This is a genomic window from Streptomyces sp. B15, from assembly GCF_018070605.1.
In the GTDB taxonomy this organism is placed as follows: Bacteria; Actinomycetota; Actinomycetes; order Streptomycetales; family Streptomycetaceae; genus Streptomyces; species Streptomyces smyrnaeus.
Map to the genome: position 1 here is coordinate 1 of NZ_JAGPXJ010000017.1, position 56,793 is coordinate 56,793.

Below are 56,793 nucleotides of genomic sequence, written 5' to 3' on the forward strand. Positions count from 1 at the left end.
GACTTGCCGGCCTTCAGCATCGCGTCCCAGCTCTGCGGGGTCTCGACCCCGGCCTGGGAGAGGGCATCCGGGCTGTACCAGACGGTCGACTTGTTGGAGGCCTTGAAGTACAGGCCGTAGTACTTGCCGTCGATGGTGCCGTAGTCCTGCCACACCGGTGCGAAGTTGCTCTTGGCCTCGGCCTTGGTCTTGGTGGACAGCGGCTGCAGCCAGCCCTTGTCGGCGAACTGCTTGAGCACACCGGGCTGCGGCACCATCACCACATCGGGTGCGTTGCCGCCCTCGATCTTGCTGCCGACGACGGTGGAGACGTTGTCGCCGGTCGAGATGAACTTGGTGGTGGCGCCGGTCTTCTCGGAGAACGCGTCCAGCACCTTCTTGAAGTTCTTCTGCTCGACGCCGGTCCACACTCCGGCGACCGTGACCGTTTGCCCCTTCAGTTCCTGCGAGCCGGCGCTCGCGGTGCCGTCGTCGGATCCGCAGGCGGTCGCGGTGAGGGCGAGACCGAGCGTCACAGCGGTGGTGGCCGTCGCTGTCCGGCGTCTGATGTGGGTGCGGCTCATGGTGTGTTTCCCTTCGGGGAGTTGGCGGAGTGGATGGGCAGATCGCTGATCCACCAGGCGGCGGTGGATCCGGGGAGGACGCCCGGCGGGCAGTCCCGGCTGGCGAGGAGCGGGGTCCCGGCGACCGGTGCCGGTGCCGGGTCGAGGCCGAAGTTGACAGCACAGACCAGACCGTCGCCGCGTACGAACGCCAGGATCTGGGGCGGGGTCTCCAGCCAGCGCAGGTGTCCCTCGCCCAACTGCGGCAGATTGCGACGCAGTTGCAGTCCGTCGCGGTAGAGGTGCCAGAACGAGCGGGTGTCGGCCAGCGCCCGCTCGGTGGCGTGCTCGGCGAACCACTCGGGCTGCGGCAGCCACGGCCGGGCCGTGCTGTCGGCGGAGGTGAAGCCGAACGGAGAGGCGTGCCCGGACCAGGGCAGCGGCACCCGGCAGCCGTCCCGGACGCGCTTGCGGCTGCCGGTCCTGCGGAAGATGGGGTCGGTGAGTACCTCGTCGGGCAGGTCGACCACCTCGGGCAGGCCCAGCTCCTCACCCTGGTAGATGTATGCGGCACCGGGCAGCGCCAGCATCAGCAGCGCCGCGGCCCGGGCACGGGCGGGCCCCACGGTGGTGCTCTCCCCGGCGTACCGGGTGACCGTCCTGACCTGGTCGTGGTTGTTGAGCACCCAGGTGACGGTGGAGCCGGTGCCTGCGATGTCGGTGAGTGCCTCGGAGATGGTCTTCCGGAACGTGTCCACGTCCCACTCGGCGCTCAGCAGGTCGAAGAAGAACGCCTGGTGCAGTTCGTCGGCGCGTACGTACTCGGCGTGCTCGCGGGCGGTGGGCACGGACACCTCGCCGACCAGCAGCCGTTCGATCCCGTCGCGTGCGGCGTACTCGTCGCACACCGCCCGCCAGTCGCGCCACACCTGGTGCACCTCGGGCTGGTTCCAGGCCAGCGGGTTGACCGAGTCCCGGGCACGCTCGTCGGCCTCGGGGTCGGGGGAGTCGGGGAGTGCGGGGTGTTTGAACAGGCCGGCGGCGACATCGATGCGGAAGCCGTCGACGCCTCGGTCGAGCCAGAAGCGCAGCACGTCGATGAAGTCCCGGCCGACTTCCGGGGCGCGCCAGTTGAGGTCGGGCTGGTCGGGGGTGAACAGGTGCAGATACCACTGGCCGGGCCTGCCGTCCGGCTCGGTGACCCGCGACCAGGCGGGGCCGCCGAACATGGCCCGCCAGTTGTTGGGCGGCAGTTCGCCGTCCGGCCCGCGCCCGTCGGCGAAGTGGAAACGGGAGCGGGCCGGACCGCCGGGCCGGTCCGCCAGCGCGGCGCGGAACCACGGGTGCTGGCTGGAGCAGTGGTTCGGGACGATGTCGATGACGACCTTCACGCCGAGCCGGTGGGCGTCGGCCACCAGGCGGTCGAACTCCTGCAGGTCGCCGAAGAGCGGGTCCACGTCGCAGTAGTCGGCGACGTCGTAGCCGTGGTCGTGGTGCGGCGAGGGGTAGAAGGGGCTGAGCCAGATCCCGTCCACGCCCAGCTTCTTGAGGTACGGGAGTCCGGCGCGGACCCCGGCCAGATCGCCGACGCCGTCCCCGGTGCTGTCGAGGAAGCTGCGGACGTAGACCTGGTAGATCACCGCATCGCGCCACCAACGCTGGGTGGTGGTGGCCATGGCTATGTGCATGCGTGGTGCCTGTTCTCGTCGATCGCTCGTTATGCATGCATGTTATGTAGAGGTGACGAACAAGTGTCAATGCGTTTGCGCGAGATGACACCGCAGTACCGGGCCTTTGTCCGGGTTTGCCATGGATTACTGAAGCAATGCGCTACTTAACAAGTAAGTAGCCTGGCAGGGAATGGCGTGACCGCCGGCGCGCGCGGGCTCAGCCGCGGCGGACGATCGCCTCGAGCTCCCGTGCCAGCCGAGCCACCGCCTGCTCGGGTGTCACCCGCTGCGCCAGCGCGTCGTACACGACGGCCTGTACGGCGAGATTCACCTGCTCGTACCGGGGGCTCTTGGGTCGTGGCTGGGCCGCGAGCACGCTCTCCCGGAGCGTCGGCAGATACGGATACCGGCGTACCATCGCCGGATCGGTGTAGATATCAGCCCGCACCGGCGGCAGTGCCCCCTCGGTGAGCACTCGGCGCTGCACCCGTTCGCTGGTCAGATAGGCGAGCAGGTCAGCGGCCGACTCCTTGTGCCTGGACCGCGCGTTGACGGCGAGGTTGGAGCCGCCCAGCACGCCGGCCGCCGGTCCGTCGGGCCCGGGCAGCGGCACCACTCCGAACTTCCCCGCGACCTTCGAGTCGCTTCCGCTCGCCGTCCCGTGCACGTACGGCCAGTTGCGCAGGAACAGCAGCTTCCCGTCCTGGAAGGCCCGGCGGGATTCCTCTTCCTTGTAGGTGAGCGCTTCCTTCGGGATCCAGCCCTCCCGCACCCCCCGGGCCAGAAACCCGATGCCCACCCGGGCGGCGCGCGAGTCCACAGTGACCCGCGCCCCCTCGTCCGCGAGGAAGGTGCCGCCCGCCGACTGCACGGCCTCCACCGCGTTGACCGTCAGCCCCTCGTACGGAAGGAACTGCCCCGCGTAGCCGTCCAGCCCGTACTTCGGGGCGACCGTCTTCGCGAGCCGCTCCAGTTCGGCCCAGGTGCGCGGCGGCGCCTCGCCCTCCCGGTCCAGTATGTCCTTGCGGTAGTAGAGCAGGCCCGCGTTGGTGACGTACGGCAGCGCGTGCAGCCGACCGCCGAAGGTGGCGGTGTCCACCACGGGCGACAGGAAACGTTTGATGGGGAAGCGGTCGGAGTCGAGCGGGGCTGTCCAGCCCGCAGCGGCGAACTCGGAGGTCCAGGCGACGTCGATGTTGAGCACGTCGTAGCGGTCGCTGCCGGACCGCAGACTGGTCGCCAGTTGCGCACGGACCTCGTCCGCGGCCTCCGGCAGCTCGACCAAGGTGACCTTCTCGGCCGGGCGTTCGCGGTTCCAGTCGTTCAGTACCCCGCGCAGATAGCCGGTCAGATCACCGCCCGTCACCAGGGTCAGCGGTCCGCGGCCCTCCCCGGAGCCGGCCCGGGGGGTGCCGACCGCCGGGTCGCCGGCCCGGGCGCCCGCGCCCGTATAGCCCACGAGGATCAGCGCCGCAGCCAGGAGCCCCCTACCCGCGGCCCGCGTCCACCGCATAGGTTCCTCCCAGGCACACCAGCGCCAGCTTGCCCTCGCCGGCGTCCGGGCCCCTGTATACCTGTTAGGCATGCGCGATACTAGATCTTGCGGACATGTACGGGGGCGATCCGGCTCACAATCAGAGGGCGGACGGCTAACGAGAAGGTAACGGCGAGCAGGGAGGAGGGCGAGCGTGCGTCTGCCCCTACTGGCGCTGCTCGCCGGGGGCCCGGCCCACGGATACGAACTCAAGCAGGCTCTTGAGAAGCTCCTGGGCGCCGCGTACCCTCAGCCCAACATCGGGCAGGTCTACGTCACCCTCGGCAGGCTCGAAAAGGCCGGACTCATCGAAGGCGAGGACATCGCTCAGTCGAGTCGGCCGAACAAGCGCACCTACCAGCTCACGGACGCGGGTCGGGAAGCGGTGGCCGCGTGGTTCGACGAACCGACAGATGAGCCCCGGGTGCGGGACGAGTTCTTCATGAAGCTCGCCGTCGCCCCCGACACCGGGATGGCCGACCAGGTCGCCCTCATCAACAAGCAGCGTCGTCACTACCTCAACGCCATGCGCGACCTGTCCAGGCTGGCCGCGGCCGAGGACCGGGACAACCGGGTCGCACAGTTGCTCATCGAGGGAGCAATGCTGCACCTCCAGGCGGATCTCGACTGGCTCGAGCGCTGCCAGGAGGAGCTGGAAAAGCTGGAGGAGCTGGAATGAGCCGCGAGGTACGTGAGGTGCGTGCCGCCGACGGCGGCGGGGGCATATCAGCCGATGCCGCCGACCCCGTTGTCCTGGCCGAGGCCCTGGTCAAGATGCACCGCACCGAGGCCGGTACCCCCGTCAAAGCCGTACGAGGGGTGGATCTGCGCATCGAGCGCGGCGAGTTCGTCGCGATCACCGGCCCGTCCGGGGCCGGTAAATCCACCCTGCTGCATCTGCTGGGCGGGCTGCACCCGCCGGACAGCGGGCGCATCTGGCTGGAAGGCGAGCGGGTCGACACCTACAGCGAGGCACGCTGGGCCGTACTGCGCCGCCGCCGCATCGGCATCGTCTTCCAGTTCTTCAACCTCATCTCCCACCTGACCGTGGCCGACAACGTCGAGTTGCCCGCACTGCTCGCGGGGAGCACCCCGCGCCAGGCCCGCGCCAGACGCGCCGAACTGCTCGCCGACCTCGGCCTGGAGGGCAAGGAGAACAGCACCCCCGGTGAACTCTCGGGCGGTGAGCAGCAGCGCGTCGCGCTGGCCCGCGCGCTGGTCAACCGCTCCAGCCTGCTGCTGGCCGACGAACCCGCCGGCAGCCTGGACAGCAAGGGCACACGCGAGGTGCTCAAGCTGCTGTCCCGCTACCACGAGCGCGGCCAGACCATTGTGCTGGTCACCCACGACGCCCGGGTGGCCAGCGCAGCGGACCGGGTGATCAGCCTGTTCGACGGCCGGATCGTCGACGACGCGGCACTCGGCGGCGGAACCTCGCCGCGCCGGCGTGCGGGTGGCGTGTCCGGCACGCTCGAGTTGAAGGGTTGACGTAGTGCGGGCCATGGCGCGCTGGGTGCGGGCCGATCTGCGGGCGCACCGTGGCGAGGCACTGTTCCTGGTCCTCGCCACGGCCGGGATCATCGTCTCGCTGCTGCTGTCAGGTGCTTTCCTCGCGTACGGGGCGAGCCCCTGGCAGCGGGTGTTCACCGAGTCCAACGGCGCCCACGTGTGGATCCAGACCACGGCGAAGGCCGATGCCGGGGCACTGGCCGGACTCGACGGCGTCGAGTCCGCATCCCGTCCGTACCGCACCGCGTCCGCCACCGCGGAACTCGGCGGCACCAGGGCGAAGATCCAACTCCGCGCCGCGGGCCCCGAGCCCCCGAAGGTGGCCCGCCCCCTGATGACCGAGGGCCGGTGGCTGGACAAGGACGACGCGGCAGCCGCTGCCGCTCCCAAGGCAGGGGCCGGCACCGCCGCCTCCGGCGAACACCGGTCGGGAGGGAAGACCGGCTCCGGGCGGACGGCCGCCCGCCCCGCGAAGGCGACCGGCACCGCCCCGTCCGTCCAGAGCCGGGCGGAAGCCGCCGGCAGTGTCGTGCTGGAGAGTTCGCTCGCCCGGGCCCTGTGGGCCGAGCCGGGCGACTTGCTGCACGTCCACGGCTCCGACGGCACCGACCACGCCCTCCGCGTCATCGGCGTCGCCGAAACAGCCGAGGAGAGGTACAGCCCGGGCCGCGCCCCCGGCGTCGGCTGGGTGCTGCCGAACGCTCTGCATCGGGTCGAACGGGAGGCCGATCAGCTCGGGCAGACGATCGGGCTGCGGCTCGACGACCGGGACGACACCGACTTCGCGGTCCAGCGGGCGGTCACCGAACTCGGCGACGACCAGATCGTCACCGTCTCCACCTGGCAGCAGGCGCGCGAGGACGCCGAGGGCGGCGGCCGGCTCCTCGGGCTGCTGCTCGGCCTCTTCGGGCTCAGCGCGCTGCTCGCCGCCTCGCTCGCCGTGGCCGGAGCCATCAGCACCCGCATCCGGGGCCACCTTCGGGACATCGCCATCCTCAAGGCCGTCGGCTTCACCCCGGCCCAGCTCATCCGCACCTTCCTCGTCGAACACGCCGCCCTCGGCCTGCTCGGCGTAGCCTGCGGCGCCCTGCTCACCGAGATACTCGGTCCACGGCTGCCCGGTCGGCTCGGCGAGGCGATGCGGCTGTGGCAGGCGCTCCCGGCCCACGCCTGGGTACCGTTCGCGATCCCGCTCGCCGCACTGCTCCTGATCACCGGCACGACCGCGCTGGCGGCCTGGCGGGTAGGCCGCGTATCGCCGGTACCGGTCGCTCGCCCCGCGACCCCCGCCGTCCGCCGGATGCCCGGCACGGTACGGCGCGCCCTCGGGCTGCGGCTGCCGCCCGCTCTCGTACTCGGCTGGCGGGGGGCCTTCCACTCCCGTGCGCGATCCTGCGCCGCGGTCGCACGGCTGGCCGTGCCCCTGCTGCTGATCACCGTTGTCCTCGGCGCATGGACCACCCTCGACCGTCTGGAGCACCACCCGGAGAAGGTGGGCATCCCCGCCGCGCTCACCGTGCGTGGCGACGGACTCGACGACGCCGCGGTACGGCGGCTGCTCGTCGGTCGGCCGGAGGTGACCGCGGCCTACCCAGGGGCCGAGGCCAAGGCGCTGGTGCCCGGCCAGACGGGCACGATCACGCTCCGCGGCCTCGGTGGGCACCAAGATCCCTACCCCCTCACCATCGCTGACGGACGCGCCCCCTACAGGTCCCACGAGGCGGTCGCCGGACAGGGACTGCTCGATCTGCTGGATGTGCGGGTCGGCGACTGGGTGCGGGTCACGGTCGGCGGCAACCCGCAGGTGCTGCACATAGTCGGGCGCAGCATCGAGCCGGAGGACGACGGCCGGGTGATCTCGACGACGCTCGACACGCTGCGCGAGGGCGGCATCGCCCCGCGCCCCGGCTTCTACCATCTCGTCCTGGACGACGACTCGGACCCCGCTGCCGTCGCCGCCGGGCTCTCCTCGGCGATTGGGGAACGGGCGGACGTACGGGAGATCCCCAATCCGGTACGCGAACTGTCCGCCGTGCACGGAGTACTGGGCGGGCTGGTCACCGTGCTGGCACTGATCGCGCTGGCCGAGCTGTCGACGACGATCGCTGCGGGTGTACGGGACCGCCGCCGGGACCTGCTCGCCCTCAGGGCCATCGGACTGACGCCGCGGCAGATCATGGCGGTGATCGTGGCCGGGACCGGCTTCACCGCCCTGGCCGCCGCCCTCGTCGGAACAGCGGTCGGCACCCTCGTATCGCAGTGGCTGATCGACTTGCAGGGCCGGTCCAGCGGTATCGGCGCCGGGATCGCCCAGCAGCCCCCGCTCGCGGCGCTGCTTCTCCTGGTCGCCGCAGTGGTGGTGGGCGCTATCGCCGTTTCCATGCTCCCGGCCTCGCGCGCCGTACGGCAGCGGCTCGCGGACACACTCGGCGACTCGCTCTGAACCCTGCGGCTTGCGGTGATGATCGGGCGGCCGGGTCCGTGCGGGGCGGGCCGGCCGGCGGCCCCGAAAACATGCCGCCGCACATGGCTCTCCGAGTAGGGCACGCCCGGACACTGCAGGGCGGCACCGTGTGAAACGCCGACGTCTGGAAAGGCCAACCGGCCACGCCGGGAACAGCAGGTCCGGTCGGCGCTGTTGCATCTGCCGAGGCACCGGCGCCGCACGGGCGGGGAACAGGGAGACCACAAGATCGTCCGCCTGCCGGAATCCGGGCCTCGGGATCGCGGTACGCCCGCCGCGCGCTCGGACCAATACGCATCTTGCAGGAGGACGTTTCCATGACTGACCGACCTTTGACGCTCATGGCAGTGCACGCCCACCCGGACGACGAGGCCACCGGAACCGGAGGGGTCCTTGCGCGGTACGCGGCGGAAGGCATCCGCACGGTTCTTGTGACGTGTACCGACGGCGGTTGCGGTGACGGACCCGGGGGTGTCAAGCCGGGCGACCCGGGACACGACCCGGCGGCAGTCGCGTTGATGCGCCGCCAAGAACTCGAGGTCAGCTGTGAAGCCCTGAAGATCAGCGATCTGGAGATGCTCGACTACGCCGACTCCGGGATGATGGGCTGGCCGAGCAACGACGCCCCCGGATCCTTCTGGCAGACGTCCGTGGAGGAAGGCGCCGCTCGACTCGCGGAACTCATGCGGCACTACCGGCCCGATGTGGTCGTCACCTACGACGAGAACGGCTTCTACGGCCACCCTGACCACATCCAGGCCCACCGCATCACGATGGCGGCGCTGGAGATGACCGCGCTGACACCGAAGGTGTACTGGACGACGATGCCCCGTTCGGGGATGCAGCGGTTCGGCGAGATCATGCGCGAGTTCAATGAGGACATGCCGGAGCCGGATCCCGCCGAGACCGCCGCGATGGCCGAGATCGGGCTCCCCGACGACGAGATCACCACCTGGGTGGACACCACCGCATTCAGCGGTCAGAAGTTCGATGCGCTGGCCGCGCACGCCAGTCAGGGCGAGAACATCTTCTTCCTCAAGATGGGCAAGGAGCGGTTCGGCGAGTTGATGGGCATGGAGACGTTCGTCCGTGTCAAGGACGCCACGGGCGCGGCCGTACCTGAGAACGATCTCTTCGCCGGCCTGCGCTGATCCGCCCGTCCCGACCGGACCCTGGGAAGCTCCCCGTCCGAACCGGAACCGCGCAATCAGGCGCGTCACATACCCGGAAGTCTCCCCGCAAGTTCCGCTTGGGCGGCCACGACCAGATCTACGCCGGCGACGTCGCCCTGTGCCCGCGCACGCCCAGCGCCCAGCGCCCTGAAGTTCTGGCGCCAGGCGCAGCTGCTGCGGCTGCGAACGGTCCTCGTCCGGTTCGACCGTGTGAGGACCAGGGCGGCGGAGCCGACACGGTCCGTCGGGAACGGGGTGTTGCCCGGGGTTGAAAATGCCGACGAGGGCGGCGTTCACAATGCCGACGGACTCTGACGGCGACGCCCCGCCGGTGGGCGGTTCCGGCGGGGCGGTCGTCGGCAAGGTGTCGGTTGCCTCGCAGGTGCCGGTTGTGTTGGGATTCCTCGAAGATGTCCGGCCGTGGGCGATTACCGTTGAGCGGTGGTGCTCGCCCCGTCGAGTGCTTCCCGGATGATGTCCGCGTGTCCGGCGTGCTGGGCTGTCTCCCTGATCAGGTGCAGCAGGATCCGGCGTGCAGACCAGTGGACGGTTTCGGGCGGGGACCACGGAGTCTTGGGGAGGGGCACGCTCCAGTCGAGGTCGGGCAGGGCAGCCACGGCTTCCTCAGTCCTGTGAGCGGCGGCGGTGTACCGCTCGAGCAGCCCGGCGAGGCTCTCGCCTTCGGCCATGCGGTATTGCTCCAGGTCGAGCATGCCCTCCGGCAGTTCTCCGTCCCCCTTGACCATGATCTGCGTCCACACCTGCTCACCCCGGGCGAGGTGCTTGACGATCCCGCCCAGGGTGAGCCCGCTCACGGTCGTGCGCTTGGCGGCCTGGGCGTCGGTGATATCGCGCGCGGTGATCAGCAGTAAGGCCCTCTGCTCCGCGAGTGCGTGCAGCAGCTCACCGCGCTCGCCTGGAAGAAACGGGGCTGGGCTTTGCGACGAAGTGGTCATGGACCGACTGTAGGAAGCGTTTAGGCCAGTCCTTGTCCTCAGGCCCATTCCCGCCAGGCTGAGCAGGTGGCTCAGTCGCCGATCACCTCGCTCACGGATGCGTGGGCGGCGGCCTCGTCGACGAGGTTCTTGCCGGCGGCGAACGCGGCGACCAGGGCCTGCAGGGCGAGGTTGTTGACTGCCCGTGGGTAGCCGCGCGAGGTGATGTGGACCAGGGCGAGGGCGTCCTCGGTGAACAGCTGGTCCGGGCAGCCCGCGATCTTCAGATGGTGGGCGACGTAGCTGGTCGTCCCGTTCGAGGTCATGCCCGGCATTGTGTAGCGCAGAGCGGTCCGCTGCTCCAGCGCGGCCAGGACGGCGAGTTTCATCGTGCGTCTGAGGCTGGGCTGTCCGACGAGCAGGCAGGACAGCGGGGAGCCCTGGTCCATGCCCTGATTTGGTGAGCATGCGGACGGTTTCGAGCTGTTTCCCCGACCAGTGGGTTGGGGACGGTGTGTTGGGAAAGGTCGATGGCGTCCAGGCAGGTGCGGACGGAGACGATCTTGCCAGCGCCCGACCTCGCCGGTGACCATGCCGATGGAGCGTTCAGCGATGCACCAGGAGATGCGGGTGACGGCCTGGTTGTGGGAGTCGTGCCGGTGGAGCATGCCCGGCGTGAGGTTGCGGCCGAAGGGCATGCGCTCGAACCCGTAGTGGGCCTGCAGTTTCTCAAGTCGGTAGCGCTTCCGGCGTACCCGGAAGCGCCACCTGCCGAACACCCCGGCGCGTGCGGTCACGAAGGCAATTCAACTCGCCTCGGTGCCACCTCTACTGAGCGGGCTGAGGCCGTACGCGCGAGCCGAGAAGGGTAACCACCACGCCGATCAGACCCATGGCTTCCGGGCTGAGGTACGGCGAGCCAACCACCACCACGACAACCACGATCACGATCCACGCCTCAGGTGCGTGATCGGCGAGCGGGTGTCGACGCCGAGCTTTCCTCTGCCGCACCTCCGCGCGCTTGCTTCGCCATGACCTCATGAGCACTCCCCTTACTCGTCGTGACCGGACTCGCCGAGAGCAGTTCCGCACTCGACGTTTCAAACGATGAAGAGAGATATACCGCCAATCAAATACGAAACGTGCTAATCACCCTTGTGTCGAAGCGCGGAGGCCGGGCGCTGAACCGTCGAGCCTTCCGGGCAACTTGAGACTTCACCCCTGGTAGGCGCATGAGCCGCGAGATGCCGACCGGATGCCCATACCCGGCATTTTCTGAGAAGTCAGGATTCTGAAAGCTTTGAAAAATCCCAGGACACCACCCATGGCAATGCAGAGAGGTGGGCAGCTGCGACTGTCCGCGACCGCCAACATCAGGCAGCAGCGGTGCTATCCGCTCTCACGCCGCATCCGTCAGCCCACCACAAGGTCAATTATCGGACCGTACCTAGTGATTTGAGGCAGAAGCTGAAAAACTCGGCAAAGTCATCTCGGACGAGGTCTTCCAGTGTGGCTGGGAGGGGAGCCCACACTTGGTGCGCCCTCTAACTCCCCGTCCTCGCGATGCCCCGCGAATAGTGCTCCTTGAACACCTCCAGGTGTGCCCACGTGGTCAGGCCGCGCACCTCGTCGAGCGCCTTGATCTGCTCCGTGACGCGGTGCAGGCGTGTGGTCGAGTCGGCGCCGAGGGTGAACACCAGGTCGAAACGGCCCACGGTGCGGGCGACGAACTCGACGCCGGGCAGCGCGGCGAGGAACCCGGTGACACGCTCGTCGTTCCCGCCGAGGTTCAACCCCGCGCCGAGCGCCGGCCTGCCGCTGCCCGTGCCGCGCCGCACCACGGCTGCGATGTGCAGGGCGCGACTGCCGACGAGGCGGCTGACCCGGGCGCGGGCCGCGCTCGGTGACATGCCGACGCGGCGGGCCAGCTCGACGAACGACATGCGACCGTCGCGCTCGAGCAGCTCGATCAGCCGCAGATCGGTGTCGTTGACGTGCACGTCGCTGCGGAGCGGACCCTGCGGCATGAACACCGACGTGACGACGTCGGTGTACAGGAGCGTGTTCACCGCCCGCACCCGGCGCTGCGCACGGAGGTGGGCGAGGGCGTCGTACAGCTCGCGGTCGCTCGAGACCCTCAGCTCCGCGACGAGGTCGTAGGCCCCGCTGACCGCGGAGACGAAGACCGACGCTTCCGTCGCGCACAGGGCGGTGACCACGTCGTCGGCGGGCCCCGACACGGCGACGGAGACGTGCGCGAGCGAGGTGAGCCCGAGGAGCTGGGGATGTGCCACGGCCACGATCTCCACGGCGCCCGTGTCGAGCAGCGCCTGCACCCGGTTCGAGACCGCCGCCCTCGGCGCGCCCACCCGGGCGGCCAGGTCGCTGTAGCTCGCCCTGCCGTCCTGTTGGAGCGCGGCGATGAGCCTTGCGTCCAGATCCTCACTCATGAGCGTCCGAGACCCAATCTTTACAGAGTGATTCCGTGCTTCCGAAGGAACAAGTCTGCGGTCCACGCGAGCTGTGGAAGCTGATCAGCCGCAGATCAGAGTACAAGGACGACAGAAACGCGGTAGCACGTCAGTGAAGCAGCGCACATGGCATTGCTGCGGAGGATGGGCGGACCTACGGTGCCGATCACCGACACACCACCGACACCCCGCACGAGGAACCACATGCGCGCACTGCGCCACCAGGAGATGTCAGTCCTGGACGCGACCACCACCTTGTTCACCGGCGCCGCTCTGCGGACAGTGGACCCGCACACCGACGGCGCCGAGGCGTTCCTCGTACACGGCAACCGGTTCGGCGCCGTCGGCACGGTCGAGGAGTGCCGCGCCGCAGCGGCGCGGCTCGGCCGCACGGCCGAGGAAGTGGACCTCGGCGGCACCGTTGTGGTGCCCGGCTTCGTCGACCCGCACGCCCACCCTCTGATGTACGGCCAGATGATGAGCTGGGTCGACTGCGGTCCCGACAAGGCGGCCGACATCCCCGGAATCGTCGCCCTGCTGCGCGCGGCGGCCGACGCCCTGCCGCCCGGGCGGCCGGTGCGGGGTTACGGCTACGAGCACCGCAACCTTGCCGAGCGCCGCCATCCCACCAAGGAGGAGCTCGACCAGGTCAGCACCGACCGCGACGTGTACCTGATGAACGCCAGCGGCCATGGCGGAGTCGTCAACAGCGCCACGCTGGCCCGGCACGGCGTCACCCGTGACACACCGGACCCGGAGGGCGGCACATTTTTCCGTGACGCCGAGGGGGAACTGACCGGCGAGGTCTCCGATGCCGCCTGCAACATCCTCACCGGCGTCGGCGGCGTCAAGATCGGCCGCCACGGGCCGAACTTCCACCTCGGGGACGAGCCCGAGGAACACCTGCGGCAACTGCGCGCCGCCCAGGAGCGGTTCCTCGCCGGCGGTGTGACGACGATCGGCGACTGCCAGGTGACCCGCCGCGAGTTCGACACCTACCTGCGGCTGGCCGACGGCGGCGAACTGCGCACCCGCGTCGGCATGTATCTGCTGAGCCATCTGCTGGACCACGTGATCGACACGGGTATGCACGGCGCGTTCGGCAACGCCCGGCTCTCCTTCACGGGCATCAAGTTCTACGCCGACGGCACCCTGGGCGGCTGGACGGCCTACTTCCCCGACGGCTACGTCGGCGACCCCTGCCGCACCGGGCAGCTCTACCACGAGCCGGAGGCGTACCGGGAACTGATCGCCAGGGCCCACGCCGTAGGGCTCCAGACAGCCACCCACGCCCAGTCGCCCGACGCGATAGAGATGGTGCTCGACGCCGTCGAGGCCGCACAGGAGCGCCACCCCCGACCCGATGCCCGGCACCGGATCGAGCACTGCGGGCTGCCGACCCCCGAGCAGATCAAGCGCATGCACCAGCTGGGCATCCACCCGGTCAATCAGACCCAGCACTACTACAACTGGGGCGAAGGCGTCACCGAGGCGATCGGCACCCCGGGGGAGCGGTTCAACCCGCTCGGCGAGTTCCTGGAGGCCCAGGTGCCCGTGACGCTCAGTTCGGACGCGCCGGTCGCCGAGCCGAAACCGCTGGAGGCCATCCAGGCGGCCGTCACCCGCGTCACCCGGCGCGGGCACCGGCTGGGCGACACCTCCCTGCGCATCCCGGCGGCCGAGGCGCTCGCCGCGCACACGCTCGGCGGTGCCCGCACCCTGGGCCGCGAGCACGAACTCGGCAGCATCACCCCCGGCAAGCTGGCCGACTTCACCGTCCTGGGCGCCGACCCGCTCGCCGTCGACCCCGGGTCCATCGCCGCGATCGACGTCCTCCACACGTGGGTCGACGGCGCCCTCGAGCACTCCACCACAGCCACATCGACCGAGGGGCAGCCGTGACCGATCACGCTCAATCCCGCAAGGCACGCAAGGCGGGCATCGCCGCGTTCGTCGGCACCACCATCGAGTGGTACGACTTCTACGTCTACGCCACCGCCGCGTCCCTCGTCTTCGGCAGCATCTTCTTCCCCGAGGGGACCGACCGGCTCACCGGCATCGCCGCGGCCTTCGCCACATACGCGGTCGGGTTCTTCGCGCGGCCGCTCGGTGGCATCGTCTTCGGCCACATCGGCGACCGGTTCGGCCGGCGCAGCGCCCTCGTGATCACCCTGACCATGATGGGCGCCGCGACGTTCCTCGTCGGCCTGCTGCCCACATACGCCGACGTGGGCATACTCGCCCCGATCCTGCTCGTCCTGCTCCGCTTCGTGCAGGGCATCGCGGTCGGCGGTGAGTGGGGCGGCGCCGTCCTGATGGCCGTGGAGCACGCCCCCGAGGGGAAGAAGACCTTCTACGGCGGCTTCGCCCAGCTCGGCAATCCGGCCGGGGCCCTGCTGTCCACCGGCCTGTTCGGCCTGCTGTCCACCTTGGGCGACAACGCCCTCAAGGAGTGGGCGTGGCGCGTGCCGTTCCTGCTGTCGGCGGTGCTCATCGTCATCGGCGTCCTCATCCGGCTCAAGGTCGAGGAGTCGCCGGTGTTCGAGGCGGAGCCCGAACCGGACGAGGGCCTGCCGCTCACGTACGCCCTGAAGACGAACTGGAAGCCGATCCTGCTGGGCATCGGCACGCTCCCGATCGCGGTGGGCGGCTACTACCTGGTGACCACATTCATCACCGCGTACGCCACCGACCCCTCCGTAGGGCTCTCCGAAACGGTGGTGCTCAACGCGCTCAGCGTCGCGGCCGTCGTCGAACTCGTCGCCACGCTGGGCGTCGCGTGGCTGGGCGACAAGGTTGGGCGCATCCGGGTCGTGATCTGGGGCCTCGCCGCGGTGGCCGTCCTGGCCACCCCTCAGTTCCTCGTGGTCTCCTCGGACTCCACCGCGCTGATCTTCCTGGTCTTCGCCGCGATGCGGCTGGTCATGGCAGCGACCTACGGACCCGTGGCCACGGTGCTGGCCCAGATGTTCCGGCCCCAGGCGCGCTACACCAGCATCTCGCTGACGTACCAGGTGGCGGGCGCGCTGTTCGGCGGGCTCTCACCCGTTGCCTCGACGCTGATGTTCCAGGCGACCGACAGCATCGTGCCGGTCATCGTGCTCCTCGTCGCCATGTGCGCGCTGAGCATCGCGTGCCTGCTGAAGGCACCGCAGCACACCGACGATGCCACGACAGCGGACAGCCCGGCGCCGACCGCACCGGCCGGCACGGCGACCTAGGTTTGGCTGGCAAACGATCTTGGGTGGATTCGCGGAGCCGGAGGATGAGTGAGGGGGCTGAGTCTTCCAAGCCGCGGGTGCCGCGACAGGTGTGGTGACGGCGCGGGAGAACCGGCGGAAGGCTGACAAGAACCCGGCCGGGCGGTGGGGGCCGGCCGAGGACGCCTCCCATGCCTATCTGGTCGATCGGGTCGCCACGAAGACCCGCCGGCTGCTCATCGCGAGGGTGTCAGCCGTCGGGCCGGCCTCGCCCGTGCCGGCGAGCGCGTGAGCGCTGAGCCATCAAAGCAGGACGCGACGGGGGTGCAGAGCCGTTTCGCATGCGCTGCTTTGTTTCCTTGCGCCCCTGCCGACGAGCGGCAGCCGACTCCGTGGCAGACCGCTGAGCCGGTGGCGGCCCGGAGCCGGCTCCAACGGCTCCGGACCGTCGGACAGGTTCCGCGGGCGCGCCTCCCAGGGCCTGGACCGCGAGACCGATCGCAGCGGTCAGACGCTCGAGGCCAGGGTCCCAGGGGCGCTCGTCCCCGAACTCCGTAGGCCGAGAACTGTGGCCAATCTCAGCTCAGGGGCGCGTCACCGGTGTCGAGGTCGTCGGACATTTCGCCAAGACCATGGCCCTCGGTCAGCGCCGTGCGCGAACGCGCAGCCGCTACGGTCGTTCCTTCCGGGAGTCGTACTGCCGGCACTGCCCGGTGAACGTGGCGCCGAGTTCGGCACCGAGGATCGAGGCGGTGAGTTCCTTCGCGGGAATTCCCTGCACGCCATCCGGGTCGCGGTACACCTGGAGCGCCAGCCCGTCCGTGACCGCGGCGAGACGCACGGCCGCCGGCCATGGGTCCAGGTCGGGTTCGACTTCGCCGCACTCCTTGCCGTTGCGCACCGCCCGGGCGATGTCCGCGCGCAGCGCTCTGGCAGTCTCGATGTCGACCTCAGCGAGCGCAGGGACATCCAAAGCTCGCCCGGCGAAGGCACGCATCACGCGGAACTCGGTGCGCCGGGTCGCGTCGAGCGGAAGCAGTTCGGCCATCCCCGCTGCCAGCACCCTGGCGATGGGCCGACGGTGTTCGATGCCCGCCTGGATGCGTTTGTCGATCCGGTGCCGGACACGGGTGCTGACGTGGTGGAAGGCGTGCAACAGCATCTCGTCCTTGGTGCGGAAGTAGTGCTGTACCAGACCCACTGAGATGCCCGCCGTCGCAGCCGTGCGGGCGACGGTCACCGCGTCGAAGCCGTTGTTGGAGATGAGTTCGCACACCGCCACGGCGATCTGACGTCTGCGTTCTTCATGATCCGCTGTCCTCGGCACTTGATAACCGTATCAAAGTACGGTAAAAACCGTACGGCTATACGGTATAGCCATACGGTTATCGCGAGGAGTGCCCATGCCCGTACCTCTCACCAGACCCCCCTTCCGCCCCAGACCCACCCCTCCATCCGCCTCCGGCCCCAAGCCGCTACACCTGCGCACCACCGCCATGAGCGCCACCCTGTTGCTCCTCGCATCGCTGACCGCCACCCCACGAACAGCCTCAGCACAACCAGCCCATGCCGACCGGCCGGCAGCACACGCCACATACGACAAACTCGACAACTTCGTGCGCACCCGCATGACGGCTACCGACACCCCAGGACTCTCCTACGCCGTCGTAGGGCCCAACGGACCGCTCCACCAACGGTCATGGGGCACCGACGGAAACGGCCGACGCGTCACCGCGAAAACCCCGTTCCTATGGGGCTCGGTCGCCAAACCCGCCACAGCCACCGCCGTCATGACACTCGCCCAGTCCGGCCGACTCCGCCTCGACGACCGGGTCATCGACCACCTCCCAAGCTTCCGCTTCGGCGGCACAAAACACGCCTCACAGGTCACCGTCCAACACCTGCTGAACCAGACCGCCGGACTCCCGGAGACGAAAACCTCCAAGATCACCGACTGCCTCGACACCCATTGCCCCGACCCGGCGCGACGCATAGCCGACCTCAAAGGCATCAAGCCACTCGGCCCACCCGGCGCGCGCTACCAGTACGCCAGCGCCAACTACCTCGTCCTGACCGCACTCGTCGAAGCCGTCACCAAACGCCCCTACGCCCAATACCTACGGCGCGCCGTACTCCAACCGGCCGGCATGAAGAACGCGATCACCGACGCCGCCTCGGCCCGCGAGCGCGCGCTGCCTCCCGGACACCAGCTCCTGTGGGGCATCCCCTCCGCGATCGCGGACGGCATCGACAACGACGGCGCGGGCTACGGCTATCTCGGCGGCGACCTGCATGACCTTGCGGCCTTCGCCTCGTTCCAACTCCGCGCCGGCAAGACCACCGACGGCAAGGCCGTCCTGACCCCCGAGTCCGTACGCCTCATGCGCGAAGAAGGCAGACTGCGGCCGAGCGGAAACCCCACAGGGTACGGCCTCGGCTGGCGCATCGGCGGACTGGACGCGCCCCTTGACAAAGCCGTCTGGCACACGGGCGCCACGCCCGGCTACTCGGCGATGCTGTTCCTCCTACCCGAACAGAACACCGCCCTCGTCGTCCAACAGAACCTGCACGGACTCCTCCACGATCCGGCAGTCATGGAGGTCGGCTTCGGAGCCACCAGAATCCTCGCCGGCAGCGAACCAGCCGAAGCCGCCACGGCGCTCCCATACCACACCGCCGTGTGGACCACCACAGGCTCGGCCCTGCTACTGCTCGCAGCCACGATCCGCTCCCTCGCCCTGCTGCGGCGACAGCGTGTGTACTCGTCCCGGACACGCCTCGCCGTCATGACCACGGCCTGGTGTGCGGTCGGCGCGTTGCCGGGCATCGCACTGTTGGCCCTGGCCCACTCGATGAGCGCCCGCCAACTCCTGAACTGGGTGCCCGACTCCTTCCTCGCCCTGTGCGCCGCAGCCACCGCCGGCGCCCTGACCATCTTCGTCCGGCTCACCCTCGCACTACGGGACCTCGTGCGGGGGCGCGGCGGGACGGGGGCCCGGGCGCGACCGCTGAATGACAGTCAGGCACCAACTGGGAGCCCCTCGACCGGCGGCCACCGCAAGGAGTAGCACAGCTCAAACCCTGCAGGAGGAATGCGCTCGGTGCGGCACTGCCTGAACGGAAGGTGACCTCTCGGTCCGCTGCCATGTGGTGAGCTCGACCACGCTGGGCTGCGTATTTCCCGCCTACAAGTCGACGCGGGTGATGGATTGCAAGAAGGCCCCGGCAGCGGTCGCACATGCCTGGCTGATCCAGACAAAGCTGCCCAACCACCCGGGCTCCAAGAGTGCGGGCAAGCCGATGCAGTACCTGCCTGAGTCCGGTACGGCCGGCTGGGTCCCGCAGGACAGTCGGGAGATGATTTGTCCGAAGGACCCGGACAAGCCCAGTTGGGCTGGTAAGTATGCAACCCGGATACCACCACGCTGCCGGAGTTCAGCGCGAAGGATAAGCCGTCGTGTGACGAGTTCTCTTACGCCTCCACCTACAACAGCGCCGGCAGGCCGGACAGGTTCGGCGGTCTGAACCCGGTCGCCTCCGGCGACGAATGCCCGCAGACCTACGCCACCCGCTACAAGGCGGGGGTGTGGAAGCTGTACGACGACACCCGCCATGCCGCGCCGACGTACAAGGAGGTCTGCGGACGGTCCTCGATGTCCTCGTGGATGGTTCCGCGTCGATGGCCGGCTTCTCCAGCGGGTTCTCGAGCAAGCAGCGTCTGCTGGACAAGGACGAGTACTGGGTGGCATTCCCGGAGTTCGCGCGCTGCGGCACTGAGGACAAGCGGACCTGCAGCGTCCCGAAGCCGTTACGCCCCGCATAGAGGAGTGATCGGCTGACGAATGACCGGCTGGGGCAGGAACACCAGATGTCCCTTCGACTGCTCGGCCACCGAGTGGTCGCGGGTGGGCACCAGGGTGCCGTCGACGATGAGGGGCGGTGTCCCTGCGGAACCGGCTCCGCTGCCGGAGTGCCAACAGCGGACCGAGGTGGTCAATGATGCGGTCTGCGGTCGACTTGGAGATGCCGAACAGCGGCGCCAGCTGGCGCATCGTCAAGTTTGTGCGCCAGTAGGCCGTGACCAGCAGGACGCGATCCGCCAGTGACAGACTCCTGGGCCGGCCGCGCGGTCGATCTGCGGCCTGCTCACGTCGTACCGCGGCTACCAACTTGCCGAAGCAGCGCGGGCTCAATCCCGTAAAGGGACCTATCCAGGACGGCACCGACGCCGTGATCACTCCAGTCACACCGTGATCTTTCAGCCGTGGCGAGCGGTCGGTGAGGGGCCGGATTGACCTCGGCTGAGCATGCTGCCGTGGGGGGCGACAGAATCAACATCACGTTGATAAAACTCGACGTCGTGTAGACTTTTTGAGTGAGGGGGCAGTCCAGCTCCTCGCGCGACCTTTCTGGAGGAGCAGTGCAGCAGCAGAAGTGGCTCATCACCGGCGTCAGCACGGGCCTCGGACGTGCCTTCGCCCAGGCCGCCCTGACCGCCGGGCACACCGTCGTCGGCACGGTCCGCTCCGAGGAGGACCTGCGGGCCTTCCAAGAGCTCAAACCCGGGTACGCTCACGGCCGCATCCTGGATGTGACCGACGACGCCGCCGTCTCGAGTGTGATAACGGAGGTGGAGCAGAGCGTCGGCCCTCTGGATGTCGTCGTCGCCAACGCGGGCTACGGCCTGGAGGGCACCTTCGAGGAGACGCCGCTGGCCGACGTGCGGCGGCAGTTCGAGGTCAACGTATTCGGGACAGTGGCCACGCTGCAGGCGGCGTTGCCCCACATGCGCCGGCGCCGCCGCGGACACCTGATGGCCGTCACCTCCATGGGCGGGCTGATGGCCGTGCCCGGCATGTCCGCCTACTGCGGCAGCAAGTTCGCCCTGGAAGGCATCCTTGAGGCACTGGGCAAGGAGGTCGCACAGTTCGGGATCCACGTGACGGCGATCGAGCCCGGGTCCTTCCGCACCGACTGGGCCGGACGGTCCATGACACGCACCGCGCGGTCCATCGACGACTACGACGACCTGTTCACCCCCATCCGTGAAGCGCGACAGAAGGCCAGCGGGAACCAGTTGGGCAATCCGGCCAAGGCCGGGGACGCCGTCGTGCACATCGCGTCGGTCGACCAGCCGCCGGCCCACCTCGTCCTGGGCTCGGACGCGCTGCGACTGGTCACCGCTGCTCGCACGGCCGTGGACGAGGGCATTCGCGCATGGGAGACACTCTCCCGTACCACCGACTTCGCCGAGGGTGCTCAGCTCTGATGCCCGGCCACCACCCCGCGCGGAGCCGACGCACCACCGAACGCAAGGGTGACGTCCGAGAGCGGGCCATCCTCGACACCTGCGAAGCCCTGCTGGCGCAACAGGGCTATGACGCCATGACCGTCGGCGACATCGCGCAGGGTGCCGGCATCACACGGGGCGCCCTGTACTTCTACTTCGGCTCAAAGCAAGAAGTGGTCACAGCGCTCGTGGCCCGGACCGTCGAGCACCTGTGGGAGCGGTCCCGGGCCACCGCACAGACCGAGGAGCCACGCCAGGCCATCGCAGCAGCCATGCGGCGCACGGTCGAGCTGTGGAACGAGCACGGCCTGGTCATGCGCACGGCGATCGATCTGTCGTTGACCGTGCCAGAGATCGGTGAACTCTGGCGCCACACAGCTGACTTGTTCATCACGGCGATCACCTCCGTCCTGGAACGAGCCGGTGTCGAGGCCGGCACCGAACCGCAGCAGGCGTCGGCGATGGCACGCGCCCTGTGCTGGATGATCGAGCGGACCTTTTACCACGCCTCGCAAGAGTCCCGCCAAGACTTGCAAAAGGCATCCTCGACCTGCGAACACATCTGGCTGATCAGCGCCGGCCTGATCACCTGACGCATCCGGCGTGGACAGTGAGGCGCGAAACCGATCAGGGTGCGAGACCTGGAACGTCACTTACGGGACAGCTCTTAGGCGGTGTCCAGCGCCGACAGCCGTCGGGTGATCCGGTCGAACAGCTCCGTCAGCGGCTCGCCGACGTCCCGGCCGAACTCGGTCAGCCCGTACGTGACCTGCGGCGGCGTCGTCGGCTCGACCTTCCGCCAGACCAGGCCGTCCTCGACCAGTACGCGCAGGGTCTGGGCCAGCATCTTCTCGCTGATGCCCTGGATGCTCTCGCGCAGCTCGTAGAACCGGAGGTCGTTGCGCTGCAGGGAGATCAGCACCCAGACGCCCCACCTGCTGGTCACGTGGTCGACCATGTCGCGCGCCAGGCAGTCGGTGTGAAACACGTCATACCGCTTGCCGGTCTCGACCCGTCTGCGCTGCACGCCTTCCGTCATGTCATGAGCTTACCTTCAGGTATGTACTTACCGAAAGTTCGTCTCCGCTCCTAGCGTGAACGCCCTCAGAGCACATCCGACAAGGAGCTGATCATGATCGTGGTAACCGGGGCGACCGGGAACATCGGCCGGCCGCTGACGCGGGCGCTGGCGGAGGCGGGCGAGCAGGTGACGGCGGTGTCCCGGCACCCGGCGGCGGTACCGGGTGGCGTCCGCCACCGGGTGGCCGACCTCGCCGAGCCGGCCGGCCTGCGGCCCGCGCTGGCGGGGGCGAAGTCGCTGTTCCTGCTGCTCTCCGGCGATCTGCACGCCGTCGGTGCCGACCCCGCCGACATCGTCGGCGAGGCCGCGGACAGCGGGATCCGCCGCATCGTCCTGCTCTCCACGCTCGGCGTGGTGACCAGGCCCTTCGGGACGACGCGGATCGCGATGCGTGCGCTGGAGGACACGGTGCGGGAGTCCGGCCTGGAGTGGGCCGTGCTGCGGCCGGGCGGCTTCGCCTCCAACGCCCTGTGGTGGGCCGAGTCCGTCCGCGCGCGACGGGTCGTCGCAGCGCCCTTCGGCGACGTCGGAGTGCCGGTCGTCGACCCGGCGGACATCGCCGCGGTGGCGGCGGCCTGCCTGCTGGAGGACCGCTACACCGGCGGCGTGTACGAGCTGACCGGCCCCGAGGTGATCACTCCGCGCGGGCAGACGGAGGCCCTCGCGGCAGCGCTGGGCTCGCCCGTGGCCTTCCACGAGCTGACCCGCGACGAGGCCAGAGCCGCCATGGCCCAGAGCATGCCGACGGAACTCGCCGACGACACCCTGGACATCCTCGGCAATCCGAGCCCGGCGGAACTGCGCGTCAGCCCGGACGTCGAGCGCGTCCTCGGCCGCGCCCCGCGCCCCTTCGCCGACTGGGCCGCCCGCAACGTCACCGCGTTCCGCTGAGACCGGCGGCGCCGGGTGGTCCGAGGACTTGTCCAGCCGATCATGTGACTACTCCGCTGTCGTGTCGTTGATGTGGACATGGGGCGGGGTGATCTGACTGATGCCGAGCAGGAACGGCTGCGGCCGTTCCTGCCGGCCAGCAACTGTCGTTGTGGCCGGTGGCGGGACCACCGGCAGGTGATCGACGGGATTCTGCACCGGGTGCGGACCGGCGTGCAGTGGCGTGACCTGCCCGAACGGTTCGGCCCGTGGAAGACGGCCCATGAACGCCACCGCCTGTGGCCGGCCGACGGGGCCTGGGACCGCCTGCTCCAGCAAGTCCGGGCCGAGGCTGACGCGGCATCCGAGATCGCCTCGGACATCTCGGTCGGCTCCACCATCGTGCGGGCACATCAGCACGCCGCCGGTGCCCGCACCGATTCACCGCCGGCTCCCGCCTCGAGGGGGACGCAGCGGCACAACACCAGGGGCGAAACGGCGTGGCAGAGCCTCGTCGCCCGCCTGGTGGAGGTCGTGCAGGAGGTGAGGGCCTGGGCCGCTCGCGGGGCGGGCTGACCACCATGCTCCACCTGAGTGCGGACGGACGCTGCCGCCCGCTGTCCCCGGGACGCATCCGACGTGAAGGAGGTGATGTGTCCTGTTTGGGGCGCGGGGCATTTCCCCTCCACGGTCATCGAGGCCGGCAGCCGGTTGACGTCTGCCACCGCCGGTGGTCGCAGCCAGCGTGTCGTTTGGCCGACTTCGTCGGGGGTCTCAGTGGCGTGCGAGGAAGTCGGTGATGAGCTTCAGCCATTGCTGCGGGCGTTCTGCGAATGGCAGGTGTCCGGTGGGCAGTTCGGCGATTTCGGCTGTGGAGATTCGGATGGCGAGGTGGCGCTGCAGGGCGGGGGAGATGAGGGGGTCCTCGGTGGTGATGACGGCAAGGGTCGGCACTGCGATTCCGGCGAGGTCGGCGCGTACGTCGATGCGGCGGACCAGGTCGACGTGGTCTCCGGTACCGGGCGGGATCTCGGATGCGAGTTGCTCGGCGGAGTCTTGGATCTGGGCGGGGGTGTGGGTGTTCAGGGTGTTCTCGCTGGAGGCCATCAGGTTCAGGTAGCCGGCCAGCAGGGTGTGCTGACCGGACTCGTGGAGCTGCTGCCAGATGGAGGCGGCCAGGTCGGTGCGGGTGTCGGCGTAGGCGAATGTGGCGCTGAGGATGAGCGCGGTGACCCGCTCGGGGTGGCGTGAGGCGAGGCGGATGGCGACGGGCCCACCGAGCGAGTAGCCGCTGACCGCGAACGTCTCGAGCCCTTCGGCGTCTGCAGCGGCCACCATCTGATCCGCCAACTCGTCCGCGTCCAAGGGCGTCCGGGACTGCGGCGTCTTGCCGGCGCCCGGGAAGTCGACTCCGACGACGGTGTGCTGTGCGGCCAGTCCGTCCAGGATCGGCCCGTAGTTGGCTTCGATCCCGCCGCCGGCGCCGTGGGCGAGGAGGAGGCCGGGGCCGGAGCCCCGGGTGGTGCGGGCGAGGCCGGTGAGCAGGGGTGCGGTGGTCACGGGTGATCCCTTTCGAAGAAGCAGGCAGGCGTAGTGGCGCGAACGCATCTTTAGTGATCACTAAAGTGCGACGTCCCGGACAGTAGCAGAAACCTTTAGTGGTCGCTATGGCTGCGGTAGGGTGTGCTTCGTGAGCAGTGAGCAGAGCCCCGCGCAGACCGGGCCCGGCCGGGCCCGGCGCGCTTTCGACCGCGACGAAGCCCTGGCCGTCGCGCTCCATGAGTTCTGGACGCACGGATACGACACGACCTCGATCGCCTCCCTCACCAAGGCGATGGGCATCAATCCGCCGAGCCTGTACGCCGCCTTCGGTGACAAGAAACGGCTGTTCGACGAGGCCGTCGGGCTGTACACGCGTAGCTACGCCGCAGGCCCGCCACAGGGCCCCGACGCCCGCACCGCCATCACTCGGATGCTCCGTCACCTCGCCGCCGACTACACCGACCCCAACCACCCGCCGGGCTGCCTGATCATCACCGGAGCGACCAACTGCGCACCCGGCTCACAGGACGTGAAGAACAAGCTGCGCGCCATGCGCGAGGAGTCCAAGGCGGCCATCGCCGCCTGCATCCGCACAGACCTCGACGCAGGACGCCTTCCGGCCGACACGGACACCGACGGCCTGGCAGCCTTCTACGCGGCGGTCATCCAAGGGATGAACCAACAGGCGTGGGACGGAGCCGGACGCGAGACGCTGGATCGCATCGTCGACTCGGCGATGGCCGCGTGGCCGGTGGCGGGAAGCCCGTCGGACGCGACACCGCCGGCCTGCACGGGCCCGGCCGAAGGGCCCGGATCAGCGGCATGACAGCTCCCTGCCGCAGAAGCCACTGCGGATCTGCCCGTACGGCGCAGCCATGGTCACGTTGGCCGCGGCCCTGCTCGCGATCCAGGCCCTGCGCGACAAGCTCGACCGGGGGCGTCCTCCCAGTACAGGACGGCCGGCCCCTGGGGGATGGGCCGCCCGGACGGGGTCCGGGTCGGAAACAGGTGCTCGAGCCAGTACTGCGGGGCGCTCGCCCCTCCCACCGACAGCAACCTGCAATCGGCCCAGTCCTCGACGCTCACCGACTCACGCCGTGCGAACGGATGGGAGCTTGCCACGAGCAGGGCCCGCGGTTCGCGGACCAGTAACCGGACCAAGGGTCAGGGCGGGTCCGTTCACCGGCCGTTCGGTCACCTGGACATCGACCTGGCCCGCTCGCAGCGGACCGAGCGGATCGAACAGCTGGATCTGCTGAAGGCGGACTTCCACACCGGGGTGGTGCCGCGTGTAGCTCGAACACGAAAGGCGCGCGCTGAGCATCGTCATCGGTGCGAACACCGTCGGCATCGCTCTCGGCGCGCCCCTGACCTCGCTGGTCGGCACGACCCTGGGCTGACGGGCGACGATCATCGGCGCCGTACTCGTCGCTGCGATCTGCGCGGTCCTGCCCATGCTGACCGTGCCTCCGCTACGGGCCCGCTTGCGGCCTCTGCCTCGTGACCCGTTGGCCGAACCGGCGTGCCATGAAGCCTCGGTGCCCCGCTGGGCGCCGTACGATCCGGCCATACGTATGGGTGGCTCCGCTGTCGGGGGATTCGTCCCTCGCTGCTGACATCAGCCGTGGCAGTGTGCTGGACAACCAGCAGGGCCCAAGGCCGGCGTCGGACCGAGGAATGCCATGGACCACTTCCTCCGCTTCACCTCCGTCGAGTTCATCCGTCGTGTGTTCTCAGCGGTCCCGCGCTCGCGCCTTGAGCAGGTTCTTCTGGCCGTGACGGCCGCCACCCTGGCAGCCGGTGGGACCGCCTGGCTCGTCGGCGCCCGCGGTACCGCCGACCTGTGCTGGGGCCTGGGGACGGCAGCGGCCATCGGGCCCGCCTCGGCGTGGGTGGTGAGCGCGCTGCGGCAGCACCGCGCCGGGGTGGACCTGATCGCCGTACTCGCTCTCGGCGGAACGCTGGTCGTAGGTGAGTACCTGGCCGGGGCCTTGATCGCGCTGATGCTCGCCACCGGGCGCACATTGGAGGCGGCGGCACAGCGGCGGGCCTCCCACGATCTGCGGGCGCTCCTGGAGCACGCGCCGCGCTCCGCCCGCCGCCGTATCGGCAGCGACGTGCGCACGGTGCCGCTGGCCGAGGTCGCCGTCGGTGATGTGCTCGTCGTCGGCCCCGGAGAGGTGGTTCCCGTTGACGGCCGCGTGGTCGGCTCAACCGCCGTACTCGACGAGTCGGTACTCACCGGGGAGCCCCTGGCCGTGGAGCGCGCGGCGGGTCGCGCGGTGCGCAGTGGCGCGGTCAATGCCGGCGGCGCCTTCGACCTGCGGGCCACCGCCACCGCGCAGGACAGCACCTACGCGGGGATCGTGCGGTTGGCCCGCGAGGCCGGGGCGGAGTCCGCTCCGGTCGTCCGGCTGGCCGATCGCTACGCGGCATGGTTCCTGCCGCTGTCCCTGGCGGCAGCGGGGCTGGCCTGGCTGATCAGCGGTTCCGCGGTACGGGCAGTGGCGGTTCTGGTGGTGGCCACCCCGTGCCCGCTGCTTCTCGCGGCGCCGGTGGCTGTCGTCTCCGGCCTGTCGCGGGCCTCCCGCCTGGGTGTGGTGATCCGCGACGGCGGCGCGCTGGAGAACCTCGGCCGGGCCCGCACCCTGCTGCTCGACAAGACCGGCACCCTGACCAGCGGTCGCCCGCACGCCCTCGACGTCGTTGCCGCACCCGGCTGGAAACCCGCTGAGGTGCTGAGGCTGGCAGCCTCGCTCGACCAGTACTCCCCGCACGTCCTCGCGCGGGCGATCGTCGATGCGGCCCGCGATCGCGGACTGGAACTGTCGCCGCCCACGGACGTGACCGAGGAACCCGGACGGGGCGCCACCGCAACTCTCGACGGCCACCGCATGTCCGTCGGCCGCCTTGAGACCCGATCCGACAAGCCCAACTGGGCACGAGCGGCCGACAACCGGGCGCTCCTGGACGGGGCGGCCGTCGCCTGGCTCACTGTCGACGGCAGTCCCGTCGGCGCTGTCCTGCTTCGTGACCCTCTGCGCCGGGACGCGCCGCGGACGCTGCGCCGACTCCGCACAACGGGCATCGGGCGGCTGACGCTGCTCACCGGCGACCGGCCGGAACCGGCCCGCGAGATCGCGGCAGTCCTCGGCCTGGACGACGTGCAGGCCGAGCTCACTCCGGCCGACAAGGTCGCCGCCGTACGTGCCGAACGCGGGCGCGCGGTCACAGTCATGGTGGGCGACGGTGTGAACGACGCCCCGGCGCTCGCAGCGGCGGACGTCGGCGTGGCGATGGGGGCCCGCGGCTCCACCGCGTCCTCCGAGGCCGCTGACGTCGTCCTGACCACCGACCGCGTGGACCGCCTCGCCGACGCCGTCGCCATCGCCGTACGAGCACGCCGCATCGCCGTGCAGAGCGCGCTCGGCGGCATGCTGATGTCCCTCGCCGCCATGGCGGCAGCCGCCGTGGGCCTGCTACCGCCCGCCGTCGGTGCTCTGCTTCAGGAGGGGATCGATGTCGCGGTCATCCTCAACGCCCTGCGTGCGCTGCGCCTCGACCAGGCTGCGCGCCCCGCCCTCCAGCCCGCAACGGAAGCGCTCGTCCACCGTTTCGCGGCCGAACACGAGGACCTCCAGGACGTCCTCGAAGCCGTACGGGATGCCGCCGACCAGCTGTCGGACAGCTCGGGCCCGAAGGCGCTCGCGGCAGTGGGCGAGGCGCACCGGCTGGTCACCGAACGGCTCCTGCCGCATGAACACGCCGAAGAGCACCAGCTCTACCCCGCCCTCGCGCCCACTCTGGGCGGTCCTGAAGCGACCGCCACGATGAGTCGTGCCCACACGGAGATCGAGCGTCTCGCCCGGCGCATCGCCACCCATCTGCGACTGGTCGCAACCGAGGGTGACCTGGCGCTGGAGCAGCTCGATGATCTGCGCGCCTGCCTGTACGGGCTGCACAGCGTGCTGCGCCTGCACTTCGCACAGGAGGAAGAGACCTACTTCTCCCTCGCCCCGTGAGGCAGCTGCTTGTCTGGGCGGTCGGCGATGTCGGGTGCGTTGTTCGGCGATGGGCTGTCGTCGGCCGTCGTCGGCATGTGCGTCTTTGCTGCGGTTCCCCAGGGCACACGGCTGATGTGTGGCTCACAGGCAACGGCGACCTGACCAGGGGAGGGCCGCTGCCCGTCGGCCCGCCCGCACCCTGCGGCAGGGTGCGGGCCCCTCGATGCACCAACATCACTCAAGGAATACCCCCACCCGTATTCCTGTTATGGTGAGACGTAATACCCCCCTGGGTACTCCCTCCTGGGTACTCTGATGAGAGGAGGCACAGCCGGTGTTCTTCATCGACACCCTGGAAGTTCAAGGCCTGGGCAACCGCAGCTACCTGGCCGGGGGCTCCACGGCTGCCGTGGCGGTGGACCCGCCCCGCGACATCGACCGGATCATGGCTGCGGCCGCGCGGCGCGGTGTGCGCATCGCCTTCGTTGCCGAGACCCACCTGCACAACGACTACGTCACCGGCGGCCTGGAGCTGGCTCGCGTCAGCGGCGCCCGATACCTGGTGCCGACGGGCGCTTCGGTCTCGTTCGAACACACCCCCGTCGACGACGGTGACACCATCACCCTGGACGAGGGGCTGGCGCTGCGTGCGGTGGCCACTCCCGGTCACACTCCGCACCACACCTCGTACGTGCTGGAACAGGACGGTCAGGCGATGGCTGCCTTCACCGGCGGGTCACTGCTGATCGGCACGGTCGGGCGGCCGGACCTGGTCGAGCCCAGGCTCACCGAGCAACTGGCCCGCGCCCAGCACGCCTCCGCACACCGGCTGGCCGACCAGTTGGAAGACGAGGTGCAGGTGCTGCCCACCCACGGCTTCGGCAGCTTCTGCTCCAGCTCCCAGGCCGAGGGGGACACCACCACCATCGGCGCGGAGCGCAGGGCGAACGAGGCGCTGGTCAAGGACGCGGACACATTTATCGCCGACATGCTCGCCGGACTGGACGACGTGCCCGCGTACTACACCCACATGGGGCCGGTCAACGCCGCCGGGCCCGCCCCCGTCGACCTCACGCCACCCCGTCAGGCGGACGCCGAGCAGATCTCCGAGCGGCTCGCCGCCGGGGAGTGGGTGGTCGATCTGCGTAACCGCGTCGCCTTCGCCGAGGGGCATGTGGCCGGGGCGCTCAACTTCGAGGGGGAGGGCAAGTTGGCCACCTACCTCGCGTGGTTGATCCCGTGGGGCAAGCCCGTCACGCTGCTGGCCGAAACTCCCGAGCAGGTTGCCGACGCGCAACGGGAGCTGACCCGGGTGGGTATCGACCGGCCGGCCGCTGCCGCCACCGGCGAACCGGACGACTGGGTCCGGGACGACTCCCAGCTCGTCTCTTTTCCCCGGGCCCGTTTCGCGGACCTGGCCGACGCGCGTGAGAGCGGCAAGGACCTGGTCGTGCTGGACGTGAGGCGCGACTCGGAGCGCGCGAGCGGTTTCCTCGACGGCTCGGTCCACATTCCCATCCACGAGCTGCCCGACCGTATCGGTGAGGTGCCGTCCGGTCAGGTGTGGGTCCACTGCGCCGGCGGGATGCGCGCGGCGATCGCCGCCTCCCTCCTGGACGCTGTCGGCCGCGAGGTGATCGCCGTCGATGACGGCGTCGATGCCGCCTCCGACGCCGGGCTCACCCTCACCCGTCCTCAGGACATCGACTGAAGCACCCACTCACAGCACTCACCCGGAGTGATCGCGCCTTGTTCTCCCTGCCTTCCTCTCTCCGTCTTCTCCGTCGCAGCCCCGGCCGTCTCAGCCCTGCGCAGGCTCACCGGCACCTGCGTGACGAGCAGGCGGTGCTGCTCGATGTCCGCGAGATGTCGGAGTGGCGGTCCGGGCACGCCCCCGGCGCGCTGCACCTGCCGCTGAGCCGCCTGCGGGCCGGGTCGCCTCTTCCAGCGGCTGCGCACGGCAAACCGATCCTGGTCATCTGCCGCTCCGGCCACCGTTCGCAGCAGGCCGCCGAGCTGCTGGCCGCCCGGGGCGTCGAGGCGCGTGACATCGCGGGCGGCATGATCGCGTGGGCGCGGGAGGGCCTTCCGGTCGCCGATGAGAGCAGCGGTTCCATAGCGTGAGTGCCCTGGTTCTTGCCCTTGTCGCCGGTGGCGTGGTCGGGCTGGCGCTCGGTGCGCTGGGCGGGGGCGGCAGCGTGCTGGCGGTGCCTGCTCTGATCTACCTGCTGGGCTTCACCCCGGCCGCAGCCACCACCGCGAGTCTCATCATCGTCACCGTCACCTCGCTCACCGCTCTCTACGCCCACAGCCGTGCGGGAAACGTACGGTGGAAAACCGGTGCGTTGTTCGCCGCAGCGGGTCTTGTGCCCGCTGCGGCAGCCGGTGCCGCAGCGAACCGCCTGCCACAGCCGGTCATGACGGCCGCGTTCGCCGCCGTCGCCGCCTTCGCCGCCGTCGAGATGTTGCGCTCCCGGCGCATCTCCACCGACGGGGGATCGCAGCCCGTGCGGCCGGCCAAAGCCGCCGGCGCCGGGGCCGGGCTGGGCGCCCTGACCGGGCTGCTCGGGGTGGGCGGCGGCTTCCTCGCCGTTCCTGCTCTGGTCACGGTTCTGGCCTTCGAGATGCAGGCCGCCATCGGCACCAGCCTGCTGGTCATCTCGACGAACTCACTTGCTTCCCTCGCCACCCGCGGGGCCACCCTGGCGGGACTGGAATGGGCGGTGATCGCGCCATTCACCGGGGCGGCGATCCTGGGCGCCTGGGACGGCAGGAAGATGGCGAGCAGGATCTCCGGTACGTTGCTGCAACGTACGTTCGCCGTCGTGCTGCTGGCCGTGGCCGCCTTCATGCTCATCGACGCCGTGACATGATGTCGCACCCGTGGATGCGGCCGCAGGAGCCGGTCAGGCAAGGGACAAGAACAACTTCTCCAGACGGGCCCGCATCTCCTCCCGGTCACCGGGGGCGGAGCCCTCCGCGTCCGTCATGCAGTGCTGAAGGCCGGTGGCGATGATCGCGAACCCCGCCTTGTCCAGAGCCCGGGAGGCTGCCGCCAACTGGGTCACCACTTCCTCGCAATCCCGCCCCTCTTCGATCATCTTGATCACCCCGGCGATCTGGCCCTGCGCTCTACGCAGCCGGTTGACCGCCTTCTTCAGTTCCTCGGCCGCCATCGTCAGTTCCACCGCAACTCCTTCTCCTTCATATATACCCCTGCGGGTATCCTACCCGGAGGGGAACCTCCGATGAGAAATGGAAAGATCCACGTGACCGCCACCACCGCCCTCACTCCCGAGCAGGCCCACGCCCGCCTGGACAAGCTGACCGTGATCGATGTGCGCACGCCGGGGGAGTACGCCTCCGGGCATCTGCCCGGCGCCCACAACGTCCCCCTCGACCACCTGGATGCGGCACTCGACGCACTCAAGGCGGCAGCCGGCCGTTGCGACCTGCTCATGGTGTGCGCCTCTGGTGCCCGCTCCGCGCAGGCCTCCCAGCGCCTGACCGAACACGGCGTCACCGCCGCTACGCTCACCGGCGGCACAGCTGCCTGGAGCCGGCTCGGCCACACCCTCCACCACCCCGCGGACACCCCCGCCGTCTGGGCCATGGAGCGCCAGGTCCGCCTCGCCGCAGGAGCACTGGTCCTCACCGGACTGCTCGCCGCCCGCCGCTGGCCGAGGACCCGCTGGATATCCGCAGGCGTCGCCGGCGGACTGGTCTTCTCCGCTCTCACCGACACCTGCGGCATGGCCCGTGTCCTGGCCAAGCTTCCCCACAACCGGCCCCGGGCCACCGACCTGGCAGCCACTCTTGCCGCGCTGAGCGACTGACGCCGGCCGGGGCGGCACACCTGCCGAACGCCTTCACCGACGACCATGAGTGCGAGATGGCTGGGCTCGCACGGGTCGGGTCACCGCCGGCCCACGGCAGTGTCGGCGAACACATCCGGCGGCCTTTTCGCGGGAAGGATCCGTCTCCGGGCCGGTCCTCGGCGGCTGACTGCTACCCGGCCATGACACACGGCCCGTGTCGTCTTCTCCGGTAACGATGGGCGAGTAACTTCTGCCTGAGAGCGCAGGCCCTGTTGAAGCTCGGGCAACGGCTGGAGTCGCATGTCCGGCGGAGCGTCGTACCGCAACGGACGTCGCTGGATGGCCACGCACAAGAATCGCCGTGGTCCCGTCGGTCGATTCGAGAGGCTGAAGACGGACGACTGGCTTGGAGGGCGATGAGCGCCGAATGGTCGTGGGTGTACGAAGGATACGACCCGGCTGAGGAGCGCCTGCGCGAAGCGCTGTGCACGCTGGGGAACGGATATTTCGCCACCCGCGGAGCGTCACCCGAGTCCGTTGCGGACGACCACCACTACCCCGGCACCTACGCGGCCGGTTGCTACGACCGGCTGCCATCGGTGGTGGCGGGGCATCAGGTGGAGAACGAGGACATGGTCAATCTCCCGAACTGGCTGCCCCTGCGCTTCCGCACCCGGGACGCAGACGGCGGAGCCTCGGACTGGTGGTCGCCGGACCAGCCTGGCCTGTTGAGGTACCGGCAGTCTCTCGACCTGAAGGGAGGCAGCCTGGCGAGAGACCTTCTGCGGGAGGACGCGGCCGGGCGCCGCCTGCGGGTCAGACAGCAGCGTCTCGTACATATGGGCGATTCGCATCTTGCTGCTCTGCGCACCACATTCACCGCCGAGAACTGGTCCGGCGAGTTGGAGATCGAGGCGGAACTGGACGCCACCGTCACCAACAGCGGCGTGGCACGGTACCGGGAGCTGGAGGGCAGGCACCTGACGTCACTCGAAGCCGGTGAGGCCGGTGGCGACGTGGTGTGGGTCCGCTGCCGCACGCGGAACTCGCGCATCACGGTGGCGCAGGCGGCGCGGCTGTGGTGTTCGGCGGGGGAGGGCTTGGTCCAGCCCGGGCCGAAGAGCGACGGCCGGGCCCGTCAACGGCTCCGTCTGCCTCTTCGCTCCGGAGTGAGCGTTCACGTGGACAAGACGGTGGCGATGTTCATGTCCGGAGACCGGGGGATCAGCGAACCCCTCGGCGCCGCCACCGAGGCGGTGGGCCGTGCCGCGGGCTTCCCGGAACTCCTGGTCTCCCACCGCCGGGCGTGGCGGCACCTGTGGCAGCGGGCGCATCTGGACGTTCCGGGTACGACGGGGCGCATCCTGCGGCTCCATCTCTTCCACATCCTCCAGACGCTCTCCCCGCACACCGCGGGTCTCGATGTCGGTGTACCGGCCCGTGGGCTGCACGGAGAGGCGTACCGGGGGCATGTCTTCTGGGACGAGCTGTTCGTTCTCCCCTACTTCGACCTGCACTTTCCCGAGGTCTCCAAGGCGCTGCTCAACTACCGCCACCGACGGCTGCCCGCGGCGCGTCGCAACGCGAGCGAGGCCGGGCACACCGGTGCCATGTTCCCGTGGCAGAGCGGCAGTGATGGCCGCGAAGAAACGCAGACCCTGCATCTCAACCCGCGCTCACACCGCTGGCTGCCCGACAGATCGCGGTTGCAGCACCATGTGGGCTCGGCGATCGCGTACAACGTCTGGCGGTACACCGAAAACACCGGGGACCGGGAGTTTCTCCACACCAACGGTGCGGAGATGCTGCTGGAGATCGCCAGGTTCTGGTCCGGACTGGCCGAGTACGACCCCGAGTACGCGCGGTACCGCATCCGGGGAGTGATGGGCCCCGACGAATACCACGAGGCGTACCCCGGCTCCGACCGGCCGGGGATCGATGACAACGCGTACACCAATGTGACGGCTTCCTGGGTACTCACCCGGGCTCTGGAGTTGGTTGGCGAGCTCCCGCAGCCGCGAAGAGACCACCTCTTCGCTGACATGGCGCTCACCGCGGAAGAGCTGGAGCGTTGGGAGGACGTTTCCAGGCGCTTGCGTGTCCCCTTCCACCGCGGCGTCATCGACCAGTTCGACGGCTACCACGCGCTGGCCGAGCTGGACTGGGAGCGGTATCGCACCCGCTACGGGGAGGTCCGCCGGCTCGACCGCCTCCTGGAGGCCGAGGGGGACGACGTCAATCGCTATCGAGTCTCCAAACAGGCAGATGCCCTGATGCTCGGCTACCTCTTCTCGCCTACGGAGCTGGCTGCGGTCTTCCACCGGCTGGGGTACCGCCTCGACGACGAGACGTGGGACCGTACGGTGGACTTCTACCTTCCCCGTACCAGTCACGGCTCAACGCTCAGCGGCCTGGTGCACGGCTGGCTGCTGTCGCGCGAACGCCGCCCCGATGCGTGGCGCTACATGCAGGAAGCGCTGGTGGGGGATGTAGCCGACGTCCAGGGTGGGATGACGCCCGAAGGGATCCACCTGGGAGCCATGGGCGGCACGCTGGACCTCGTGCAGCGAGGGCTGGCCGGACTGGAAGTCCGGGACAACACACTCCACGTCGACCCGGCGCCCGTCCCGGAGCTGTGCACGTACGGCTTCTCCGTCCGCTTCCGCGAACACTGGGGAGTGAATGTCCAGATCCGTGGTGACACCCTGAAAGTAGGCCTCCCGCTGTCGGAGAGATCGCCTCTGCGCTTCTCCGTACGCGGCCGTGCCGTGACCGTGTTGCCGGGCGAGAGTCGCACCATCAGCCTAGGAAGCTCGGCCGGGAGCTGACTGGTCGGCCCCTGTCAGCAACCGCGCCCGCACCTGCGGTACGCCTATGTGTGCGGGACAACGGCTACCGGAGGGGTGGCGTGATGCAAGGCGGCCTGGGTGACCGGCCCCAGACGTGGGCCGAGCGCCGGGCGCCGGACGCGCCTGCCGACCACCAGCAACGAGGCCTCGTGGGCCCATTCGATCGCATGCCGTCCGGCATTCCCCGGCACCGCCTGCTCATCCACCGCCACCTGTGGGTACTTCTCGCGCCACGGCAGGAGCGCTGTCGAGAGCAGGCGGTGTTCCCGTTTCCCCAGCTCGGAGCGCTGATGCTGGTCGATCAAGTGTGGACCGTAGGTGAAGACGGGGGGCAGCTTCCACACATGGACCGCGCGCAGTTCCACGCCACGCAGCGCGGCGGCTTCGAAGGCGAACTGCAGAACCGCCCTGCTCGGCTGGACGAGGTCGAGCCCTACGACGACCGGGCCCGTGGAGGGCTGCTCCGGCAGTGACCGCTCCTCCCGCACCTCCTCGTCCTCGTATGAGGCACGCACCAGGACCACCGGTCTCTCGGCCCGCGCTGTGACCTCCTGACCGACCGAGCCCAGGAGGAACCCGCTCGTCCGGCTCAACGCCCGGGAGCCGAGTACCAGCAGGTCGGATTCCTCACTCTGGTCGATCAGTACGTCTGCGGGGACGCCGGGCACATTCAGCTGCTCCACCTGAAGATCGGGATGGTGTTCCTCCATCCGGAGTGCGGCTCGCCGAGGAACGTGCTCGATCCATTCGTGCTCCTTGTCCGGATCGGTGCCCAGCGTGTGGGGCCGCCAGCGCCAGACGTGTACCAGCCGCAGGGGAAGGCCTCGCAGCTGGGCCTCCAGAGCCGCCCAGTCGACGGCTGCCTGGCTCTGCGCCGACCCGTCGAAACCCACCGTGATGGTGCCCGTCATCCGCGCCTCAGCCTCCGTCCGTGCCGCTCCGACCCTGTCCGCCCACATTCCGTCCCACATGAAGGAGTGAACCCGCTGATGGCTCTGCCTGCACGATGTGGCCGCGGTGGCCGCCGTAGAGCCGAGGGGGCACGCTGGAGGAGGGGGCAGGAGGTGAGCGATGCCAGCGACGGCCATCAACGAGGAGACGGTGACGGAGCTGATCGGCGACGCGGTGGCGGCTCCGTCCATGCACAACGCCCAGCCGTGGCGATTCCTCTACCACCGCCGGGACCGGTCCATCGATCTGTACGCGGACCCGCTGCGGGCGATGCCGACAGCCGACCCGGAGGGCAGAGCGCTGCGGATCGGCTGCGGAGCCGCGCTGCTCAACCTGCGGGTCGCCGCCTGGCAGGCCGGGCTGCGTCCCGACGTCACGGTCTCCGGAGCCTCGGACGACGCCGGTCCTGTGGCCACCGTGCGGCTGGCCGAGGCGGCGCCGCGGGAGATCGACCACGATCTCGCGGGGCTTCACGAGATGATCGGGAAGCGGCACACCAGCCGGTACCCGTTCGCCGACGAGCCGCTCCCCGAACGGCTGCGGCAGCGTCTGATCGCGCAGGCGGAGGCCGAAGGCGCGTCGCTGAGCTTTCCCGCGGGATGGCATCTGTCGCTGATCCTCGACGTCATCGAGGAGGCGGAGTCCGAGTCGGAGTACACCGGAGATCCGGATGAGCAGCGCTGGGTCCGTACCGGTACCGCGGAGTCGGACACTGCCAGGGACGGCATTCCCGAGTACAGCCTCGGAGCGCGGAAGCGGGAGGGGCGGGCCCCGGTACGCGACTTCGCCCGCGGCCACGCGGCCACCGACCGGGGCTCGGCTGCCTTCGAGCGTATGCCGCAGCTGGCCGTCGTATCGACACATGACGACGACCCCGAGCAGTGGCTGGCCGCCGGGCAGGCAATGGAACGTGTCCTGCTGCTGGCCACTCGGGAAGGGGTGGCCAGCTCCTTCGCCACCCAGGCCCTGGAACGGTCTCATCTGCGCTGGCTGCTGCGCGATCCGGTCCGCGGTGCCGGCCCCGTCCAGATGATTCTTCGCCTCGGCTACGGGCCGATGGGAGCCCGTGCTCCGCGCCGTGCCGTACGGGATGTCCTGGAGATCATTCCTTGACCCTTCGCGGTGGCCGCTGATCCTGGAGGCGCTCGGTGGAACTTCCCGTGGTGGTGGGCGTCGACGGTTCCGAGCCCGGCATGGAAGCCGTGGACTGGGCCGTGGACGAGGCCGCACTGCGTGGTGTCCAGCTGCGCGTTCTTCACGCGTCGTTGTGGCAACGCTTCGAGCACTACGCGAGCGTCGCTTCGCCGACAGAGGCGGAGCAGCCACCCGAATGGGTGCTGGCGGAACGTATTCTCGCTGCCGCCCAGCAGCGAGCGGCCCGGCGACAACCCGAGGTGCACGTCACCGGCCAGGTCCACGGCAGCGATCCGGTGGACATGCTCGTGCGGGCCGGTGAGCGAGCGGCAATGGTGGTGACCGGTGCGCGCGGGCGCGGGCCGGTGAGAGAAACGCTGCTCGGCTCGGTCGGTCTCGGGACCGCGGGACGCGCAACGTGTCCGACGGTCGTCGTCCGCGACGGTGCCCGTACGCCTCAGCGAGCGGGAACGGTCGTACTCGGTGTGGGTGCCAGGAGCCAGGGAGCGCCAGCCGTCTCCTTCGCTTGCCAGGAGGCCGAGGAACGAGGCTGGGATCTCCTGTGTGTGCGTGCGTTGGGACGGAGCACCGGCTCGGAGAAGGCAGCGGAACGTGCACAGGCCGAGGAACTGCTGAGCGCGATCCTGCCGTCGTCGGCCCCGGTGAACGTGCGCACTGCTCTTGTGGAAGGGAACGCCTGGCACGTTCTCCTGGAGGCGGCCCAGGACGCCGGACTACTGGTGGTCGGGGCGCGCAGACGTCAGGGCGTCTTCGGCTTGGAGCTCGGCCTGGTCAATCACGCGGCGCTCATGTACGCGCAGTGCCCCGTCGCGGTGGTGCCGAGGCGATGACAGCGAGAGGAGGCTCCGACGGATGAGCCACAGAAGAGTGCGGGACCTGATGACCCGGCCTGCGGTGTGTGTACACACCGGCACGGGGCTCAAGGACGCGGCCCGGCTGCTGGACGAGCATGACATCAGCGCGTTGCCCGTGACCGACGACGATGACCGCCCGCTGGGGGTGGTTTCCGAAGGGGACCTGCTGCGGGCGCAGGCAGAGCTGCCGGAGCCGGCGGGCCTGCTGCCCACTGTGCGGCGGAGACAAGGCAGGCGGGCCGGGGCCGGGGAGGGCAACGGTACGGCGGGCGGCCTGATGACGAGTCCGGCTGTGGTCGCCAGTCCGGAATGGACGGTGGTGGAGGCCGCTCGGACCATGCAGGCACACGATGTGAAGCGGCTGCCCGTGGTGGGCGAAACGGGCCGGGTGATCGGTGTGCTGAGCCGCGCCGACCTGCTGCGCGTCTTCCTCCGCAAGGACAGCGCCATCGAGGACGAGGTCGTCGACGAGGTGCTCGGTAGAGAACTCGGCTTGTCGCGAGCCCAGGTGACGGTCAACGTCGCCGACGGAGTGGTGAGACTGCACGGAAAGATCGGCGACGAGGACTCGCTGTCACTGATCGAACGGCTTTGCCGGAACGTCGACGGAGTGGTCGACGTCCAACTCGATCTCTCGATGGCCGGTGGTCCCGGCAGGGCCGCTTAGACGAACCATCGTGCCGTGGAAGCTTCGGAAACAGGCGTCACTCCCGATCAGGAGGTAGTGGGATATGGCTCATGTCGTCACGGCGGGACTCGACGGAACGCCGGAAAGCGCAGCCGCGGCCCATTGGGCTGCTCGCGATGCCATGGAAAGGCACTGCTCGCTGCAACTCGCGCACATACGCGTCGCGGAAAGCGCCCTGGACCGGATGGTGGTACCGGAAGAGGACGATGCGACACGGCAACGGGCCGAACAGCTTGTCGGTGACGTGACTGCTGTGCTGGCCGAGCGGTTCCCGGATCTCGCCGTGACCACGGAAGTGACAGTGGGAGAGCCGGCATGGGCGCTGACGGAGTTGTCGAAGACGTCGGATCTGTTGGTCATCGGGTCACGAGGGCTCAGCACCCTCGGAGGGTTCCTGGTCGGATCCGTCGCTCTGCCCACTGTCGCGCATACGCAGTGTCCCGTCGTTCTCGTTCGGGCCGAGGCTGAGCCCGCGCAATCGAGGGACGATGTCGGGGACCGGGAAAGCGGAGCAGACGCAGCACCGAAAATCGTGCTCGGCGTGGAGACCGGTCACCCCCGCGAGGAGTTGTTCGCCTTCGCTTTCGAGACGGCACAACGTAAGTCGATGGCGCTGGAGATCCGGCACGGCTGGGAGCCGCCCCCCGTCTACGGTTCCCGCCCCATGCCCCTGGCTGCCATGGCATTGGAGGACGTGTTGGACGAACGCGCCGACGCGCTGGCGAAGATGGCGCAGCCGTGGCGCGAGAAATATCCGGGCGTGGAAGTGGATGCGCGGGCAGTGCTCGAACAACCCGCGTCGATGTTGGTGAAAGCCGCCGAGGACGCCTCCTTGCTGGTGGTCGGCAGACGGCACCGCTCCCACCGACTCGGCGCCCACGTGGGGCCGGTCGCGCATGCGGCCATGCACCATTCCCGCACCCCTGTCGCGATCGTCCCGCACAGCTGACCCTTTCAGTACGGCTGGACAGCGGGAATCTTGAAGAGGGGTCCCGTCGGGCTCGCCGCATCCTGGATGGAGAGCCAGTCACCTGCCCCCTGCCCTTAGACAGCCGGGCGTGCCAACAGCGGTCCCGGACCACCGGCCTTCGGGTCGGTCCTCCGGCCGTGCACCACAACCACCGAGCAGTGGGCGTGCTGGACAGCGGCGTTGCTGACCGAGCCCAGACGGAGACCGGCGAAGCCGCCCTTGCCCCTGCGCCCGAGCACGAGAAGCCGCGCCGAACGGCTCGCCTCGATCAGTGCCTGCCGCGCCCGCTCCCGCACCGTTCGACGCTCGACCGAGACCTGGGGGTAGCGCTCGCACCACCCCGAAAGCGCTTGAGCCAGCAGCCGCTCTTCGCCTTCCTTGAGCTGTCCGGGGGCCCGCGCGTACCTCAGTGACGGATCGTCCGGAGGCGAGGGCGGCACGCTCCACTCCGACCAGGCGTGCAGAGCCAGGAGAGGCTCGGCGCACGCCGCCGCCTCGGCGAAGGCGAAAGCCGTCGCGGCCTCCGCCTCGGCAGAACCGTCGAGACCCACGACGACGGGGGCGGAAGAGGCGGACGGCTCACGGGCCACCATCACGGGGCCCTCGGCATGCGTCACCAGATGCCTGGCGACCGAGCCGAGCAGACCACTGGCGATACCGCTGGTCCCATTGCTGCCGACGACTGTCATCAGCGCCTCCCGCGACAGCTCGGTGAGGACCGTCCGCGGGTCGCCCATCGACAGCGTGGTGCCGACTTCGACCTCCGGCGCGACGGACCGTGCGGCCGTCTCTGCCTCGGCCAGCACGCGCTCCCCGCCCTCCCGCAGAGCTTTCTCCCCGGCTTCGCTCAGCACAGAGGCAAATCCGGGAGGCGGCACCCAGTTGACGGTGTGCACGATCCGCAGACTCGAACCGTGGCACGCGGCTTCCCGGGCGGCCTGCTCCACTGCGACCCCGGCCGGGGCCGAACCGTCCGCGCCCACGACTGTCTGCGGCAGTTGCACGTGATCCCACCGCCTTACTCTCGGCCGATGTCAGGTTCGCTCCCTCGCACGCTCGCGCATCCTCCGGCCGTCGGCAACCGGAGGCCGAACGCACTCGCCTGGCCGGAGGGGCGCATCGATGATCTCCTGGGAAGGAAGGTCCGGGTAAGGCCGGTTGTCCGACGCATCGGAGAAGGAGACGTTGCCCGGTGAGCGCGGTGGTTGTCGGCGTGGACGGATCCGAGGAAGGCCTGGGCGCTGCCCGGTGGGCGGCTGCCGAAGCCGCCTGGCGCGGTGTCGGGCTGCGCATCGTCACGGCAGTGAGCCGGTGGGAAGTGCCCGGTGCCGACTCCGGTCCCGCGCGTGGCGGGGCGGTTCCCCGGCCACAGCAGAACCTCCGGGCAGCGGCGCAGGCGGCGAAGGAGATCTCGCCGAAGATCGATGTCCATGACGAGGTGCTCGGCGAGGATCCAGCGCGCGCGCTGCTGCACGCCGCGGAGGGCGCGCCCGTGCTCGCTATCGGCTCCCGGGCGCTCGGACCGGTTGCCGGATTCGTCCTGGGCTCCGTCGGGCTGTCCGTGATCGCCCACGCCACCATGCCGGTTGTGGCGGTGCGGCAACAGGTCGCGAGGAGGCCGGGCACTGCGCCCATCGTCGTCGGGCTGGATCTACGGCACTCCTACGGACCGCTGCTGGACTTCGCCTTCGAGACCGCGGACCGCCGTGGCGCGGCGCTTCGTGTCGCGCACGCGTGGAGTGCGCAGGGCCTCTACGCCTATCCGTCCGCACTGCCGGACCCGACCGTACTGGAACGCGTGGGCGACAGTGCCGAGGCAGAGCTGAGCCAGGCACTGAGCCCCTGGCGGCGCCGCTTTCCGCGCCTGGGAGTCGACACCGAGCTGGCGATGGGGGCCAGCGCCCCGTTTCTGGTGGAGAGCAGCACCGACGCGAGCCTGCTGGTGGTGGGCCGTCGGCTGCGGGGCCACCCGTTCCCCACACGAATCGGTCCGGTCACCCATGCGGCCCTGCACCATGCGGCCTGTCCGGTCGCCGTCGTGCCGCACGAGTAGCGCGCGTCGTCAGCGCGCCACGCGGCGTCGCCGCAGCCAACGGCGCAGCTCGTCAGTGCCCCAGACCAGTACGGGGAACGTGAGCAGCAGCAGTACGACGTCCCAGGGCAGCGGAGCGGTCCCGAAGACGCTCTGGAAGGGCGGCGCCCAGACGAGCACGGACCTGGCCAGGACGACTTCACTCGCGCCGGTCTCGGCGAAGTGGTGAAGGTCTCACACGTCGCCGGGGGGCTTCAGCCCGGCGAAGCAGTGCGCAGCGTGTCGAGGGCTGTCTGGATGCGTGCGGTGGCTTCCTCGGCGATCGGCTGCATCTCGGTGCGTTCGGGCACGGAGACCATGACGATGGGGTCGAGCGCCTGTACGAGGGTCTGGCCGTTCTCGGCTGTGCGGACCACGACATTGCACGGGAGCAGCAGGCCGATCTCCCGTTCGACGTCCAGGGCGCGGTGGGCCAGTTGTGGGTTGCAGGCGCCCAGGATCACGTAGTTCTCCATGGTGTGGCCCAGCTTTTCCCGGAGGGTGGCAGCCACATCGATCTCGGTGAGCGTGCCGAAGCCTTGTTCCTTGAAGGCTTCCTTCACTTTCGGGACAGCTTGGTCGTAGGGCAGGTCGAGTGTGATGGTGCGGGCGTAGTCCATCTCTTCGTGTTCTCCCTGCTTGAGCACAGTCTCGCCCCGATTGACGCTTCGTCGGGCGGGGTGACGCTGTTACCGGGTGTGGATGGTACGGCCGGTCACCTGATCGGGATGGATGCGGATCCACAGTTCACGCTTCCCGCCGGCCCAGGGTTCGGCTCCCGGTCGGGCAGTGAGGGATTCGATCGTGCCGGGGTCGGTGAGGTGGTGGGCCCTTCCGGTGATCAGGACGCTCCAGCCGCGGCCGTGGTGTTCGTCGATATGGTCGGCTTCGAAGGCGGCGTGGTCCCCGTCGGCTGCGGCCGCCGTGCCGCCTGCTTCGGTTCGGTAGACGACGGTGTGGCCGTCGACCAGGAAGTTCACCGGCAGGATCACGGGAGCCGGTTCGGCGGTCAGGCCGATCCTGCCGATGCCGTGGGTGCCGAGCCGTTGCCAGCACTCGTCCTCCGAGAGCCGGGCCAGCATGGGATGGGAGGCGGCGGCCTGCTGGCCGGGTTCCGGCTCGCGCGGACCTTCCCTCAGTTCGTCGTACGGCATCTCCAGGACAGCGGCGAGACGCATGAGAGCGGCGGGGTCGAAGTCGTCGCTCAAGGTCTCGACGCGGTTCAGGTAGGCGACGGACATACCGGCCCGGCGTGCCACCTCCTCCTCGGAGAGCCCCAGTTGCTCGCGGCGCACGGCACAGCGGGTCGCGATCGTGTCGTCGCGTGGTCGGCCGGAGTTTGGGTCAGCAGCGCTTGGGCGCGGCCTGTCGTCGTGCATCGTCCCAGCCTCCAGACGCCGCCTGACGCGGCCGTGCTGTCGCTCGTCCTTCCGCGATGCGTGAGCCGCCTGTTCCAGGTCAGCAGAGCGTGGGAGCACCTGCCAGTGGTGTCCGACCGATCGGGCGAGGGGCCCGCACACGGTCCTGACGACCGGCTCTGCCTCAGCGCCGCATCAGCGCAGCGCTGGAGGAACGTCCACACCCTCGGTTCTGCTCAGGTGGATGCCGTCCCGCCGTCGAGTACTGGACTCGTGCGGAGCCGGTGGCCATGGATCTCCCGCACGATGCGGTCGGCCAAGAGCTCGACTGCCTCGGCCGTCCTGGTCGTCAGACCGGTGCCGAAGCCTGTGTCCGCAGCCTCGACGCCGTAGACCACGAGGTGCTGGGGGAGACGGCCCAGGGCGCGGGCGAGCCGGAGCGCGTCGCCCAGGCCGAGGCCGTGAGAGCTCGCTTCTGCGGCGGGCGGCAGCTTCAGGTCGTCGGTGTCCCAACGGTGCACCCGACCGGGAGCCGGTCGTGAGGTCCGGGCGGCGTCGACCACGACGGCCAGGTCCGCTCCTTCCCACCTCGCGATCAGGCGAGCGGGCTCCCCGTCGCTCACGTGGAGTCCCACGGAGAGGGACAGCGTGCCCTCCTCAATGTGGCGCGCGAGGCGGGCGATCACAGCAGGGCCGACACCGTCGTCGCGGCGGTGAACGTTGCCGATCCCGATAACGGCGATGTGCGGGCAGGCGTGCGGGGGGCTCATCCCCTCCTTCCTACCGCGCCCCGGGTATCAAGCAGTGACACCCGCGCGAGGCCACCGTATGGAGGGACGACGGGCGTCCGTCTGGCTCCCTCCTCGCCGTGGGTCGATCCGGCAGGCGGGGGCGCACTTGATACTGGCCGCGTCCCAGCCCCCGTACCGGGAGATGAGCGATGACTGTCGGCACATCGGCGAGCACGGTGCTAGACAAGGACGGAGTGGACGCGCTCATCACGCTGCTGGCCGGAAGCGGACGCACGGTGATCGGGCCGACCGTGCGTGACCAGGCCATCGTGCTGGCCCAGATCGAGCGCGGCGCCGATCTGCCGTACGGGTGGGGTGTGGAGCTGGAGGCGGGGCACTACCGGCTGCGGTCCCGAGCCGATGGCGCGGCCTTCGCCCACAGCGCGGGACCCCAGTCGTGGAAGACGTATCTGCATCCGCAGCGCGAGCGCCAGTGGACCGCGGACCTCACGGCAGACGGCGGCATGGAGATCAGGGCGGAGACGAGCCCACCGCCGACGTACGCGTTCATCGGGGTGCGGCCCTGCGATCTGCGGGCGATCGCCATCCAGGACCGGGTACTGGGCGGTGGCCCCCACGCGGACACGCGGTACGCGGCACGCCGTCGGCAGGCATTCGTGGTGGCGGTGGAGTGCACCGAGCCCGGCGCCACCTGCTTCTGCGTGTCCATGGGGACAGGACCTGCCGTCGGCCCCGGCTACGACTTGGCGCTCACCGAGGTGGTCGACGGCGGCGGGCATCGCTTCCTGGCCCGGGCCGGCAGCCCGGAGGGCGAGGAGGTACTGGCCCGGTTGCCGCACGTCCCGGCTGACGAGGAGACCGCCGGGACGGCCCGCAGGCTGGTGGAGGAAGCGGCCGGGCGGATGGGCCGCACGATGCCGGAGGTGGACCTTCGGGCGCTCATGCAGGAGACGCTGGACGCCGAACGCTGGAACGACGTCACCGCACGCTGCCTGACCTGCGGTAACTGCACCATGGCCTGTCCCACGTGCTTCTGCACCAGTGTCGAAGACGTCACCGATCTGACCGGTGAGCACGCGGAGCGGTGGCGGCGGTGGGAGTCCTGTTTCGACGTGGATTTCACCCACCTGTCCTCCGGCCCTGTACGGGCGTCACCGCTCAGCCGCTACCGGCAGTGGCTCACTCACAAGGTCGGTACCTGGCACGACCAGTTCGACAGCACGGGATGCGTCGGCTGCGGCCGGTGCATCGTGTGGTGCCCGGTCGGCATCGACATCACCGAGGAGGCACACGCGCTCAACGCCGAGCGGGCCGCCGTCTCGGACGACGGCGAGGTGTCGCGGTGACGGCCGGGCGGCGCGACTTCCTCGACGCCCTGCCCCCGGTGCACCGCGGCTGGCTGCTCGGCTTCGCGCACGAGGTCACCCTGTCGGCGGAGACCCGGATCTTCGACGAGGACGACGTCGCCGACCGGTTCTGGATCCTGCGCAGCGGCCTGGTCGCGCTCGATGTGCAAATCCCAGGACGCGGCACCGTTGTCGTGGAGACCATCGCGGACGGAGAGCTCCTCGGCTGGTCCTGGCTCTTCGAGCCCTACCGCTGGCATCTGGGAGCCCGCACCCGCAGCGCGGTGCACGCCTGGGAGTTCGACGCCGCCCGGGTACGCGCGGCGATGGAGGACTCTCCGACCGCCGGGCTGGCACTCTTCCGCACCATCGCCGACCAGGTGATCGGGGAGCGGCTGCGTTCCGCACGTACCCGGTTGCTGGACCTGTACGGGAGCGACAAGCGCCACGCATCCAGCTTCCGGGGCGCGGTCGGATGACGGTCCTCGCCCCGGAGGCCGCCCCCGCGTTGCCGCCGTCGCCCTACCGGGTGGTGGACCGCCGACGTGAGACCGGCGACACGGCGACGGTCGTGCTGGAGCCGGTGCGCTCGGCACTCCCGCCCTTCTCTCCAGGCCAGTTCGCCATGGTGTTCGGCTTCGGGGTGGGAGACATCCCGCTGTCGGTCTCCCGTATCGAGGGGGACCGGCTGACCCACACCATCCGTTCCGTCGGAGCGATCTCCGCCAGGCTGGCGAGCCTGGAGGCCGGCGCCCCGGTGGGCGTGCGCGGCCCCTTCGGCACGGGCTGGAACCTGACCTCCGCGACCGGGCGGGACCTTCTGATCGTCGCGGGAGGGCTCGGTCTGGCCCCGCTCCGTCCACTGATCACTGCGGCACTCACGGCTCCGCAGCGGTACGGGCGGGTGAACGTCCTGATCGGAGCCCGAAGCCCCGGCGACCTCCTCTACGCGGGCCAGGCCGAACGGTGGCGTGACGCCGATGCTCGTGTCCTGGTCACTGTCGACCGGCCCGACGATGCATGGCGCGGCGACGTAGGGGTGGTGACCGGGCTGCTCAACCGTGCCGACTTCGACCCTGACCGGACGGCGGCGTTCCTGTGCGGTCCCGAAGTGATGATGCGGGCCACCGCCCGCGATCTCGTGCGCCGTGGCGTTGCTCCCGACCGGATCCAACTCTCTCTGGAGCGCACCATGCACTGCGGCACCGGACACTGCGGCCACTGCCAGCTCGGCCCCCTGCTGCTGTGCCGGGACGGACCCGTGGTGCCCTGGAGCCGCGCCGAACCGCTGCTCTCCGTCCGGGAGTTGTGAGATGAGCGACCAGGAGCGGGAGAACGGACGTCCCCGGCTGGCGGTCTGGAAGTTCGCCTCCTGCGACGGCTGTCAACTGACCCTGCTCGACTGCGAGGATGAGCTGCTCGCCCTGTCCGGAAAGGTGGAAGTGGCCTTCTTCCACGAGGCGGTCACCGCCCCGGACGAGGGCATGTACGACCTGTCGCTGGTCGACGGCTCCATCACCACCCCCGAGGACGCCGAACGAGTACAGCACGTGCGCGCGGTCTCCCGCCGCCTGGTGACCCTCGGCGCGTGTGCGACCGCCGGCGGCATCCAGGCGCTGCGCAACTACGCCGACGTGGCCGAATTCCGGGCAGCCGTCTACGCCGGCGACGCCTATATCGACACCCTCGCCACCTCGACCCCGATCAGCGCCCACGTGCCGGTCGACTTCGAACTGCGTGGCTGCCCGATCGACCGCGGGCAGCTGCTGGAAGTGATCACCGCCTACCTGGCGGGCCGCACCCCGGACACACCCGCGCACAGCGTGTGCTTCGAATGCAAACGACGCGGGACCCCCTGTATCGTCGTGGCCCGCGGCATCCCCTGCCTGGGGCCGGTCACCCACGCGGGATGCGGAGCTCTGTGCCCCGCTTACGGACGCGGCTGCTACGGATGCTTCGGCCCGTCGTACTCCACGAAGTTCCCCGCCTTCATCCCACTGCTGCGCCGCGACGGCATGAACACCCTGGACATCGTGCGCGTGCTGCGCACCTTCAACACCGCCGCGCCGGAGTTCGACGCCGCCTCCCGGAAGGAGGAACTCGGATGAGCGCGGACACCGAAAGAGAACTGCCCTTGGGCGCCCTCACCCGGGTCGAGGGCCAGGGCACCCTGCGCTTGCGGCTGCGAGGCGACCAGATCCTCGACAGCAAGCTGGCCATCTACGAACCGCCGCGCTTCTTCGAGGCGTTCCTGCGTGGCCGCTCCTACACGGAACCACCGGACATCACTTCCCGCGTCTGCGGGATCTGTCCGGTCGCCTACCAGATGAGCGCCTGCCGCGCGCTGGAGGACGCCTGCGGGGTCACCGTCGGCGGACAGTTGGCGGCCTTGCGCCGGCTGCTGTACTGCGGGGAATGGATCGAAAGCCAGACCCTGCACATCTACCTGCTGCACGCACCGGACTTCTTCGACTGCTCCGACGTCGTCGAACTCGCCCGTCTCAGCACGACGGACGTCGAGCGCGGCCTTCGTCTCAAGCAGGCGGGCAACGCAATCGTCGAGCAACTCGGCGGACGCTCCATCCACCCGGTCAACGTCCGCCTCGGCGGCTTCTACCGCGTCCCCAACCGCACCGAGCTTCGCCCCCTGGAAGAGCGCTTGCGCCGCGCCCGGGACGATGCGGAGGCGACGGTGCGATGGGTGGCCGGCTTCGACTTCCCCGAAGCCACCAGTGACCACGACTTCCTCGCCCTCGCCGAGCCCGGCACCTACGCCATCGAGTCCGGCACCCCGACCGTGCTGCGTTCGTCCAGCGCGGAACCGGAGCCCCCGCGTACCTTCCCGCTGAGCGACTTCAGCGAGCACGTCGTCGAACACCAGGTGCCCTACTCCACCGCCCTGCAAGCCCGACTGGACGGGCGCCGCCACCTCACGGGCTCCCTCGCCCGCTTCGCCATCAGCGGCCGGTGGCTGCCCGCGGAGATCCGTGAACTGGCACGGGATGCAGGTCTCGGCGATCCCGCTCAGGGAGCGGTGTGCCGCAACCCCTTCCGCAGCATCGTCGTACGCGCCATCGAAGTGCTCCACGCTGTGCAGGAGGCGCTGCGCATCATCGACAACTACGAGCCACCGCCCGCCCCCCACGTCGACGTCCCCGCCCGCGCAGGCACCGGCCACGGTGCTACGGAGGCACCCCGAGGCCTGCTCTACCACCGCTACACCCTTGACTCCGCCGGCACCGTCACCGCCGCCGTGCTCGTCCCGCCCACCTCACAGAACCAGGGCGCCATCGAGGAGGACGTACGACGCGTGCTGGAAGCACACCTGCCAACCGGCTGCACCTCCGATGAAGAGCTCGCCGCTTGGAGCGAGCGCGCCGTGCGCAACCATGACCCGTGCATTTCCTGCTCCGCCCATTTCCTGCGCCTCTCGGTGACGCGTGAGGAGTGACCGTGCGGCCTCCCGCAGATGGGCAAGCGCCCAGAGTTCAGCCGCGTTGGCTGATTCGAAACCGAAGAGGCACGCTGGTAAGCGAGGAAGGCGTCAAGGAGGGGCGCTGGATGCGGTCGACGGTCATCAACGATTGCCCCTGAGTGACCACACAGGTTCTGGGACTGTTTCCCCCGGCTGCGGCTGCCGCATGCGTGTCCTGTTCGGCGCGTCGCCCCCGTCTTCGTGACCCCGCGCCTCGGGTGCGGATCAACGCAGGCCGCACACCCCCGCCGTGCTGTGGCGATGTTCTGGAGGTCGCTGCCTGAGGAGGCATCATGGGCACTCGGCACGCGCCCGCCGCACACGAGGGGAGTACGCGGCGGGCCCAGCAGCCGATCGAGCAGGACGCCACCGAGTACGGGTCTCCTCGCACGGTGGGTGACGTCATGACACAGACGGTCGTCGCGCTGGGCCGTGAGGCCGACTTCAAGCGCATCGTTCAGACCATGCGTGAGTGGAACGTCAGCGCGCTGCCCGTCCTGGAAGGTGACGGCCGGGTCATCGGTGTGGTGTCCGAAGCCGATCTGCTGCCGAAGGAGGAATGGCACACCCAGGAGAGCTCTCTTCACCACTCCTACGCGTACTCCGAGAAGCTCGCCAAGGCAGCCGGCGGAACCGCGGCTGGCCTGATGACCGCTCCCGCGGTGACGGTACATCCGGAAGCCCTGGTCAGCGAGGCAGCCCGCGTCATGGCGGAGAAGCGAGTCAAGCGGCTACCGGTGACGGATGCCGATGGCTGTCTGAGAGGGATCGTCAGCCGCAGCGATGTGCTGAGCATCTTCCTCCGCCCCGATGAGGAGATCGCGAAAGAGATCCAGGACTCGATCCTCGACCCGATGGCGGAGACACTGGGTGAGGTCAGGGTCGCTGTGCAGGACGGCGTTGTGACTCTTTCCGGGGACCTTGGTGACTCGCACTTCGTTCCCCTGGTCGTGCGCAGCGTGCTCTCCGTGGAAGGCGTGGTGAACGTCCACTTCGCCGTCTGACCCCGCCTCGTCACCACTGCCTGTTCGCGGAGGCGAAGGGGGAAGCGGACCGCGACAGGGCGGGTTGCTCCGCGTGGACACCCCACCCTGTCCGGCGGCAATCATGTGACAGCCGAGCCGCCCGATGCGGCGAGCGCGGCTGCGGGTGCCCCGGTACTTCCGGTACTTTCCGGCTGCTTGACCTCACGGTGGACATCGAGACCACCGTCGGCGACCTCCAATCCGGCGGTCCCTCAGCCGGGAGGGACTTACGCACTCACGCCTTGGACATCACGCTCGGCAATGATCAGCAGTTGCTGGGCGAGGTCGCGCATGGCTCTGCCCGCCGCCAGCTCGTCGCCGATCTCCGGCACGTTCGTATCCGTCGGATGGCAGTGCGCGGATCCGCGGGCGGTGAGTGCCGTGGCCCCGGTGTCCAGCACTACGTGTGCTTTCGTCGTTCCCTCGTCGTCCTCGAAGAGGTCGAGACGGACCTTCCATTCCGTGGTGTGTGTCATGACTCTCTCCTCGTCCTTGTACCGGGCGACGGTCTCGACACGACTTCGTGCGGCCGGGCCGTGCGCCGCGCGGTGGGTCGGATGCGTACGGCGAACCTTGTGACGTCAGGAGCTGACCTCCAGCAGGTCGCTGGTCCGTCCCCCACCTGCTTCCATTATCGAACGGATGAGGCTTCGTTCGACAACGGAAGCAGGTCCGGCAGACGCCACCGGCCACATGCGCTGCGGCAGGGATTGGGGTATTCCTGGGTAGAGAGACATCTACCGTCACTTTCGGTGTTCCTACGCGACGGAGGGCGTCGCCATGCAAAGTCGCTGGTCCGCTTCTCATGACTGAGCGTGGCGCCCACAGGGGGTCGGTGCCTCCGGAGCCACGGGCGGAGGTGTGCGAGACCCACACCGCGGTCGTGTTCTTCGCCGGCGACCGGGCCTACAAACTCAAGAAGCCGGTTGACCTGGGCTTCCTGGATTACACAACGGTGTCGGCTCGCCGATCCGCGTGCGAGCGCGAGGTCGATCTCAACCGCCGTTTCGCCCCCGATGTCTATCCGGGTCTCGGCGAGCTCCGTAGCCCCGGTGCGCAGGCGCCCGAACCACTCGTGGTGATGCGCCGCATGCCCGCGGACCGCCGCCTCTCCCGCCTGGTACGAGAGGGGGCCGTTGTCGATGACTCCCTGCGGACCGTGGCACGGCAACTGGCCGCCTGGCACGCGCAGGCGCCCCGCGGCCGGGAGGTGGACGAGCAGGGCACGCGGGACGCGCTGTCCGCGCGCTGGGAGGCCGGCTTCGCGCAGGTACGTCCGATGACAGCCGACGGATTCGCGCCCGAAGAGGTGGACGAGATCGAGCGGCTGGTTCGCCGCTATCTCGCCGGCCGCAAGAAACTGTTCGACTCCCGGATCGAGCAGGGGCGGGTGGTCGACGGCCACGGCGATCTTCTCGCCGAGGACATCTTCTGCCTCGACGACGGCCCTCGCATCCTGGACTGCCTGGAGTTCGATGATCATCTGCGCTACGTCGACGGCCTCGACGACGCCGCCTTCCTCGTCATGGACCTGGAACAGCTCGGCGCACCGGAGGCCGCGGCGTACTTCCTCGCCCGGTACAGCGAGTACTCCGGTGACCCCGCCCCCTCTTCCCTGCGGCATCACTATGTCGCCTATCGCGCGTTCGTCCGCGCCAAGGTGTCCTTGATCCAGGCCCGCCAGGGTGCGCCGGGCGCGGAGTCGGCGGCACGACGGCTGGTCTCGGCAGCGCTGCGTCACCTGCGCACCTCCACCGTGTGCCTGACGCTCGTGGGCGGTCTGCCGGGCAGCGGGAAGTCCACGCTCTCCGGCGCGCTGGCGGACCGGCTGGGGGTCACGCTGCTCAGCAGCGACCGCCTCCGCAAGGAGCTGGCGGGCCTCCCCGTGGAGCAGTCCGCCGCCGCGAACTACGGCGAAGGCCTCTACACGCCGGAGTGGACAGCCAGGACATACACCACTCTGCTGGAACGCGCAGCCGCCCTGCTGTCCTCCGGTGAGTCCGTCGTCCTGGACGCCACGTGGTCCGATTCGGGACAGCGTGAAGCGGCACTGCGGGCTGCCGAAGGCGTCGGCGCCGACCTGGTGGCCCTGCACTGCCACGTGCCGGACGACGTGTCAGCGGCCCGCCTGAGCACCCGCGCCGGCGGAACATCCGACGCCGACGTCGACATCGCCCAGGCCATGGCGGCCAGGGAGGCGCCTTGGCCCGAAGCGGTCGCGGTCGATACGAGCGGCCCGTTGGAGTCCGCGGTCGCCCAGGCACTGGCAGCCGTACGTCCGTGGGGGACCAGCCAGGCACCGGTCTTCCGCCGCCCCTACATGGAGCCGGACTGAGGCAGCCGGGCCCCGGCCCCCGGCACCCCTGAAAAGCTCCTCAGCGCGGCGGCAGGGGAGCCAGGCCCGGCCGGTCGCAGGGCACACCTCCAGCGTCAGCGATCCGGCCGGGGCCTCGCGGTTGGTGCGGAACAGCGGGCGGCGGGTGCGGCAGGCGACCCACCTTGGCGGGCCGATGCGGGCACAGCTCCCGCCGGGGCAAGTGAGTGATCTGCTTCACACCCTGTCACAGCGGTCGATGGTGCGGTGACTTATGGCCGGACACCCGCAAACGGAGGAGACAACCATGACCGGGAACACGCATGTGGTCGTGATCGGTGGCGGATACGCGGGCGTGATGGCCGCGAATCGGCTGACACTGCGCACCGACGTGACCGTGACGCTGATCAACCCGCGCCCGGATCTTGTCCACCGGGTCCGCCTCCACCAGCTGGTGGGCGGGTCCGACAACGCGGTCGTCGCCTACCAGGATGTCCTGGCCGAGCGGGTCCGGCTCGTGGTCGACACCGTCACCAGGATCGACGCGGCCGAGCGCAGCGTGAGGCTGGCGGCCGACAGCACGCTCCACTACGACTACCTGATCTACGCCGTGGGCAGTGGCAGCGCGGATCCGAGCGTGCCCGGCGCGGCCGAGTTCGCCTACCCGATCGCCACCCTGGAGGAGGCACAGCGGCTGCGTGCGGTTCTCAATGCCACGCCCACGACGGCTCCGGTGACGGTGGTTGGTGCTGGCCCCACCGGCATCGAGACCGCCGCCGAGCTGGCGGAACAGGGCCGCCGGGTGACTCTGGTCTGTGGCGGCGTGCTCGGCCCGTACCTGCACACGCGGGGCCGGCGCTCGGTTGCGAAGCGGCTGGCCACGCTCGGTGTGACGGTCATCGACGGCTCCGACGCGAAGGTGACGGCGATGACCCGCGACGCCGTGCGGCTCGCCGACAGTCGTGAGCTGCTGAGCGAGGTCACCATCTGGACCGTCGGCTTCGGCGTTCCCGACCTGGCCGCGCGCAGCGGGCTGAGCATCGACGCCGTGGGTCGTCTGCTCACCGACGAGACGCTGACGAGCGTGGACGACGCGCGCATTCTCGCGGCCGGAGACTCGGCGGCACCGTCGAACCAACCGCTGCGGATGAGCTGCTTGAACGCGACACCGCTGGGCGCGCGGGCCGCCGACACCGTGCTCAGCCGACTCTCGGGCGAGCAGCCGGAGACCATCCACCAGGGGTTCTACGCCCAGTGCATCAGCCTGGGCCGGAGCGCCGGCATCTATCAGTTCGCCAATCGGTCCGATGTCGCTGTGTGGCTGCACATCGACGAGGGCATGGGAGCCAGAATCAAGGAGATGGTCTGCAAGGGCATCCCCGGGCACCTGTCCAAGGAGGCGCACAAGCCTGGTTCGTTCCGCCTGCACCGCGCACCGGGAGGCGTCGCCAAGCGTCGGCAGCTGCTGCACGCCAACGGCGCCCACCACGCCGAGGCACCGGCCGCCCCCGACCGGGCGGCCTGACCGATGTTCACCGCGAGGATCCTGCTACGAACGCACGCGAACGCGGTCGGCCACCACGGCCTACCGCGAAGGACGAGGAGCGGGGACGAGAGATGAGCAAGGGGGCCGCCGACCCGGCGACCGAGGCCTTCCTCGCCCACCGCAACCTGCTCTTCACCGTCGCCTACGAGGTACTCGGATCGGCGGCCGACGCCGAAGACGTCCTCCAGGAGACCTGGCTGCAATGGGTCAAGGCCGACCGGGTGCAGGTGCGCGACCAGCGTGCCTTTCTGATCCGGATCACCACCCGCCAGGCGCTCAACCGGCTGCGTACCGTGAAGCGTCGCCGGGAGGCGTACGTCGGCCCCTGGCTGCCCGAGCCGCTACTCACCGCGCCGGACGTGGCCGAGGACGTCGAGCTGGCCGAGAGCATGTCGATGGCGCTGATGCTCGTCCTCGAGACGCTGTCACCGACCGAGCGTGCTGTCTTCGTGCTACGCGAGGTCTTCGACATCAGCTACGGCGAGATCGCGGCCGCCGTCGACAAGAGCCCTGCGGCCGTCCGCCAGATCGCCCACCGCGCACGCCGGTACGTCGCTGCCCGTCGCCCCCGCCAGGTGGTCTCCTCGAACGAGGGCCAGGCGGCCCTGGAGTCGTTCCGGCGCGCCGTGGAAATCGGCGACCCGCAGGCCCTCCTCGATGTACTTGCCCCCGACGTCGTCCTGATGAGCGACGGCGGCGGCATCAAGCACGCCGCGCTGCGGCCGGTCAGCGGCGCCGAGCGGGTGGCCCGGATGTTCGCCGGCGGCATCGGCAAGGTCGGAGGCACGATCACCACCGATCCGACCGTGATCAACGGCAACCCGGCACTCCTCGTCCGCTTGGACGGCGAGATCGACGGCGTCATGGCGATCAGTGTCGAGAACGCCCGCGTCACCGGCCTCTACTACGTCCGCAACCCCGAAAAGCTGTCCCACGTCACTTCCGCAATCCCGCTCACTCTTCACTGAACACCAACGGACTGGGTCTCGGATCAGAAAAGAAAGCAGATTGATGACCATGACGGCGCATGGAACGGTTTCGCTGCTGCCCCTGCACTGCGCCGACCGGGGCAGCGGGGAGGTCGCCGACCTGGTCGCGTTCCTGGCCGGTGACAGGGCGCCGTTCAACGCCGGCAGCGTGTCCACCATCGCTGGCGGCCGGCTGGCCGGACGGCATTGACCTCCAGGATGATTCCGTGGATCAAACAACCAGCAACGAGCAGGTTGCCACCCTTGCCAACACGTACTCCCCGAAGACAGATACCGCACGGGCCCTCGGGTCCTCGTTCCAGTTGGCGAGCCGGCTGCGGATGTCGCGTTCGAGCGCTTGGACGGAGCGGTGGACACCGTGCTTGAGCTTCTCTTGCGTGAGTTCGGCGAACCACCGCTCCACGAGGTGCAGCCACGACGAGCTCCTGGGTGTCCTGCTGACCAAGGGAGACCCGCACGAACAGCAGGGCAAGATCGACATCTCCCGGCTGGCGCAGCACTTCCGGGCGGTCGGAACAGTCCGGGAGAAGGGCGACGAAACCTATCGCGTCTTCCTCAAGACCCACGCGGTGACTCCGAGCGCCTGCTGGATGATCGGCAACTCGCCGAAGTCGGACATCGGGTGCGCCTCCAACCCGAAGGTGGCAGTTCCAAGGAGCTCCGGCGCTGTGTGGGCGACTGTGTATCCGACGGGGTCGCCTGCCTGTGCGGGAGATATCGGGTGGTTACGCAGAGCGGTGGGGCGCCTGGTGCCTCAGGCGCCGGGGGTCCCCGGCGCGCCGTATCGGGCGAGCATGGTCAGCACCGCTTGGTCGACCGCGTTGGTGATGGCGAAGTCGTCGGGCTCCCAGCGCGCGAGCAGCATCCGCGGCCAGAACACGTAGTTGGAGATCATCCCGAGGAACTGGGTCGCCGCCATCTCCGCATCGTCAAGCCGTGCCGTGCCGGCGGCGTTTTCCGCTTCCAGGTAGCGGCGGACCGATTCGAAGTAGGGCATCTTGCCGAGATTGAACTGGGTCTCGCCGAGCTCGGGGAAGCGCGGTACCTCGGCGATGACGATGCGGAAGAGGGCGGCCATGCCGGGCTGGGTGAGAAGGTCCACGTAGCGGCGTCCGATGGTCTCAAGTCCTGCGCGGAGGTTCCCTTGCTCGGGGAGGGGCGCCTCCTCGTCGTCGACCTGCCAGTATTCGGTGACGATCGCCTCGAACAGGGCTGCCTTGGTGGTGAACTGCTTGAACAGAGTCGCCCTCGACACTCCGGCCGCCTCGGCGATGCGGGCCAGCGAGGTGCCGTCGTAGCCGGAGTCGAGGAACAGCTTCGTCGCTGCCTCGATGATGGACGTCCGCTTCTGCGCTGCCACGCGCCGGTGGTATTCCGAAGGCTGTGCCGTCATGCCCTCCAGTATGCCTCTCGCTACAAGGTGAGTCACTTGACTCACCTCCAACCCTGCTCTTACCTTGAGAGAGGAGGTGAGTCACTCGGCTCACCATTACTGCAAGCCTGGAAGGAAGCATCATGGGACGCTTTGAGGGCCAGACCGTCATCGTCACGGGCGGCAGCGGGGGTATGGGCAGCAGTCATGTGCGGGGCTACCACGCCGAGGGGGCGAACGTCGTCATTGCCGGCCGCGACGACGACGCCGGCCGCGATCTCGCTGCTCAGCTCGGTCATCGGGCTCTGTCCGTTCACCTGGATGTCGCCAGCGAGGACGACTGGGCGGCACTGGTGCGAGAAGTCGAAGGCCACTTCGGGCCGATCACCATCCTGGTGAACAACGCGGGCGTCCAGAACCCGGCGGCCCCTATCGAGCACACCGAACTCCGCACCTGGGAGCACACCTTCAGCGTCAATGTCACCGGCCAGTTCCTCGGCATCAGGGCCGTGGCTCCGTCGATGCGCAGGGGTGGCGGCGGAACCATCGTCAACATCGCCTCGACCATGGCCCACGTCGGCACGGCCTTCTACGCCCCCTACACCGCCAGCAAGTGGGCCGTGCGCGGGCTGACCAAGACGGCCGCGCTGGAGCTGGGACGGGACAACATCCGGGTCAACTCCATCCACCCCGGCGTCGTCTCCACACCGCTGATCAACGAACCCACCGTCGCAGGCCAGCCGGCCATCGCCGACTTCTACTCGCCCGATCCCTTCGCCGTTCCCCGCCTCGCCGAACCCTCTGACATCACCCGGCTGTTGCTCTTCATCACCTCCCAGGACGCAACTTTCGCTACGGGCTCGGAATTCGTCCTGGACGGGGGCCTGCTGCTCGGCCCTGCGCTCCAACCCGAAGCCGACAACGCAGCTTGAGCCGGCATTGCAGTACGGAGCGTGCAGTCGCGGGCGCCCATCTT

Annotated in this window: 51 protein-coding genes and 2 pseudogenes; 34 read left to right on the top strand and 19 right to left on the bottom strand. The window is 69.5% G+C overall.

All coding sequences use genetic code 11. The features are described 5' to 3' along the window. The 3 genes from KBY19_RS10640 to KBY19_RS10650 all read right to left on the bottom strand — a co-directional run. On the bottom strand, positions 1-563 hold a 563-nt coding region (locus tag KBY19_RS10640; protein WP_210965651.1), incomplete at its 3' end, for an ABC transporter substrate-binding protein. Beyond that, positions 560-2,218 carry an alpha-amylase family glycosyl hydrolase gene (locus tag KBY19_RS10645; protein ID WP_247690843.1) on the bottom strand — a complete coding sequence of 553 codons (1,659 nt, stop codon included), beginning with the start codon at positions 2,216-2,218 and terminating at the stop codon, positions 560-562. The genes KBY19_RS10640 and KBY19_RS10645, both read right to left, overlap by 4 nt. 211 nt (positions 2,219-2,429) lie before the next feature. After that, positions 2,430-3,725: an ABC transporter substrate-binding protein gene (locus tag KBY19_RS10650; RefSeq protein ID WP_099877039.1), complete on the bottom strand. Its 1,296-nt coding sequence runs from the start codon at positions 3,723-3,725 to the stop codon at positions 2,430-2,432. A gap of 175 nt (positions 3,726-3,900) precedes the next feature. Here KBY19_RS10650 and KBY19_RS10655 point away from each other — a divergent pair, with 175 nt between their 5' ends. From KBY19_RS10655 to KBY19_RS10670, 4 genes are all read left to right on the top strand, one after another. After that, positions 3,901-4,425 carry a PadR family transcriptional regulator gene (locus KBY19_RS10655; protein ID WP_099877036.1) on the top strand — a complete coding sequence of 175 codons (525 nt, stop codon included), beginning with the start codon at positions 3,901-3,903 and terminating at the stop codon, positions 4,423-4,425. Beyond that, entirely contained in the window at positions 4,422-5,234 is an 813-nt protein-coding gene (locus tag KBY19_RS10660) for an ABC transporter ATP-binding protein (protein ID WP_099877033.1), read from the top strand. Before KBY19_RS10655 ends, KBY19_RS10660 begins: the two co-directional genes overlap by 4 nt. Before the next feature lie 13 nt (positions 5,235-5,247). Further along, positions 5,248-7,698, top strand: a complete 2,451-nt coding sequence (locus tag KBY19_RS10665) for an FtsX-like permease family protein (protein ID WP_210965652.1) — start codon at positions 5,248-5,250, stop codon at positions 7,696-7,698. A 338-nt stretch (positions 7,699-8,036) separates the two neighbouring features. Next, positions 8,037-8,870: a PIG-L family deacetylase gene (locus KBY19_RS10670; protein WP_185015945.1), complete on the top strand. Its 834-nt coding sequence runs from the start codon at positions 8,037-8,039 to the stop codon at positions 8,868-8,870. 449 nt (positions 8,871-9,319) lie between these two features. Here KBY19_RS10670 and KBY19_RS10675 read toward each other — a convergent pair whose 3' ends face one another. The 3 genes from KBY19_RS10675 to KBY19_RS10685 all read right to left on the bottom strand — a co-directional run bounded on the left by KBY19_RS10675 (position 9,320) and on the right by KBY19_RS10685 (position 12,276). Beyond that, positions 9,320-9,847: a DinB family protein gene (locus KBY19_RS10675; RefSeq protein ID WP_185015944.1), complete on the bottom strand. Its 528-nt coding sequence runs from the start codon at positions 9,845-9,847 to the stop codon at positions 9,320-9,322. Between the two features lie 71 nt (positions 9,848-9,918). Continuing rightward, positions 9,919-10,275, bottom strand: coding sequence for a hypothetical protein (locus KBY19_RS36365; RefSeq protein WP_247690844.1), 357 nt, complete (start codon positions 10,273-10,275; stop codon positions 9,919-9,921). A 1,095-nt stretch (positions 10,276-11,370) separates the two neighbouring features. After that, entirely contained in the window at positions 11,371-12,276 is a 906-nt protein-coding gene (locus tag KBY19_RS10685; RefSeq protein WP_210965653.1) for an Lrp/AsnC family transcriptional regulator, read from the bottom strand. A gap of 225 nt (positions 12,277-12,501) precedes the next feature. On the opposite strand from KBY19_RS10685, the gene KBY19_RS10690 reads away from it, so the two are divergent. Together KBY19_RS10690 and KBY19_RS10695 are read left to right on the top strand one after the other, a co-directional pair. After that, the gene (locus KBY19_RS10690) at positions 12,502-14,199 is read left to right on the top strand and encodes an amidohydrolase (RefSeq protein ID WP_210965654.1); all 1,698 of its coding nucleotides are present in this window, start codon (positions 12,502-12,504) and stop codon (positions 14,197-14,199) included. After that, on the top strand, positions 14,196-15,518 hold the full coding sequence (locus KBY19_RS10695) for an MFS transporter (RefSeq protein WP_210965655.1): 1,323 nt from the start codon (positions 14,196-14,198) through the stop codon (positions 15,516-15,518). The genes KBY19_RS10690 and KBY19_RS10695 overlap by 4 nt, the downstream gene beginning before the upstream one ends. Before the next feature lie 649 nt (positions 15,519-16,167). Here the strand turns inward: KBY19_RS10695 and KBY19_RS37485 are convergent. Then, positions 16,168-16,824 (bottom strand): TetR/AcrR family transcriptional regulator, encoded by a 657-nt coding sequence (locus KBY19_RS37485; protein WP_099876994.1) that lies wholly within the window; start codon positions 16,822-16,824, stop codon positions 16,168-16,170. 76 nt (positions 16,825-16,900) lie between these two features. On the opposite strand from KBY19_RS37485, the gene KBY19_RS10705 reads away from it, so the two are divergent. After that, a complete protein-coding gene (locus KBY19_RS10705) occupies positions 16,901-18,565 on the top strand; it encodes a serine hydrolase (RefSeq protein WP_247690845.1) in 1,665 nt (554 codons plus the stop codon). 800 nt (positions 18,566-19,365) lie between these two features. Here the strand turns inward: KBY19_RS10705 and KBY19_RS10710 are convergent. Next, a pseudogene (locus KBY19_RS10710) lies at positions 19,366-19,744 on the bottom strand (transposase family protein); the annotation flags it as partial. A 173-nt stretch (positions 19,745-19,917) separates the two neighbouring features. Between KBY19_RS10710 and KBY19_RS10715 the strand changes: the two are divergent. Beyond that, positions 19,918-20,766, top strand: coding sequence for an oxidoreductase (locus KBY19_RS10715; protein ID WP_210965656.1), 849 nt, complete (start codon positions 19,918-19,920; stop codon positions 20,764-20,766). Continuing rightward, a complete protein-coding gene (locus KBY19_RS10720; protein WP_185015938.1) occupies positions 20,766-21,380 on the top strand; it encodes a TetR/AcrR family transcriptional regulator in 615 nt (204 codons plus the stop codon). The genes KBY19_RS10715 and KBY19_RS10720 overlap by 1 nt, the downstream gene beginning before the upstream one ends. A gap of 74 nt (positions 21,381-21,454) precedes the next feature. Here the strand turns inward: KBY19_RS10720 and KBY19_RS10725 are convergent, their stop codons facing one another. After that, a complete protein-coding gene (locus tag KBY19_RS10725) occupies positions 21,455-21,826 on the bottom strand; it encodes a helix-turn-helix domain-containing protein (protein WP_099876984.1) in 372 nt (123 codons plus the stop codon). A 93-nt stretch (positions 21,827-21,919) separates the two neighbouring features. Here KBY19_RS10725 and KBY19_RS10730 point away from each other — a divergent pair, with 93 nt between their 5' ends. Beyond that, positions 21,920-22,759: an SDR family oxidoreductase gene (locus KBY19_RS10730; RefSeq protein ID WP_099876981.1), complete on the top strand. Its 840-nt coding sequence runs from the start codon at positions 21,920-21,922 to the stop codon at positions 22,757-22,759. Between the two features lie 78 nt (positions 22,760-22,837). Then, a pseudogene (locus KBY19_RS10735) lies at positions 22,838-23,361 on the top strand (IS5 family transposase); the annotation flags it as partial. A gap of 151 nt (positions 23,362-23,512) precedes the next feature. On the opposite strand, the gene KBY19_RS10740 reads toward KBY19_RS10735, so the two are convergent. Continuing rightward, the gene (locus KBY19_RS10740) at positions 23,513-24,298 is read right to left on the bottom strand and encodes an alpha/beta fold hydrolase (RefSeq protein ID WP_307843488.1); all 786 of its coding nucleotides are present in this window, start codon (positions 24,296-24,298) and stop codon (positions 23,513-23,515) included. Positions 24,299-24,428: 130 nt separating this feature from the next. Here KBY19_RS10740 and KBY19_RS10745 point away from each other — a divergent pair, with 130 nt between their 5' ends. The 5 genes from KBY19_RS10745 to KBY19_RS10765 all read left to right on the top strand — a co-directional run bounded on the left by KBY19_RS10745 (position 24,429) and on the right by KBY19_RS10765 (position 31,157). After that, a complete protein-coding gene (locus tag KBY19_RS10745) occupies positions 24,429-25,106 on the top strand; it encodes a TetR/AcrR family transcriptional regulator (protein ID WP_099876972.1) in 678 nt (225 codons plus the stop codon). Positions 25,107-25,962: 856 nt separating this feature from the next. Beyond that, positions 25,963-28,302, top strand: a complete 2,340-nt coding sequence (locus KBY19_RS10750; RefSeq protein WP_210965658.1) for a heavy metal translocating P-type ATPase — start codon at positions 25,963-25,965, stop codon at positions 28,300-28,302. Positions 28,303-28,618: 316 nt separating this feature from the next. Then, positions 28,619-29,995: a rhodanese-like domain-containing protein gene (locus tag KBY19_RS10755; protein ID WP_099876965.1), complete on the top strand. Its 1,377-nt coding sequence runs from the start codon at positions 28,619-28,621 to the stop codon at positions 29,993-29,995. A gap of 116 nt (positions 29,996-30,111) precedes the next feature. Next, a complete protein-coding gene (locus KBY19_RS10760) occupies positions 30,112-30,408 on the top strand; it encodes a rhodanese-like domain-containing protein (protein ID WP_247690852.1) in 297 nt (98 codons plus the stop codon). Further along, on the top strand, positions 30,405-31,157 hold the full coding sequence (locus KBY19_RS10765; protein ID WP_099876962.1) for a sulfite exporter TauE/SafE family protein: 753 nt from the start codon (positions 30,405-30,407) through the stop codon (positions 31,155-31,157). The genes KBY19_RS10760 and KBY19_RS10765 overlap by 4 nt, the downstream gene beginning before the upstream one ends. 33 nt (positions 31,158-31,190) lie before the next feature. Here the strand turns inward: KBY19_RS10765 and KBY19_RS10770 are convergent, their stop codons facing one another. Beyond that, a complete protein-coding gene (locus KBY19_RS10770) occupies positions 31,191-31,472 on the bottom strand; it encodes a metal-sensitive transcriptional regulator (protein ID WP_099876960.1) in 282 nt (93 codons plus the stop codon). A gap of 81 nt (positions 31,473-31,553) precedes the next feature. Between KBY19_RS10770 and KBY19_RS10775 the strand changes: the two genes are divergently transcribed. Together KBY19_RS10775 and KBY19_RS10780 are read left to right on the top strand one after the other, a co-directional pair. Then, positions 31,554-32,120 carry a rhodanese-like domain-containing protein gene (locus KBY19_RS10775; RefSeq protein WP_099876957.1) on the top strand — a complete coding sequence of 189 codons (567 nt, stop codon included), beginning with the start codon at positions 31,554-31,556 and terminating at the stop codon, positions 32,118-32,120. Between the two features lie 398 nt (positions 32,121-32,518). After that, positions 32,519-34,930 (top strand): glycoside hydrolase family 65 protein, encoded by a 2,412-nt coding sequence (locus KBY19_RS10780; protein WP_210965659.1) that lies wholly within the window; start codon positions 32,519-32,521, stop codon positions 34,928-34,930. 44 nt (positions 34,931-34,974) lie between these two features. Here the strand turns inward: KBY19_RS10780 and KBY19_RS10785 are convergent, their stop codons facing one another. Continuing rightward, positions 34,975-35,862 carry a universal stress protein gene (locus KBY19_RS10785; RefSeq protein ID WP_099876951.1) on the bottom strand — a complete coding sequence of 296 codons (888 nt, stop codon included), beginning with the start codon at positions 35,860-35,862 and terminating at the stop codon, positions 34,975-34,977. 160 nt (positions 35,863-36,022) lie between these two features. Between KBY19_RS10785 and KBY19_RS10790 the strand changes: the two genes are divergently transcribed. The 4 genes from KBY19_RS10790 to KBY19_RS10805 all read left to right on the top strand — a co-directional run bounded on the left by KBY19_RS10790 (position 36,023) and on the right by KBY19_RS10805 (position 39,548). Continuing rightward, positions 36,023-37,015, top strand: coding sequence for a nitroreductase family protein (locus KBY19_RS10790; protein WP_099876948.1), 993 nt, complete (start codon positions 36,023-36,025; stop codon positions 37,013-37,015). A gap of 35 nt (positions 37,016-37,050) precedes the next feature. After that, a complete protein-coding gene (locus KBY19_RS10795; protein WP_210965660.1) occupies positions 37,051-37,887 on the top strand; it encodes a universal stress protein in 837 nt (278 codons plus the stop codon). 22 nt (positions 37,888-37,909) lie between these two features. Beyond that, positions 37,910-38,578: a CBS domain-containing protein gene (locus KBY19_RS10800; protein ID WP_099876942.1), complete on the top strand. Its 669-nt coding sequence runs from the start codon at positions 37,910-37,912 to the stop codon at positions 38,576-38,578. Between the two features lie 64 nt (positions 38,579-38,642). Then, complete coding sequence (locus KBY19_RS10805; RefSeq protein WP_185015930.1) at positions 38,643-39,548, top strand: universal stress protein; 906 nt, start codon at positions 38,643-38,645, stop codon at positions 39,546-39,548. A gap of 95 nt (positions 39,549-39,643) precedes the next feature. On the opposite strand, the gene KBY19_RS10810 is transcribed toward KBY19_RS10805, so the two are convergent. Beyond that, positions 39,644-40,573, bottom strand: a complete 930-nt coding sequence (locus KBY19_RS10810; RefSeq protein ID WP_099876933.1) for a universal stress protein — start codon at positions 40,571-40,573, stop codon at positions 39,644-39,646. 188 nt (positions 40,574-40,761) lie between these two features. Here KBY19_RS10810 and KBY19_RS37490 point away from each other — a divergent pair, with 188 nt between their 5' ends. Then, positions 40,762-41,622, top strand: a complete 861-nt coding sequence (locus KBY19_RS37490; RefSeq protein WP_185015928.1) for a universal stress protein — start codon at positions 40,762-40,764, stop codon at positions 41,620-41,622. A 9-nt stretch (positions 41,623-41,631) separates the two neighbouring features. Here KBY19_RS37490 and KBY19_RS10820 read toward each other — a convergent pair whose 3' ends face one another. The 4 genes from KBY19_RS10820 to KBY19_RS10835 form a co-directional block, all read right to left on the bottom strand. After that, positions 41,632-41,781, bottom strand: a complete 150-nt coding sequence (locus KBY19_RS10820; protein ID WP_185015927.1) for a hypothetical protein — start codon at positions 41,779-41,781, stop codon at positions 41,632-41,634. 74 nt (positions 41,782-41,855) lie between these two features. Then, positions 41,856-42,260: a DUF302 domain-containing protein gene (locus KBY19_RS10825; RefSeq protein ID WP_099876928.1), complete on the bottom strand. Its 405-nt coding sequence runs from the start codon at positions 42,258-42,260 to the stop codon at positions 41,856-41,858. A 69-nt stretch (positions 42,261-42,329) separates the two neighbouring features. Next, on the bottom strand, positions 42,330-42,935 hold the full coding sequence (locus tag KBY19_RS10830; protein WP_307842560.1) for a pyridoxamine 5'-phosphate oxidase family protein: 606 nt from the start codon (positions 42,933-42,935) through the stop codon (positions 42,330-42,332). Between the two features lie 299 nt (positions 42,936-43,234). Further along, complete coding sequence (locus KBY19_RS10835) at positions 43,235-43,768, bottom strand: hydrogenase maturation protease (RefSeq protein WP_099876922.1); 534 nt, start codon at positions 43,766-43,768, stop codon at positions 43,235-43,237. A gap of 170 nt (positions 43,769-43,938) precedes the next feature. On the opposite strand from KBY19_RS10835, the gene KBY19_RS10840 reads away from it, so the two are divergent. The 6 genes from KBY19_RS10840 (at position 43,939) to KBY19_RS10865 (ending at position 49,575) form a co-directional block, all read left to right on the top strand. Then, the gene (locus KBY19_RS10840) at positions 43,939-45,096 is read left to right on the top strand and encodes a 4Fe-4S dicluster domain-containing protein (RefSeq protein WP_210965661.1); all 1,158 of its coding nucleotides are present in this window, start codon (positions 43,939-43,941) and stop codon (positions 45,094-45,096) included. Further along, positions 45,093-45,575: a Crp/Fnr family transcriptional regulator gene (locus tag KBY19_RS10845; protein WP_210965680.1), complete on the top strand. Its 483-nt coding sequence runs from the start codon at positions 45,093-45,095 to the stop codon at positions 45,573-45,575. The genes KBY19_RS10840 and KBY19_RS10845 overlap by 4 nt, the downstream gene beginning before the upstream one ends. Beyond that, a complete protein-coding gene (locus KBY19_RS10850) occupies positions 45,572-46,408 on the top strand; it encodes an FAD/NAD(P)-binding protein (RefSeq protein WP_210965662.1) in 837 nt (278 codons plus the stop codon). The genes KBY19_RS10845 and KBY19_RS10850 overlap by 4 nt, the downstream gene beginning before the upstream one ends. 1 nt (position 46,409) lies before the next feature. After that, complete coding sequence (locus KBY19_RS10855) at positions 46,410-47,204, top strand: oxidoreductase (protein WP_185015925.1); 795 nt, start codon at positions 46,410-46,412, stop codon at positions 47,202-47,204. Further along, complete coding sequence (locus tag KBY19_RS10860) at positions 47,201-48,547, top strand: Ni/Fe hydrogenase subunit alpha (RefSeq protein WP_099876907.1); 1,347 nt, start codon at positions 47,201-47,203, stop codon at positions 48,545-48,547. Before KBY19_RS10855 ends, KBY19_RS10860 begins: the two co-directional genes overlap by 4 nt. Positions 48,548-48,864: 317 nt before the next feature. Then, a complete protein-coding gene (locus KBY19_RS10865) occupies positions 48,865-49,575 on the top strand; it encodes a CBS domain-containing protein (RefSeq protein WP_099876904.1) in 711 nt (236 codons plus the stop codon). A gap of 248 nt (positions 49,576-49,823) precedes the next feature. On the opposite strand, the gene KBY19_RS10870 is transcribed toward KBY19_RS10865, so the two are convergent. Then, on the bottom strand, positions 49,824-50,072 hold the full coding sequence (locus KBY19_RS10870) for a DUF1876 domain-containing protein (protein WP_099876902.1): 249 nt from the start codon (positions 50,070-50,072) through the stop codon (positions 49,824-49,826). A 329-nt stretch (positions 50,073-50,401) separates the two neighbouring features. On the opposite strand from KBY19_RS10870, the gene KBY19_RS10875 reads away from it, so the two are divergent. From KBY19_RS10875 to KBY19_RS10890, 4 genes are all read left to right on the top strand, one after another. Further along, on the top strand, positions 50,402-51,931 hold the full coding sequence (locus tag KBY19_RS10875; RefSeq protein ID WP_210965663.1) for a bifunctional aminoglycoside phosphotransferase/ATP-binding protein: 1,530 nt from the start codon (positions 50,402-50,404) through the stop codon (positions 51,929-51,931). Between the two features lie 286 nt (positions 51,932-52,217). Continuing rightward, positions 52,218-53,435: an NAD(P)/FAD-dependent oxidoreductase gene (locus tag KBY19_RS10880; RefSeq protein WP_210965664.1), complete on the top strand. Its 1,218-nt coding sequence runs from the start codon at positions 52,218-52,220 to the stop codon at positions 53,433-53,435. Positions 53,436-53,527: 92 nt separating this feature from the next. Beyond that, entirely contained in the window at positions 53,528-54,424 is an 897-nt protein-coding gene (locus KBY19_RS10885; protein WP_099876893.1) for an RNA polymerase sigma-70 factor, read from the top strand. A gap of 49 nt (positions 54,425-54,473) precedes the next feature. Beyond that, a complete protein-coding gene (locus KBY19_RS10890; protein WP_210956415.1) occupies positions 54,474-54,635 on the top strand; it encodes a hypothetical protein in 162 nt (53 codons plus the stop codon). A gap of 564 nt (positions 54,636-55,199) precedes the next feature. Here the strand turns inward: KBY19_RS10890 and KBY19_RS10895 are convergent. Continuing rightward, entirely contained in the window at positions 55,200-55,838 is a 639-nt protein-coding gene (locus KBY19_RS10895; RefSeq protein ID WP_099876882.1) for a TetR/AcrR family transcriptional regulator, read from the bottom strand. 122 nt (positions 55,839-55,960) lie between these two features. Here KBY19_RS10895 and KBY19_RS10900 point away from each other — a divergent pair, with 122 nt between their 5' ends. After that, positions 55,961-56,749: an SDR family NAD(P)-dependent oxidoreductase gene (locus KBY19_RS10900; RefSeq protein WP_210965665.1), complete on the top strand. Its 789-nt coding sequence runs from the start codon at positions 55,961-55,963 to the stop codon at positions 56,747-56,749. Positions 56,750-56,793: the final 44 nt, after the last annotated feature.

What these genes read in the sequence shown, in the direction of transcription:
- KBY19_RS10645 (WP_247690843.1), bottom strand. Translation starts at nt 2,218, where the DNA reads ATGGCCACCACCACCCAGCGTTGGTGGCGCGATGCGGTGATCTACCAG.
- KBY19_RS10650 (WP_099877039.1), bottom strand. Translation starts at nt 3,725, where the DNA reads ATGCGGTGGACGCGGGCCGCGGGTAGGGGGCTCCTGGCTGCGGCGCTG.
- KBY19_RS10660 (WP_099877033.1), top strand. Translation starts at nt 4,422, where the DNA reads ATGAGCCGCGAGGTACGTGAGGTGCGTGCCGCCGACGGCGGCGGGGGC.
- KBY19_RS10665 (WP_210965652.1), top strand. Translation starts at nt 5,248, where the DNA reads ATGGCGCGCTGGGTGCGGGCCGATCTGCGGGCGCACCGTGGCGAGGCA.
- KBY19_RS10670 (WP_185015945.1), top strand. Translation starts at nt 8,037, where the DNA reads ATGACTGACCGACCTTTGACGCTCATGGCAGTGCACGCCCACCCGGAC.
- KBY19_RS10675 (WP_185015944.1), bottom strand. Translation starts at nt 9,847, where the DNA reads ATGACCACTTCGTCGCAAAGCCCAGCCCCGTTTCTTCCAGGCGAGCGC.
- KBY19_RS36365 (WP_247690844.1), bottom strand. Translation starts at nt 10,275, where the DNA reads ATGGACCAGGGCTCCCCGCTGTCCTGCCTGCTCGTCGGACAGCCCAGC.
- KBY19_RS10685 (WP_210965653.1), bottom strand. Translation starts at nt 12,276, where the DNA reads ATGAGTGAGGATCTGGACGCAAGGCTCATCGCCGCGCTCCAACAGGAC.
- KBY19_RS10690 (WP_210965654.1), top strand. Translation starts at nt 12,502, where the DNA reads ATGCGCGCACTGCGCCACCAGGAGATGTCAGTCCTGGACGCGACCACC.
- KBY19_RS10705 (WP_247690845.1), top strand. Translation starts at nt 16,901, where the DNA reads ATGCCCGTACCTCTCACCAGACCCCCCTTCCGCCCCAGACCCACCCCT.
- KBY19_RS10720 (WP_185015938.1), top strand. Translation starts at nt 20,766, where the DNA reads ATGCCCGGCCACCACCCCGCGCGGAGCCGACGCACCACCGAACGCAAG.
- KBY19_RS10725 (WP_099876984.1), bottom strand. Translation starts at nt 21,826, where the DNA reads ATGACGGAAGGCGTGCAGCGCAGACGGGTCGAGACCGGCAAGCGGTAT.
- KBY19_RS10730 (WP_099876981.1), top strand. Translation starts at nt 21,920, where the DNA reads ATGATCGTGGTAACCGGGGCGACCGGGAACATCGGCCGGCCGCTGACG.
- KBY19_RS10750 (WP_210965658.1), top strand. Translation starts at nt 25,963, where the DNA reads ATGGACCACTTCCTCCGCTTCACCTCCGTCGAGTTCATCCGTCGTGTG.
- KBY19_RS10780 (WP_210965659.1), top strand. Translation starts at nt 32,519, where the DNA reads ATGAGCGCCGAATGGTCGTGGGTGTACGAAGGATACGACCCGGCTGAG.
- KBY19_RS10785 (WP_099876951.1), bottom strand. Translation starts at nt 35,862, where the DNA reads ATGACGGGCACCATCACGGTGGGTTTCGACGGGTCGGCGCAGAGCCAG.
- KBY19_RS10790 (WP_099876948.1), top strand. Translation starts at nt 36,023, where the DNA reads ATGCCAGCGACGGCCATCAACGAGGAGACGGTGACGGAGCTGATCGGC.
- KBY19_RS10800 (WP_099876942.1), top strand. Translation starts at nt 37,910, where the DNA reads ATGAGCCACAGAAGAGTGCGGGACCTGATGACCCGGCCTGCGGTGTGT.
- KBY19_RS10805 (WP_185015930.1), top strand. Translation starts at nt 38,643, where the DNA reads ATGGCTCATGTCGTCACGGCGGGACTCGACGGAACGCCGGAAAGCGCA.
- KBY19_RS10825 (WP_099876928.1), bottom strand. Translation starts at nt 42,260, where the DNA reads ATGGACTACGCCCGCACCATCACACTCGACCTGCCCTACGACCAAGCT.
- KBY19_RS10835 (WP_099876922.1), bottom strand. Translation starts at nt 43,768, where the DNA reads ATGAGCCCCCCGCACGCCTGCCCGCACATCGCCGTTATCGGGATCGGC.
- KBY19_RS10840 (WP_210965661.1), top strand. Translation starts at nt 43,939, where the DNA reads ATGACTGTCGGCACATCGGCGAGCACGGTGCTAGACAAGGACGGAGTG.
- KBY19_RS10850 (WP_210965662.1), top strand. Translation starts at nt 45,572, where the DNA reads ATGACGGTCCTCGCCCCGGAGGCCGCCCCCGCGTTGCCGCCGTCGCCC.
- KBY19_RS10855 (WP_185015925.1), top strand. Translation starts at nt 46,410, where the DNA reads ATGAGCGACCAGGAGCGGGAGAACGGACGTCCCCGGCTGGCGGTCTGG.
- KBY19_RS10860 (WP_099876907.1), top strand. Translation starts at nt 47,201, where the DNA reads ATGAGCGCGGACACCGAAAGAGAACTGCCCTTGGGCGCCCTCACCCGG.
- KBY19_RS10865 (WP_099876904.1), top strand. Translation starts at nt 48,865, where the DNA reads ATGGGCACTCGGCACGCGCCCGCCGCACACGAGGGGAGTACGCGGCGG.
- KBY19_RS10870 (WP_099876902.1), bottom strand. Translation starts at nt 50,072, where the DNA reads ATGACACACACCACGGAATGGAAGGTCCGTCTCGACCTCTTCGAGGAC.
- KBY19_RS10875 (WP_210965663.1), top strand. Translation starts at nt 50,402, where the DNA reads ATGACTGAGCGTGGCGCCCACAGGGGGTCGGTGCCTCCGGAGCCACGG.
- KBY19_RS10880 (WP_210965664.1), top strand. Translation starts at nt 52,218, where the DNA reads ATGACCGGGAACACGCATGTGGTCGTGATCGGTGGCGGATACGCGGGC.
- KBY19_RS10885 (WP_099876893.1), top strand. Translation starts at nt 53,528, where the DNA reads ATGAGCAAGGGGGCCGCCGACCCGGCGACCGAGGCCTTCCTCGCCCAC.
- KBY19_RS10890 (WP_210956415.1), top strand. Translation starts at nt 54,474, where the DNA reads ATGACGGCGCATGGAACGGTTTCGCTGCTGCCCCTGCACTGCGCCGAC.
- KBY19_RS10895 (WP_099876882.1), bottom strand. Translation starts at nt 55,838, where the DNA reads ATGACGGCACAGCCTTCGGAATACCACCGGCGCGTGGCAGCGCAGAAG.
- KBY19_RS10900 (WP_210965665.1), top strand. Translation starts at nt 55,961, where the DNA reads ATGGGACGCTTTGAGGGCCAGACCGTCATCGTCACGGGCGGCAGCGGG.